Raw genomic sequence first — 57,671 nt, 5'->3', positions numbered from 1 at the left:
TCGTGAATGATCGCCGCCAGTTCCGCGTCCAACATGGCCAGCCGCGACCACCACAGCCAGGGCTCACCCACGCGACGATAGAGAAGCCGGTATTTCTCGGGCGCGCAGTCCTTCCAGCGCACCAGTTGCACCGGAACGTCGCCTTCGGGCACCAGCCGACGCAAGCCCGCCGGCGGCTGGCGCATTTCGAGCGAGGTCACGACGCAGGCCAGATCGCCCGGCGCAACGTTGTGGAACCCACGCGCCAGCGCCGGGCCTTCCGCCTCGATCACGTCAGCTCCAGACGGCTTCCGGTGGCAGGCTCATCAGGATCGCATCGATGTTCCCGCCGGTCTTGAGACCGAACAGCGTACCCCTGTCCCACACCAGATTGAACTCGGCATAGCGACCGCGATATTCGAGCTGGGTCAGCTTCTCTGCCGGCGAGTAGTCCATTCCCATCCGCTTCCTCACCAGACGCGGGAAGACGTTGATGAACGCCTCGCCCACATCGCGCGTGAAGGCGAAGTTGGCTTCGAATGCGGCATCGTCAGCACATTCGAGGTGGTCGTAGAAAATGCCCCCAACGCCGCGATGGACCTTGCGGTGCGGGATCCAGAAGTAGTCATCCGCCCACTTCTTGAACTTCGGGTAGTATTCCGGATCGTGCCTGTCGCAGGCAGCCTTGTACTCGGCGTGGAACTCGGCCGTGTCTTCCTCATAGGGGATCGGCGGGTTGAGATCGCCGCCACCGCCGAACCACGCCTTGCTGGTCGTCAGGAAGCGCGTGTTCATGTGGACCGCCGGCACGTGCGGATTGCGCATGTGCGCCACCAGGCTGATCCCCGTCGCAGTGAAGCCCGGCGCCTCTGCGCTCGCCCCGTTGACCGATCCGGCGAAGTCCTTCGAGAACTCGCCCTGCACCGTCGAGACGTTGACGCCGACCTTCTCGAACACCTTGCCCTTCATCAGGCCCTGCACGCCGCCGCCGCCGTTTTCGACAGCTTCGCCGTCATGCTCCCGGTTCCACGGCGTATAGGCAAACGACGCATCCGACCCCGCTTCGCGCTCGATCGCCTCGAACTCCGCGCAGATCCGGTCACGCAAGCTCTCGAACCAGGCGCGGGCGCGGGTGGTGTGGGTCGTCCAGTCGGTCATGCATTCCCCCAAAGGTCTGTCATGGCGACTTGCCAAGGGAATCGCGATCCGGCAAGGGAAAGCCATGGTTCCCTTTTCGTTCGCACCTTTTCAGTTCATGGGGCAGGAATTCCGCCTCGGTGCATCCCGCGCGCTTTATTGGGTGGAAGAAAATGCGCTGCTGGTGGCTGACCTTCACCTCGAAAAGGCCAGCTTCTTCGCCCGCCACGGCCAGATGCTCCCCCCGTATGACAGCCGCGCCACTCTCGAACGGATTGCTGAGGCCCTGCGCGAGACCGGCGCCCGCCGCGTCTTCTGCTTGGGCGACTCGTTCCACGATGCCGCCGCCGTCGCTCGAATGGAGCCTTACGCCGCTGGCATGCTTGATGCCCTCACCCGCGCGACAGACTGGGTCTGGATCACCGGAAACCACGACGAAGACGCATCTGCCCCCGGCGGCACATTGGTTGACGAGCTGGCCGTTCGCGGTCTCACCCTGCGCCACATCGCTCGCAAAGGCACCGACGAAGCCGAAGTCTCAGGGCACTTCCACCCCAAGCTGCGCGTCTCGATCCGCGGTCGCACCATTGCCCGCCCCTGTGCCGTCGCGAGCGAGAACCGCCTGATTCTTCCCGCTTTCGGCGCTTTGACCGGAGGCATGGACGCAGGCGACCCGGCAATTCTGGCGGCATTGCAGCCCGCCCGCTCGATCGATGCGATCGTCCCTGCCGGGGCAAAGCTGGCCCGCTTCAATCTCTGGCGCGCTGCAGCCTGAAAGCAACATGCTTTCGCGAAACCCGTCGGCTTTAGAACCAAGGGCAAAACCGCCCTTTATCTGTGCGCGCATTGTGATATGAGCGCGCGGAACCATATTGGGCAAAAACTGCAGGAGAAAGCACTATAGCTCCCCCACCGCGGCGCATGATGGCGCCCCCCGTCAAGAGCGGGCCTCGCTACAACCAGATGATCAACGTGCCCAAGGTGCGCGTGATCGACGAGAACGGCGAGAACCTGGGTGTGATGTACACCCGTGAAGCGATCGAACAGGCCGCCGAAGTCGGCCTCGACCTCGTTGAAGTTTCCCCGAATGCGGATCCGCCGGTCTGCAAGTTCCTCGACGTGGGCAAGTTCCGCTACGAGGCGCAGAAGAAGGCCAACCTCGCGCGCAAGAGCCAGAAGACGCAGGAGATCAAGGAGATCAAGATGCGTCCGAACATCGACGACCACGATTACGATACGAAGATGCGTAATGTCGTGAAGTTCATCGGTGAAGGCGACAAGGTGAAGATCACGCTGCGCTTCCGCGGCCGTGAGCTTTCGCACCAGCAGCTCGGCATGAACCTCCTGCGCAAGGTGCAGGACGATGTGGCTGAAATCGCCAAGATCGAAGCCTTCCCCCGCATGGAAGGCCGCCAGATGCTGATGGTCCTCGCGCCGAAGTAGGCCCGAGACCGCGCTTATGCAAACCGCAAGGGGCGTGCCGCAAGGCGCGCCCTTTTCGTTTCCGAACAGGCGACAGTTATCTACCCCTCCCGCAGCCGGAAGAGGTCGGGGGTGGGCACTCGGCACCTGTGATCTGCACGCTGTCGGATCGCCTTGCCTGCACACCGGTCATCGACGCCCCGAAACGCCCTGGCGCGCGTTCCGCAACTCGCCCCCACCAACCAACGCTCCACCGATTCAACCATGTCTGTTTGGCGCATCTGCGCGTTGCCGCTGCGGTTCGCCAAAAAACCAACAGGTTTCATCAAGGAGCATTACATGACGCCGTCTCTCAAGATCATCCCCGCCGTAGCGATTCTCGCTGGCTCGCTGGGCCTCGGCGGTTGCGCCACCAAGGGCTACGTCAACGAGCAGATCGCCACGGTCAACCAGCGTATCGATGGCGTGGAAAGCCGCCTCCAGGCAACTGACGGCGTTGCCCAGGCTGCCCGCAGCGAAGCGCAGGCCGCCAACGCGCAGGCCCAGACCAACACCCAGCGTCTCGACCAGCTCACTGGCCGCGTCGACAGCATGGACCAGCGCATGATGCAGGCCCAGCAGAAGCGTCCGCGCAACTAATCGGCCACTGTCGCGTTAAAGTGCCGGACAGGTCTTCTGTGGTCAGACAACCAGGGAAGGCCTGTCCGGTTTTTCGTCTTTGGTGCGAGTGAAGTTCGAAATGATGAAGGCTCTTGCGGCGCTTGCCGGCCTGGCGCTGGCTCTCCCCTCTGTGATGACCGACCCCGCCGAAGCGGCAACGGCGACAGCTTCGAAGGCCAAGGCGCAAAAGCGCAAGAGCACGAAATCCGTCCAGAAGCCCGTCCAACTGCCCGACCTGACGATCCCGACACAACGCGTGACGTCATGGGTGACGGAGACCGCAGACAACAACGGGCTGCCCTTCCTCGTGATCGACAAGCCAAGCGCCACGATTTTCGCCTTCGATGCGAGTGGCAAGCCGGTGGGCTTCGGTCCGGTGCTGATCGGCCGCGCCTTGGGTGACGACGCCACGCCTGGCGTCGGAAACAAGAGCCTTGCCGAAATCGGCCCCGCCGAGAAGACCACCCCGGCCGGTCGCTTCCTTGCCCGCTTCGGCAAGGCTGCGGGAAACACCCGCGTTCTCTGGGTCGATTACGCCACCTCGGTCGCCATCCACACCATCCCGCCGGGAAATCCCAAGGAGAACCGGGCCAAACGCATGCTTTCGCCCGACGTGGACGACAACCGCATAACCTTCGGCTGCATCAACGTCCCCAAGGCGCTCTACAACGGCAAGATCGCCCCCATGTTCGGCAAGAAGGGCGGCTACGTCTACATCCTGCCCGATAGCAAGCCGCTGGAAGACGCCTTCCCGCCACTCCATGCCAGGCCCTTCACCCCCGCACAGGTCGCGACAGCCGAGAGCACGCCCAGCCGCTGACCTGGCCGCTCGGCGGCAGCCCTGATGCGAAAAAGGGGAGCCGAAGCTCCCCTTCCCCCTTCCGAAGCCCGCGCCTCAGAACCGGTAGCGTGCCGCCACGCCATAAGTGCGCGGCTGGCTGGTATAGCCAGAGATCGATCCGGGCTGGGCCGGGGTATCGAAGATCTGCAGGAGATAGCGGTTGTCCGTCAGGTTGCGTCCCCACAGCGTCAGTTCGAACCCGCTCGGCATGGCCCAGGTGATCGAGGCATTGGCCTCGTTCACTTCACGGCGGAACGGCCGCGCCGCATCGATCGCCACGCGCGTGCCGCCATCGAGGAAGCCGGGCAGCCCCTCGGCAATCTGCACCGGCGATTCATAATGGAAGTCGCCGCGCAGGATCAGGTGGTGGCCGCTGTCGAACTCATGGTCATAGCTCGCCGCGAAAGTCGACGAGATCGCCGGAATGCCTGCCGGTCGCGTCTTCGAAAGGTCGCCCACCGCCGAAAGCACGAAGCTGTCGTACTTCGGATCAAGGTAGGTCATCGCCACGTTGAACTGCCAGCCCTTGGCCGGCTTCACCGTACCTTCGAACTCGATACCGCGAACAGACTGCTTGCCGGCGTTGGCCAGCACGAAGCCCGACCCTGTGAAGGTGTTGGACTGGAAGCCATTGATCCGCTGGTCGAACGCGGCAAGGTTTGCCGTGACCAGCCCCCAGTCAGCCTTCAGCCCGATTTCATAGACGGTGGAGCTTTCAGGGCCGGCAAACCGGCTGCCATAGGTCTGGTTGACGACTGTCAGTCCCCGCGCAATCAGCGCCTCGCGATCGCTCAGCAGCGGGCGGCTGTCGCGCGAGAGGTTGATCGAGCTCGCCTTGAAACCCGTCGCATAGCTTGCATAGACGTTGATGTCGTCGGTCAGGTCATAGGCAACGCGGACGATGTAGGTGAACTTGTCGTCACGGGTCCGGCCCGGCTCCACCGCGTTGGGCACGGCCAGGAAGGGCGGCAGATATTGCAGATCCTGCAGCGCCAGCAGCGGATTGCCGACCGTAAGAGGATTGCTGTCCGCAGCCGCTTGCTGGGTCGAAAGGTTCGCGTTCAGCGCCGCAAAGCCTGAAGCCTGGGCCTGCAGGTTGGCAAACACCGTCGGATTGGCCTGTGCGAAGGCGGCAATGGCCAGCGGGTCCGTTGTGCCCAGCGCGGTCGAGATGAAGCCGCGGCTCAAGGCCGTGCCGCCGATCTGCACCAGATCGAGGTTCGCAAACACGTCAGACGACGTTGCCGAGGCGGCAAAGTCCTTCTTGTCCTTGGTGTAGTTGATGCCACCCGTCACGGTCAGCCGGTCACCGATCTTGAAGTCTGCCTGGCCGAAGACCGAGAAAGCCTCATTCTTGAGGCGATAGCGCTCGTCCAGCTTCTGCCCGGCCACGAAGAACCGGCCCGTGTAGTTGGTGCCGGTCAGCCCGCTGATCGTCGCCTCGATGCTCGAAAGCGACTGGGTGTTCTGCGTCAGCCCCCGGATCAGCACGTCGGCATAACCGCGCGCGTCCTCGCCCCAACCAAGCTGGTTGGACTGACGGATGCTTTCGTTGAAGTAATATCCGCCTACGAGGAAGTTGAGCGGGCCATCCATGTTGGTGGCCGCACGCAGTTCCTGCGTGAAGGTCTTGATGCCCTGATCCTGTGCATTGAACCCGATCAGATCCGCACTGGTGAAGTCGGAATCCTGATTGGTGAAGGCGTCCAACCGCCGGTAGGCAGTGATCGAGGTGAAGGTCAGCGGACCGAAGTCGTAGTCGACCTGGCCCGAAGCCCCCCAGTTTTCGATGTCGTTGACCGAATCGATATTCGAATAGACTCGGTTGGCGTAGATCTCGTCAGGTCCGTTGACGCGCCCGCCCAGAGCACGGATCGCCTGCGTCGCAGAGCTGGGCCGGAGGTTGACCACCCCGCAGCAGTTCTCGTCGATCTTCGAATAATCGCCGATCAGGCGCACCCGCGCCTGGGCATTGGGTTCCCACAACGCCTGGCCACGCACGAACCAGCGATTTCGCTCGTTGGTTTCGTTGCCGGTGCCGAGGTCCTTGTTGTACCCGTCGCGCTTGTTGACGCCACCGGCAAGGCTCAGCGCCAGCTGCTCCGTCACCGGTCCGGTGACCACGCCCTTGAGTACGACAGCATCGTAATTGCCATAGCTCGCCTCGACATTGCCGCCGAAGTCGAACTTCGGCGCTGCCGTCACGATCGAGATCACGCCGACGCTGGCATTCTTGCCGAACAAGGTCGATTGCGGCCCGCGCAGCACTTCGATGCGCTGCACGTCGGGGAAGTCGCCGATCTGCGCGGCAGAGCGCGAGCGGTAGACGCCGTCTATGAACACGCCGACCGATGGTTCGATACCGGCGTTGTTGGCGCCGTTGCCGAAGCCGCGGATGATGAAGTTGGTGTTCGCGCTCGATTGCAGCTGAGTTACCCGCAGCGAGGGCACCACGCTCGTCAGGTCCTTCAGATCGCGGATCTGCGCCTGCTCCAGCGTCTTCGCGCTCGTTACAGAGACGGCAATCGGCACGTCCTGCAGGGTCTGTTCGCGCTTCGTGGCGGTGACGATGATCTCGTTGCCCTCTGCCGCCTGATCGGGCGCGGGCGGTGCCGGCTGAGCTTCCTCCTCGGCCGCGTCGGCAGCATCCTGCGCGTGGGCGGTGGCGGAAAACGCAAGAGCAAGTCCGCAAGCTCCAGCAAGAAGCGCGGCCTGGCCGGCACGACCGGCATACAAGGATTTCATCTGCAAAACTGTTCCTCTATTCACCCGCCGGGCCTTCGCCGGACGGTGGCCGTCATCCGGCCGGAAGGTCATCCTGTTTCCCACCCGACCTTCTAGGGCGCGGAAAACATGCGAACAATTCCAGTTCGATGAAATCCTTCGCGACCCCCATGCATTTTCATGCGCTGTTGCATGATAGTCACACCTGCAACCGCTTGGCTGCTGTTCCAAGCCAAGCTTGCCGCAACGCGCCTTCCCGCATTCAGCGTGCTTGTAGCAATGCAGGCCTTTACAGAAACGTGCTCGCCGCAACGCATGCCTATATAGAAGCGTGCTTGCCGCAACGCACAATTGCGAGTAAGCGCGCGCCGAAACCGGAGCGAGCCTTGCTTGTGCCGACTCCAGCCGATTCCAACCGAAAGCCTGTTTTCATGTCCGCCCAGCAGCGCAATATCGCGATCATCGCCCACGTTGACCACGGCAAGACCACCCTGGTCGACCAGCTCTTCCGCCAGTCCGGCACTTTCCGCGACAATCAGCGCGTGGAAGAGCGCGCGATGGATTCCAACGATCTCGAAAAGGAACGCGGGATCACCATTCTCGCCAAGCCGACCTCGATCGAATGGAACGGCGTGCGCATCAACATTGTCGACACGCCCGGCCACGCCGACTTCGGTGGCGAGGTGGAGCGTATCCTCTCGATGGTCGACGGCGTGATCCTGCTGGTCGACAGCTCGGAAGGCGCGATGCCGCAGACGAAGTTCGTCACCGGCAAGGCGCTCGCCCTCGGCCTGCGCCCGATCGTCGTGGTAAACAAGGTCGACCGTCCGGACGAGCGCATCCAGGAAGTGCTCGACGAAGTGTTCGACCTCTTTGTCACGCTCGATGCCAACGACGAACAGCTCGAATTCCCCGTGCTCTACGCCTCGGGCCGCAATGGCTATGCCAGCACCGATCCCGATCGGCGCGAAGGCACGCTGGAGCCGATGTTCCAGCTCATCGTCGATCACGTGCCGCCGCCGAACCTCGATGAAGACGCACCGTTCACCTTCCTCGCCACGCTGCTGGATCGTGACAACTTCCTTGGCCGCGTGCTCACCGGCCGCGTCCAGTCGGGCGTGATCCGCGTCAACGATCCGATCCGTGCGCTCGACATGGACGGCAAGGTCATCGAAACCGGCCGCGCTTCCAAGATCATGACCTTCCGTGGCCTCGATCGCGTGCCGGTCGATGAAGCCCGCGCGGGCGACATCATCTCCCTCGCCGGCCTCACCGTCGCCACCGTGTCGAACACCATCGCCGCGCCGGAAGTCACCGTGCCGATCAAGGCCCAGCCGATCGACCCGCCGACCCTGTCGATGCGCTTTGCCGTGAACGACAGCCCGATGGCAGGCCGCGAAGGCAGCAAGGTCACCAGCCGCATGATCCGCGACCGTCTGGAGCGCGAGGCGGAATCCAACGTCGCCATCCGCATCACGGAATCGGCCGACAAGGACAGCTTCGAAGTCGCCGGCCGTGGCGAACTCCAGCTGGGCGTCCTGATCGAGACGATGCGCCGCGAAGGCTTCGAACTCGGCATCAGCCGCCCGCGCGTGCTGTTCCAGAAGGACGAGGACGGCAACCTGCTCGAACCGTACGAAACCGTCATGATCGACGTGGACGACGAGCACTCGGGCACCGTGGTTGACAAGATGGCCATCCGCAAGGCCGAGCTGACCGACATGCGCCCCTCGGGCGGCGGCAAGACCCGCATCACGTTCTCGGCCCCTTCGCGCGGGCTGATCGGCTACCACGGCGAATTCCTCTCGGACACCCGCGGCACCGGCATCATGAACCGCCTGTTCGAGAAGTACGGTCCGCACAAGGGCAAGATCGAGGGCCGCAAGAACGGCGTGCTGATCTCCAACGGCACCGGCGAAGCCGTTGCCTATGCGCTTGGTCCGCTTGAAGAGCGCGGCATCCTCTTCGTCGGCGTCGGCACCCCGCTCTACGAAGGCATGATCATCGGCGAGAACGCCAAGCCGGAAGACCTCGAGGTCAACCCGATGAAGTCCAAGCAGCTGACGAACTTCCGTTCGAGCGGCAAGGACGACGCCATCCGCCTGACCCCGCCCAAGATCATGACGCTGGAGCAGGCCATCGCCTACATCGACGACGATGAAATGGTCGAAGTCACGCCAAAGTCGATCCGCATCCGCAAGGCCATCCTCGACCCGAACGAGCGCAAGAAGGCGTCGCGGAAGAAGGAAGCGGCATAAGGAATAACAAAGGGCGGCTCCCTCGGGCCGCCCTTTTTGCTTGTCCGTCAAGCGACGTGCGTAGAGCCGCTCCAACCTTCTCCGCACCGGCAGGCGGAAGGGTTCGGGGTGGGCATTCACCACCACGGGATGCTGACGCCCACGTCAGCATAAATGGCGAACAATCGCCAGCTTTCCTGAACAAAACAGGCACAAAAACCGCTGTCCTACAAGGCATCAGCTGACATAGCATCCCCGCCATGTCGCACCCTGCCCCCATCACGCTGCCCGCCAACACCACCACCGCTCAAACACCGGAAAACCGGCGATTTTCCTCGCTCCTGCAGGCAGGATGGGCCGGGGGTGGCCAAGTTCCGGGAATGCTGATTCGCCTGAACGACGCCCTCTTGGAAGGCGCAGGCCGCGCATTCCCACAGCCAATCGATCTGCCCCGATCGCTTGCCCGCGATTGCGCTCCTGAACTGTGTAAACAGCGTCAACCCTCTGGCGCCCGCCGGGCGGTCGACGAGGTCCGGCGCGATGCCCATGCGGGCCGCGCGGGACACGAAAAAGCTGCGGCGATGCATGTCGCCGCAGCTTCTCCGGGTTCGCTTTCCCGCGCGTTTCTGGCGCGCAGCAGGTATTTCGTCTCGTTCTTAGAAACGCAAGCCAACAGTAGCGCGCAGGGCGTGCGTGTCGAACACCCGGTCGGCAACCCGCAGGTTGGTCCCGCCGCCGTTCAGCAGGAACGGGTTGGTCGCAGGCGCGGTCCCCTGGCCCACTTCGACTTCATACTTGTCGTCCTGATACCGGCTGTAGAGGTACTCCAAACCCAGCGACAGGTTGTTCGACAGCATGATCTCGGTGCCGCCACCAGCCTGCCAGCCCCAGATCATCTTGCCGTCGTCGCGCTCGGTGAACGAATTGGCGGTATTGGTGGTCGAGAAATCATGATTGATCTTGGCGTAGCTGCCGCCACCGGTGACGTAGAACAGAGCGCCGCCGCCCGGGGTATAGCCAAGGCGCGCGCGCGCCGAAATGGCGTAGTCGAGCTGGCGGTCGATACGGTAGGACGCCGGCGTGGTGCTGAAAGCGGTCGAGCGATAGATCGATTCATTGCGCGAACCTTCGATCAGGCCGCCGAACACCATGTTGCCCGACCGCGCATCGAAGCCGACGCGAACGCCGTATTCCGCTCCCTGCTTGTCGGCCACGCATCCAGCCCCACGCTGTGCGCCCTGGGCACCGCAATTGGCGAAGCCAGGCGAGAACGCATTGGCGCCTGTCGTCGTCTGGACGGTATTGCCGTAGTTGCCATCGCGATCGGTATCGAACTCGAACTGGCCACGATTATTGCCGAGCAGACTGATGCCACCAAAGCCCTGGATGTAGACTCCGTCGAAGTGGCTGTCGCGATCAAAGCCATCGGCGGTGGTGGCCGTGGACATCGTGGTGTCGGAATTGTCCATGCTGTCCTGCGCCATGGCCGGAGCGGCGACGAGCGCCAGCGTCGCGGCCAGCGGCCACGTAAAAATGCTCTTCGAAGTCATTGATATTCCCTCTGGATTGCCTGAGACCGGTCGTGCAGCCCCAATCCCTGCGAGCGGGATTGGTTTCCGCAAAACCGCACCGGATCGGACGGGTACGGCACTTGGGGCAGGTTCAGTAGTCCGCCGCGCCCCAATTGCTGGGCGGATTCCGGTTTCCGGTATCCTTCGGAATTTCCGCCGCCATCTGCCGCGGCTGTTCAAAAGCCTGGGCACCCATGTAGCGATCGAATTCCTCAAGGAACCGCCGCGTCAGCCGCTTGTCTTCCTGCGGATCTATGGCGTGGCGCAGCTCCGGAAAGCGGCTGCCCTCTTCCTCGTAGACATGGTGGAGCACAGCACCGCGGATATGGCCAAGCTTGTCGCGCCAGTCCTGGCCCATCGGATCAAGCGTCTCCAATGCGCCCATCTGGATGCGCGTCATCGCGTGCTCCTCGAACGCCAGCCCAGCACTTGCCTTGCTGCTGTCATTGGCCATCGCTGGATAGAGCACTGCCTCTTCGGCATTGGCATGCGCGGTCAGCACCATCGAAAGGTCGCGCAGTGCGGCACGCCGCTCGGCGACGGAATTGGCCCCCAGCGCCAGTTCGAAGCACGCCTCGATGCGGCGATGATGTTCCAGCGCATGCGTAATCCAGTCGCCGGGCCGCGCCAGGGCCTGCGCCTTGTCTCGCGCCTCGCGACGATCTTCATCGCTTTCAGGTGGGGTGATGACGGCTACGATCTTGTCGAGAAAGGACATTTGCTCCACTCCTGCTGAGCCTTGCAGGGTGAGCGGACAGGCTTGGTGTCAGTTCCAAGGCTAGTTGCAGCGCTCGGCCAGTCGTGCAACGCCTGACGCGAACCGCGCAAAAGTCGCGCAAATCGGTCACCGTCACTCGCCATTCGGCTTCGGCCCGGCTATGGCGCAGCCGATGAGCGAGGCAAACTCCCCCTTCCCGACCGATCTTTCAAAGCTGCGCGTCGCGCTGTTCAGCGGCAACTACAATTACGTCCGCGATGGCGCGAACCAGGCGTTGAACCGCCTCGTCGGCTATCTTCTGCGCCAGGGCGCGGATGTCCGCATCTATGCCCCCAAGGTGGATGAACCCGCCTTCGAGGCAACCGGCACGCTGATCGGTGTACCCTCGTTCGCGATCCCGGGCCGTCCCGAGTATCGCTTCCCGCTTGCCCTGTCCCCACGCATCCGCCGCGATCTGGCCACGTTTGCCCCCCACGTCGTGCACGTCTCCTCACCCGACGTCGTCGCGCACCGCGCGGTTTCGTGGGCGCGACACCGCAGGCTTCCCATCCTCGCCTCGGTCCACACCCGGTTCGAGACCTACTTCCGCTACTACAACATGGCCTGGGCCGAACCCGTGGTCGAAGCCCTGATGCGTCGCTTCTACCGCCGCTGCGATGCGCTGGTCGCGCCGTCGGAATCGATGGCGCAGGTGCTGCGCGACCAGCGGATGAATTACGACATCGACATCTGGTCGCGCGGGGTCGATCGCGAGATCTTCCACCCCGGAGCGCGCAGTCTCGAATGGCGCCGCTCGCTCGGCATTGGTGATGACGAAGTGGTGATCGGCTTCCTTGGCCGCCTAGTCATGGAGAAAGGCCTCGACGTCTTTTCCGACTCGGTCGACCAGCTGGTGCGCAAGGGCGTCAAGCATCGCGTGCTCGTGGTTGGTGAAGGCCCGGCACACGACTGGTTTGCAGCCCGGTTGCCCGATGCGGTCTTCGCCGGGTTCCAGGGCGGGCACGATCTCGGCCGCGCGGTCGCGAGCATGGACGTGCTTTTCAATCCGTCGGTCACCGAGACCTTCGGCAACGTCACTCTTGAAGCAATGGCTTGCCGCGTACCGGTCGTTGCCGCAGCAGCGACCGGAAGCCAGAGCCTCGTCGACGACAACGTATCGGGCCGCCTGATCACGCCGGGTGCCGTCCGCCAGTTTGCCGAGGCGCTGCGTTGCTATGTGGAAGACGCAGGGCTTCGCGCCCGCCACGGCATGGCGGGCGAGGAACGCAGTCTCGACTTCTCCTGGGACCGGATCAATCAGGCAGTCGCCGATACCTACCTCAGGCTGGTGCGCCAGAAGTCCAAGTCGCGGGCGGGTCGATAGACGCCAGGCTCAGTGCAGCACGCCTGCAGCCTTCATCCGGATCGCATACCACAGGAAGAACACGAGCGAGCCCCAGATCAGGAGGTTCATCGCCATCATTGCGCCCGAGTTCATGGATGTGGGCATCGTGCTGTCGAGAAGATGCGCAAGCTGGCTTGCGGCAAGGCCGCCCAGCGAAACCGCAAATGCCGTAACGGCATGGCGCGAACGCACCAGCAGCAGGAGCGAGCCTGCCAGCGAACCCCAGACACCAAGCGCCCAGAACGCGCTGAGCCAGGCGGGCATGGCGAGCATGTAGGCGATCTCGGCTTCAGTCATGCCGACGGACTTCATGTAACCAAGCGGGTCGAGCTTGCTCATCGCGTAGTCGACGCAACCAAAGCTGTTCCATAACAGACTGATCACGCCGACAGCCCAGAGATGGCCCGGTGTCTTCACGGGATTGTCTTGCAGGTTATCCATGGGTCCTCTCCCCCTGTTACCCGGGGAGAGGATATCATGGCCCAATGCATCCTCAAAGCGGCGCGAAAGCGCGGATTCATGGAGCATCAGAGGCGTTCGATCCTGCGTGCGGCCTCGTCGAGGATGTCGGCAATGGCATGGGCAGTCTCGGTATCGAAACCTTCTGCCATGACGCGATTGCGCACGGCTGCGTGAAGGTTGCCCATTGCCCGGCGGACCGGCGGACTGTCCGCACGATCACGCTGTTCGCCCAGCGCCTTGAGCCGGGCGAGGACCGCGTCGATTTCCGCATCCTTGCCAACCAGTTCGGCCCGGCCACTGTCGGTAACAGCGAAAGCCTTGCGCGGGCCTTCACCTGCCTCTTCCGCGATCAGCCCTTCGTCAACCAGCAGGCTGAGCGTAGGGTAGACCACGCCCGGGCTTGGCGCATATTCGCCACTGGCAAGCTCGCCGATCGCGCGGATCAGGTCATAGCCATGGCGCGGCTGTTCTGCCACGAGATGCAGCAGAAGCAGGCGAAGCTCACCGCTACCGAACATGCGCCCGCCCCGACGACCGCCACCCCGGCCGCCCCGGCCACCGCCGAACGGGCCGCCACTGAACGGGCCGCCACCGGGGGGACCATCTTCGCCGAAAGGTCCGCCCTTTCCGAACGGGCCGCCGAACCGACCACCCATCATTGCCATCATCGCGACGGCATGCCGACCGCGTCCATGGCGGCCTTTTTCGAATCTCATGTATTCATATCCTTTCATGATGCGTCTAAGATATATCTTAAATGTATTCTGACAAGTGCCCCGTGCAATTTATCTGCGCGCACCTTATCTCGGCGGAAATGGCCGACCTCTTCGCCCCGCCTCCACAGGACCGCCCGCCGCCCGAAGCCAGCGCCGAAGCGCCGCTGGCCGATCGCCTGCGCCCGCGCGAGCTTGCGGAAATCATCGGGCAAGACCACCTGACCGGTCCGGACGGAGCGATCGGGCGCATGGTCGCGGCGGGCAAGTTGACCTCGATGATTCTGTGGGGCCCGCCCGGCACCGGCAAGACCAGCATCGCGCGCCTGCTCGCCGAAGCGGTGGGCATGCGCTATGTCGCGATCAGTGCCGTGTTTTCAGGGGTCGCCGATCTCAAGAAGGCCTTTGCCGAAGCAGAAGCAATGGCACTGGCCGGCCGACGGACGCTGTTGTTTGTGGACGAAATTCACCGCTTCAACCGCGCGCAACAGGACGGTTTCCTCCCGTTCGTGGAGAACGGCACGGTAACACTGGTCGGCGCGACGACCGAAAACCCCAGTTTCGCGCTGAACGCGGCGCTGCTGTCGCGGGCGCAGGTGCTGATCCTGCATCGGCTTGATGCCGCTGCGCTGGGTACGCTGCTGGACCGGGCCGAAGACATCACCGGCCTGCGCCTGCCGCTTACCCCGCCCGCCCGGGAAGCACTGGTCGCGTCCGCCGATGGCGACGGACGCTTCCTGCTGAATCAGGCGGAAATGCTGTTTGACGTATCGCTGCCGGCACCGCTCGATCCCGAGGGCCTGGGCAAGTTCCTCATGCGGCGCGTGGCGGTCTACGACAAGGACCGCGAAGGGCATTACAACCTCATCTCGGCCCTGCACAAGGCGGTGCGCGGCTCCGACCCGCAGGCCGCGCTCTATTACATGGCGCGCATGCTGGTGGCGGGCGAAGAGCCGCTTTACGTCCTGCGTCGGCTGGTGCGCATGGCGGTGGAAGACATCGGCATGGCCGATCCGCAAGCGCTGGTGCAATGTCTTGCTGCAAAGGACGCGTACGAGTTCCTCGGCAGTCCGGAAGGCGAACTGGCGATCGTACAGGCCCTTCTCTACATTGCCACCGCACCCAAATCGAACGCGGCCTACATGGCGCACAAGGCGGCCTGGAAATCGGCCCGCGATACAGGATCGCTGATGCCGCCATCGAACATCCTCAACGCGCCAACCAAGCTGATGAAGGACATCGGCTACGGCAATGGCTACCAGTACGACCACGACGCCGAGGACGGTTTTTCCGGCGCGAACTACTGGCCAGAAGGCATGGCACCGCAGACCTACTACGCCCCGGTCGAACGCGGATTCGAACGCGAGGTGGCAAAACGCCTCGAATGGTGGGAGCGCAAGCGCCGCGAGCGCCAGGGCGAATGACAGCTGGCAGTCATGGAAACCGCTTCGGTCATTTCATTGCGATAGACTGGTCTGGCGCAGCAGGAGAGCGGCACAAGGGCATCGCGCTTGCCATGGCGACACGTGGCAATGCTGCGCCCAGGAGCATCCGCCCCGGCCATCGCTGGTCGCGCAACGAGGTGCTGGACTATCTGCGCAACGAATTGCCGGACGATGCGCTTGTCGGCATGGATCTTGGCATCTCGCTGCCGTTTGCGGATCACGGCGCATTCTTTCCCGGGTGGCGGGATACGCCAGCCAGTGCCCGCGAGCTTTGGGCGCTGATTGACGGGATTTGTGGGGACGAACCGCATCTCGGCGTCTCGGCCCTGGTCGATCACCCTGACTTGTGCGCCTTCTTCCGCCGTCACGGTGGCCGCGAAGGCGCTCTGTTCGGTGGCGGCCAAGGGAGGTTCCGGGCTACCGAGGCCGCCCAGCGCAGGATGGGTTGCAAGCCTTATTCGAATTTCAATCTCGTCGGCGCGGCGCAAGTCGGCAAGTCCAGCCTATCGGGGATGCGACTCCTGCACCGTCTGGCCGACCGGGCGAGCGTGTGGCCGGTGGATGGCCTGCCGGACGAGGGCCCGGTCATCTGCGAAATCTACACCACGATCGCGGCGATGGCAGCGGGACGGACGGCCTCGCGATCGAAGATGCGCTCGGCCTTGGAACTCGACGAAGCTCTCGCGGCTCTGGGCTCGCCTCCTTCCGGGCTTGCGGGTCCGCTCGACGACCATACTTGCGACGCACTGGTAACGGCTGCATGGCTGCGCACCGCCGCCCACGATCCCCGCCTGTGGCACCCCCGCGAACTTTCAGACGAAATTGCGCGCACCGAGGGCTGGACGTTTGGGGCCGTCTAAGGCTAGGGAGCGCTACGCGCACCGCGCAACGCCGGCTTAGCTCAGTTGGTAGAGCACCTGATTTGTAATCAGGGGGCCACAGGTTCGAATCCTGTAGCCGGCACCATTTTTCGCACGCTGTGAACGTCAGGTGTCGTTGTCGGCAATTCGCGCAAGCAATCGCTCGAGACGCTGGACCTGTTCCGTCTGTAGCGCCCTTATCTCCTGATAGATCTCAGCCAGTTCAGGGGAATCGACGGCTGTTGCAAGGTCGGAAAGGGTCACGTCATGATCGTCGCTGACGCGGAAAGCCGTGCGCAGATGCGCGGCAATCTCGCGCAGGCGCTGATCGCTGGGACCTGACCGAACCCCACCATGCATGGCTCCTTCTACCATGGTTGCCTGAAAATACGAAGAATTCGATCGATGCCGCGCGGCGCGGCCTTGGCACGGTTCGGCTCGTCGCAAGGCAGAGGTCGTGCGACGCGTGCTGACATGATGCAGATTCTCCACGACAGGAAGGCTTCAATCTGGTATTAAATGAAACCAGTTTTGCATAACCGCCGCTTTCGCGCGGGTGAATCGGAGATATCCTTGAGCCAGTCCCCAAGTTCGACCGACCTGTTCGAAAACCCGTTGGGCCTCGATGGTTTCGAGTTCATCGAATTTTCCGCCCCCGAGGCCGGGAGCCTCGAACCGGTGTTCCGGCGAATGGGCTTCACCCATATCGCCAACCACCGCTCGAAAGCCGTGCAACTGTGGCGCCAGGGCGGCATCAATCTCATCGCCAACTACGAGCCGCGCAGCCCCGCCGCCTATTTCGCCGCCGAACACGGGCCGTCCGCCTGCGGCATGGGCTGGCGCGTGCGCAACGCGGCCAGGGCCTATGCCACCGCGATCGAACGTGGGGCAGAGCCGGTCGAAGTGCGCACCGGTCCGATGGAACTGCGCCTGCCGGCCATCCGGGGCATCGGCGGTTCGATCATCTACCTGATCGACCGATACGAGGGCGGCGCGTTCGGCGATCTTTCAATCTATGACATCGACTTCGAATACCTGCCGGAGGTGGACCGTCACCCCGTGGGAGCGGGTTTCCATACGATCGATCATCTCACCCACAACGTCTACGGCGGGCGCATGGCCCACTGGGCGGCGTTTTACGAGCGCGTGTTCGGCTTCCGCGAGATCCGCTATTTCGACATCAAGGGCGAATATACCGGCCTCACCAGCCGCGCGATGACTGCGCCGGACGGGAAGATCCGCATTCCCCTGAACGAGGAGGCAAAGGCCGGTGGCGGGCAGATCGAGGAATTCCTGCGCGCCTACAATGGCGAGGGCATCCAGCACATTGCCTTTGCCTGTGATGACCTGATCGGCGGCTGGGACAGGCTCAAGGCCACCGGCACACCGTTCATGTCGCCCCCGCCCGACACCTACTACGAGATGCTGGACGAACGCCTGCCCGGCCATGGCGAGCCGGTGGACGAACTGAAGCGCCGCGGCATCCTGCTCGATGGCTCGACCGAAAAGGGCGATCCGCGCCTGCTGCTGCAGATCTTCTCGGAAACCCAGATCGGCCCGGTGTTTTTCGAGTTCATCCAGCGCAAGAAGGACGAGGGCTTCGGCGAAGGCAACTTCACCGCGCTGTTCCAGTCCATGGAGCGCGATCAGATGCGCCGTGGCGTCCTCCAGGTCGAGGAGACGGCAGAATGATCCCGCAGATCAAGCGCATCCACCATGTCGCCTATCGCTGCCGCGACGCGAAGGAAACGGTCGACTGGTACGAGCGCGTGATGGGCATGCGCTACACCACCGCATTCGCCGAGGACAAGGTGCCCTCCACCGGCGAAGACGACCCCTACATGCACGTCTTCCTCGACTGCGGGGGCGGCAACGTGCTGGCTTTCTTCGAACTGCCGAACCAGCCCGCAATGGGCAAGGATCCCAATACGCCCGCTTGGGTCCAGCACATCGCCTTCGAGGTGGAGGACGAGGCAGCCCTGCAGGCAGCCAAGGCTCATCTCGAGGCGGAAGGCGTGGACGTGCTGGGGCCGACCTACCATGGCATCTTCCGCTCGATCTATTTCTTCGATCCCAACGGCCACCGGCTCGAGCTGGCCTGCAACATCGGCACGGCAGAGCAATATGCCGAACTGGCCGATCTTGCACCGGTGATGCTTGAGGAATGGAGCCAGACCAAGCGCGCCCCACGCCATGCCGAATGGCTGCACAAGGACCCGGCAACGGCCTGACCAAAGGAACAGGGACGCGCCCTCCTTCGCTGTTCAACGGCGGAATTTGCCGTTAGAACAGTTTCTTCATCGAGGGGGAGTTGCGTGTGACCAAGATCGTCGTCAACGGAAAGCAGCGCGAGGTTAAGGCTTCGCCCGATACGCCTCTGCTCTATGTCCTTCGCAACGAACTGGACGTGATGGGCGTGAAGTTCGGCTGCGGCCTTGCGCAATGCGGGGCTTGCTCGATCCTGCTTGGCGACGAAGAGGTGCGCGCCTGCGTGACGCCGGTTTCGGCGGTGGAAGGCAAGCCGGTCACCACGGTTGACGGCCTGCCCGCGCGCTGGGCCGAGAAAAAGGGCCTCGCGCCCGACCCTCAGCGGCTGCACCCGGTCCAGCAGGCGTGGGTGGACGAACAGGTGCCGCAGTGCGGGATCTGCCAGTTCGGCATGATGATCAAGGTTACCGAACTTCTCGAGGCGAACCCCAAGCCGACCGACGCGGATATCCGCGAGGCGCTGACCAATTCCGGCCCCTCCCCGCACTTGTGCCGCTGCGGCAGCTATGCCGCGATCCTCGAAGGCGCGCACCGTGCGGCCAAGCTGATGGCCGAGGGAGGCGCAGCATGAGCGCAGCCCTCGACATCCACGGCGCCCGACTTTCCCGCCGCGCCTTCATCGGCACCGGGGGAGCGCTCGCCGTCGCGGTCAGCCTGCCGGTCAAGGCTTCGCCAACCGCCGCCCCGGCCTCGCTCGACGCAACCACGGCTGCCAGCTGGATCGAGCTCAAGGCGGATGGAACGGTCACGATCCGCACCGGCAAATGCGATTTCGGCCAGAGCAGCGTCAACACCGCCTATCGCCAGATCGTCGCCGAGGAACTGTGCGTCCCGCTCTCGGCGATGACCACGGTGATCACCGGCGACACCGACCGCACGCCCGATGGCGGCGGCACGTTCTGGTTGCTTGGCTATGTCCAGAACCTGCGCAAGGTTGCAGCCTACATGCGCGAGGCGGCGCTTGAACTCGCCGCGGGCAAGCTTGGGGTCGACCGCAAGGCGTTGAGCGTGAAGGACGGCGTCATCTCCGGCGGCGGCAAGGCGATAAGCTATGCCGATCTCGTGAAAGGGCAGGACCTAAAGCTGACGATCCCGGTAGAAGGCGAACTGACCAGCCCGATGGGCCTGACGGTCAAGGGCGAGCCGCCGCTGAAACCGGTGTCCGAATACACGATCATTGGCAAGCCATCGGCCAACCCCATGACCCGCCCCAAGGTTTCAGGCGAAGCGGTCTGGGTCGGCGACGTCAAGTTGCCGGGCATGCTCCACGCCCGCACCATCCACCCCGCAACGCTGGGTTCGAAGCTGGTCAAGGCCGGGAAGCTGGACGGCGCGCAGTTTCCGGGCGCGCGACTGGTGACGATCGGCAACCTCCTTGCCGTGGTTTCACCTGACGAGTGGGAGGCGGTACAGGCTGCTCAGGCTGTTGCCGCCGAGACGCAGTGGAGCGATTGGCAGGGCCTGCCCGGCCACGAAGGCCTGGCAGACCATTTGCGGTCGAAGGCCGACTGGACCGTCTTCCCGTCACGCGAAGGCGCGGCCAACAAGGGTGAGCCCGAAAATGTGCCCGCTGCGCGGGAGCACAAGGCATCGTACTTCCTGCCTTACCACAAGCACGCCCCGATCGGCCCGATGGTCACACTGGCCGACTACCGCCCCGATGGCTCGGTCACCCTGCACACTCTCAGCCAGAACCCCCAGCATCTGCGCCACATGATCGCCAGGATGCTCGGCGTGGGCGAGGACAAGGTGGTAGTGCGCACCTATCCAGGATCGGGCCACTATGGCCGCTCCAATGGTGGCAGCGCAGGGAGCGAGGACGAAGCCGTGCTTCTCTCGCGCGAACTTGGCCGGCCGGTGCGTGTGCAGTGGATGCGCGCCGAAGAGATGCAGTGGACCACGCAATCCTCGTGCGCGCTGGCGGATATCGCCATCAAGCTCGACAAGGACGGGCGCATCGCAGGCTATGCAGCCGAACACCGCGTGCCGCCGATGCAGGATGATCGCCTGGTCGGTGCGCTGCTTGCCGGCCTGCCGGTGATCGATGCCCCTGCGGCCGTTACCAAGGATCCGTTCCAGAACGGCATCAATGAGATGCAGGATACCTGGGTCTACGGCAACGTCCCCGCCGTGCACGAAAAGGCGATGAGCACCTGGCAGATCGGCGAGAAGGAATCGCCGATCGCAGTGGGCCTGCGGGACCATTCGATGCGCACGCCGATCCAGTTCCAGCAGAACTTCCCGCGTGAAGTGGCAATGAGCGAAGCGGCCATGCTGGCGGGCAAGGACGCGCTGCAATTCCGCCTCGATCACGTTACCGACCCGCGTTTCAAGGCGATCATCGAGAAGCTGCGCACCGAGTCCGCGTGGGACAGCCGCCCCTCACCCGCCCCCGGCGCCCGCGCCAGCGGAAAAGGCGTGGTCAAGGGCCGCGGCATGTCGATCATGCTGCGCGACAACGGCTACTGGGCCTGCGCGGCGCACGTCGCGGTCATGCCGGAGAGCGGTGAAGTCAAGGTCGAACGGATGACCATGGTCGCCGATGTCGGCATCGTCATCAATCCGCTGCAGTTGCGCCGCCAGATTCAGGCTGGCTGCCTGATGGGCGTGAGCCAGGCGCTGCATGAGGAAGTCAGCTTCGACCGAGGCGCGATCACCGCGGCCGACTGGGCCAGCTACCCGATCCTGACCATGGCCGAAGCGCCCGAGATCAAGGTGGTGTTCGAAACCAACCTTGCTGCGGGCAACTATGGCCAAGGTTCGGAAAGCGCCAACGCCCTGGCCGCCCCGGCCATTGCCGCAGCCGTCCTTGACGCCACCGGCAAACCCGTGCGCCGCCTGCCGCTCCGACCGGCATACGTCAAAGCGGCGCTGGCCTGAGTCCTAGAGCGAGTTCCTTCGCGCGATCGAGCCCAGCATTTCGGCGCTGGGCTTGGCCGTGCGCTTGAACGTCTCGCGGTCGAACGAATGCAGCCCGAAGCGGTGGTGGTAGCCGAAGCCCCATTCGAAGTTGTCGATCAGCGACCAGTGGAAATAGCCGCGCACCGGTACGCCATCGTCCATTGTCCGCTTCAATTCGGCAAGCGCGGCCGGGATCAGCCACTGGCGCAAGGCATCGTCGTCGGAATTGACGCCGTGCTCGGTGACGTAGACCGGTAGCTTGGTAACCTCGTAGGCATACCGCACCGCACCAGCCAGAGAGCCCGGCCAGACCTCGATCCCGCCGGCATTGCGGCGCGCATCGGCAGGTGCGGGTAGCGGACCTTTGGCATTCCACACCTTGCGCTCATAGTTCTGCACGCCAATGAAATCGCAGGTCTCACGCGCCAGGCGCAGCCACTCATTGTAGTAGCGCTCGCGGATCTGATCGCGCATGGAATTCTTGCCGACCGCCTGATCGTCGAGGATTGCCAGGCTCACGCCCACCGGAAGGTCAGGCCGCACCGCCTTGATCGCAGCAACGCCGCGACGATGCCCTTCCATCATGTTGGCGCGGTAGGTCTTCGGGTCCTTGATGTAGAGCGAGACGCCCGGCGTATAGAGCGGCACGCCAAGCTGCTTTGCGGCGGCTTCCTGCGTCGCCTTGTCACCGGCAAGCAGCTGTGGCGGCAGGATTTCGCCGATCACACCTGCGAGGTTCGGCTCGTTGAGCGTGGTGGCGAGTTCGATGCCCGCAGCCAGATGCCGCGCGGAGCGATCGCAGAAGCGGGCGAACAGCGCTGGCGATTCCGGATTGTGCCATCCGCCCTTGGCCGCAAACCAGCGCGGGGTGGTGAAGTGGTTGAAGGTGACGACCGGCTTGAGACCGCGCGCGCGGCACCCTTCGATCATCGCCTTGTAATGATCGAGCATGGCGTTGGAGAAATGTCCCTCGTCCGGCTCGATCCGCGCCCATTCCAGGCTGAAGCGATAGGAATTGAGGCCCATGCCCTTCACCAGATCGAGATCGACCGGCCAGAGTTCGAAGCTGTTGGCGGCATCGCCCGACCGTTCGGCAAAGATCGTGCCGGGGACGTTCTCGATCACCCACAGGTCGGCGTTTAGATTGTTGCCCTCGATCTGGTGCGCGGCAGTCGCAGCACCCCACAGAAATCCTTTGGGGAACCTGGGATCAAGCGGTTTGATCTTCGCACCCCGCGCGAGCGCACTACCGCTGACCGCGGCGGAAGCGCCGAGGGCCACGGCCGAAGCCATCAAGCTGCGACGATCGATCATCTCACTTCTTCTCCGTTGCCAGCAGGCCCTGCGTGCGCATCCAGCGATACATCAACTCAAGCCATCCTTCCGCAGGAGAGCCAGCGGGTCCGGCCCCGAAACCGTGACCGCCCGATGAAAGAAGGTGGAACTCGATCGACTTGCCGGCAGCGCGATAACTGTCGAGCAGCGGCAGACCCTTTTCGCGCGCCAGCAGAAAATCATCGGCGGCAATGGCCACGAAAATCGGTGGCGCATCGGCAGGCACGGTCATCGGGCCCATGTTGGGGTAGATCGGCGCGGCAAAGTCGGGCCGATCTGCGCCACCCTTCTCCACCACGCTGCGCGTCAGGAAGCCCCCTGCCGAAAAGCCCATGAAGCCGACGCGCTTCGGGTCGATGCCGAAGGTGGCGGCATTGGCGCGGACGTGCCGCAGTGCTGCAAGTCCATCTTCGAGCGCTTCGGCGGGCGTGTCGGCCGGAGGAGCAAAGGCGGCCTTCTGCCCGCTGATCATCTTGTCGAGTTCGGCGACGAAGACTTTCTGGTCAGGCGGCGTGGCTAAGGTGCGGTACTTGAGCACGAACGCGGTCACGCCGTGATTGGCGAACCAGCGGGCTACTTCCCACCCTTCCTTGTCCATCTCGAGGCCGAGGAACGCCCCGCCAGGAGCAATGATCACCGAAGCGGGCGACGGCTTGCCGACGGGCTGGAACACGGTGAGCGTCGGCCGGGTGACGTTGCGCACGGCATAGCGCCCAAGGTCGCTGGGATGCCAGACCTCGCGGTCCACCTTCCCGGCTGTGGGCAGGGTGAAGGTGTTCGGCTGGGCAGGTGCGGCGACCGTCTCGGTTGAAATGCCGCTCTGCGCATCCACGGATGCGCTCGCTAGGAGCGCAAGGCTCAGGCCAAGCATCGAATGCCGAAGTGCGGCCATGATCATCCAGTTCATCCTTCTCGACAGGTGCCGGTCCGCTCTTCGACGGATGCGACAGAAGCAAAGGCCGCCACCCGAAGGCGGCGGCCCCTCTTGCATCAGAAGTTGATGCCTGCCCGCACGCCGACGGTGCGGACTGATTCAAAGCTGAAGCGCTGGTTCAGCGTCAGCACTGGCGGAGCAACACCAACCGGGTTGGCATCGCCACCGTCCGAACCGACAGAGATCGGACGGATCTCGTTCGTGCAGTTCTTGCAGAACAGGCTGATGGTCCAGTTGTCTGCCTTCACGCCGGCACGCAGGTCGATCGTATCCCAGGTCGGGATCGTGAACGGTGCGCCGATACCGGCAGATTGCGGCGAGCGGTGGTAGTAGCCGACGCCGAACTGTGCTTCGAGGCCTTCCGAGATCGGCGCAGCATATTCAGCGCCAAGCGTCGCGGTGAACTTCGAGGACAGCGGCAACTGGTAGCCCTTGGCGTTGAACGTGCCGACGAAGCCGGGCAGCGACGAGTTGATGTCGGCCTTGCAGCCGCCGGTCGTCTGCGTCGGGTAGCACTGCGCGCCCGGGTAGTCGTCGAACGTCGCATCAGCATACGACGCCGAACCCGACAGGGTCAGGCCTTCGAAGGGCCGTGCCTGGAACGAGAAGTCGATGCCCTTCGTCGTTGCCGTGGCCGCGTTGCCCAGCACGAAGGTGCGGAGCGCCTGCACGAAGGCCTGAACCTGCAGGTCATAGAACTTCGTGTAGAAGCCTGAAACGCTGAAGGTCAGCGCGCCGTCGAGAGCCTTGCCCTTGATGCCGAGTTCACCACCGCGCGAGATTTCCGGACGTACGGCGAGATCGGCATTCGGCGCGGGTGCCGTGTTCGAGAAGCCCGGTCCCTTGAAGCCTTCGCCGTAGAAACCGTAGACCATCAGGTCCGGCGTCGCCTGCCAGTCGAAGCCCAGCTTGTAGCTGAGGTCGGTGGCGTCGGTGCTCTGGTCGGTGACGTTCTTCTTCACGCCAAGCGTGACGAAGTAGTTTCCGAAGTTCTCGCGCAAGTTGATCTGCGCCTTTTCGTAGGTCAGGCGCGCACCAGCGGTCAGCTTGAGGGTGTCGGTCAGCTGGTAGCCGAGCTGGCCGAACGCAGCATAGCTGTCGTTCTGCAGGCGATACTGGAAGTCCTGGCCGAGGAACGAGCGGTTGTTCACGCCACAAGCGGGCGGCGGCCCTTGCGTGACAGTGGCACCGATGCAGAACGGGAAGCCGACCGCGACAAAGTCTGGCACGCCGTTGTTGCCACCACGGTAGCCGGAACTGTTGCCGACCGAGCGGTAGTAGTAGAGCCCGAACTGACCCGACAGGGCATTGCCGCTCGGGAGGGCCAGACGCAGTTCCTGCGAGTACTGGTCGTACTTCTGATTGGCACCGTTGAAGCTGAAAAAGTTGAACGGCGTCTGGTCGGAATCGAACTGGAAATCGACCTTGGCCTGCTTCCACGCGGTGATGCTGCTCAGCTCCATGCCGTTGCCGAGGCGCAGGTTGATGTTGGCCTGAAGGCCGCCGGTATCGCTGTCACGGAAATTCGGCGCTTCAGCCGCGAAGTTCAGGTTGTCCGCACCTGCGACAAGGCCACGCGCCGGGTACTGGCTGCCGGGGCCGAACTGGCGGAAGGTGATGTCATAGCGGCCAGTGATGCCGCGCTGCCGGTTGTAGTCGCCAATCACGTAGACCGAGAGGTTGTCGGTCGGCTCGAACAGCAGCTTTGCACGCAGGCCAAGGTTCTCGAGGCCCAGATCGTTGCGGACTGCCGGATTGACCTTGGGGACGGTGATCGGGTCCTGGTCGCTGTAGATGGCGTTGAGGCGCAGCGCCGCCTTGTCACCCAGCGGAGCGTTGACCGTCGAGCGGATCTGGTACCCCGTGCCATCGTCGCCCGGGCGCGCGCGCTGCACCAGTTCGCCATCGGCGGTGAATGACAGTTCGCCGAGCTTGGGCTTGTTGGTGGTGATGTTGACCAGACCGGCCGAAGCATTCTTGCCGAACAGGAGGCCCTGCGGCCCGTTCAGGACTTCGACGCGAGCAACGTCGTAGAAGGCATTGGCGGCATATTCACGGTTGCCGAGAACGACATCGTCGATGACCTGCGAGACGCTGGCCTCGACAGTGTTCGAGAACGTGGCCGTACCGACACCCCGTACCGAGAAAGTGTTGTCCTGCGCCACCTGAAGGCTCGGTGCGAGCTTGGTCACGGCGGTAAGATCATTGGCGCCGCGCTGGATCAGCTGCTCCGAGCCGACCACGGTCACGCTGACCGGGACCTTGAGCACGTTCTCGCTGCGACGCTGGGCAGTAACGATGATTTCGCCGGGTGCCGAGGCTTTGTCCGCTGCCGACTGGTCGGCAGCCTGCGCGAATGCGGGTACAGACGAGAACAGCGCGATGGCTGCAATTGATGCCGACTGCACGAGCCGGGTCTTCCTGCTGATGTTCACGGATTATCCTCCCTCTGAACGATTATGCGGAAATGTGCTGGTGCCCACCGGTCCGCACCGCCGGCGCTCCACCCCGGAGGTTCGGCCCTTCAGGGGAGGATGATCGTCGCGTGGCGTTCGTTGCGGACGATGGCGGGTTGAAATTCTGGCGGAAAATAGGGGTGGCGATATCGGATCGCGCTGCCCACGAGATGAACCCCGCGCGTCAGGCCGCCCTCCTTGGGAACGACCACGGTGAAGTAGTCGCCAACGTAAAGACGGGTCTGCGTCGCTTCGTTCAGTTCATCCCGGGTATATTCCTTGTCGCCGAGACGAAACAGGTTGCCCTCGGCGGGATAGACGACGCCGTCGACGGTAATGTCCACGCCCTCGATCAGGCTCAGCCGCGAGGAGCGGTAGTTGGCCTGGCGGATGCGGACCTCGAACCCGGTGCGCGCACCTTCAGGCCCCACGTTGCGGAAGCCGGTGCTCTGGATGTGGCTGCGCTCAAGCATTGGCCGCCTCCATGGTCGCGGCGTCATATTCTTCTTCGAGCTTGCGGATCAGTGCGTGCTGGCGGCGCACCTGCTCGATCGCCACCCAAGGGTCGCGCTTACCCTCGTACTCGCTCGACAGATAACCGGCGTAGCCGAGCTTCTTGAGCATCGGCACGATGCGCTCCCACGGGATCTGGTGGTCGTGCAGCGTCTCGTCGATGTTGTGGAACTTCGCCTGGATGAACGGCACGTACTGGATCACGTCGGCCAGATGCTCGACCGGCGTGTTGATGCCATTGAGGAAGCTCAGCGCACCCTTCTTGATCTCGTCGGTGATGCCACCACCCCAGTGATCGATCGGGCGATCCTGAAAGATGCCGGTGTCGATCATCAGGCCGAAGTTCTTCGTGCCGGTGCGCTCGATGAACTTCACATAGGCCTCGGTGACGGGATGACGGATCGGCGTGGGCGAATGGATCTCGGGCAGGATCACCAGGTCCAGCTCGTGCGCAAGATCGAGATTCCGTTCGACCGCACCTTCCCAGATTGGGTCCGGCGTCAGGTCATGGTCGATCACGCCGAACTTGGGCCGGATGAACTTGAAGCCCAGCTTGTGCGCCAGACGCAGGTCTTGCGCGATCTGCGCCGCGCCCTCTTCGACGCTCATGTTGCGGTCCAGCTGGATGCGCGTGTCGACCCAGCAAGCAAAATTGGTCGGCTCGAGCCGAAAGCGCTCAAGCTTGGCAAACCAGTCGTCGATCCACGCAACGGGCGGCTCAGGATAGAGCGGCACGCTCGTCTCGCCAAGGATCTCGATGCCGGTCGAGCCGGTGTCGGCAACATGATCGAACGCATCGTCCAGCGTCATCACCGTGCCGAAGTCATCAGTGTAGCTGTACAGCGATACGCCATACTTGAAGCTGCTCACGCTAACCTCTCCTGTCGCGGCGGCGTCCGGATTGACGCTATTGATCACCGCTTATTTGAGCGCCTATTAATCGATGATCAATACGAGGGCAAGGGGGGCGCAAGAGGGTGCGCAAGCGGCTTGCGCATTGGCGTCAAACCAAGCAAAGCTGCAGGAATGACGGGGAACGCAGCGATACGGGAACGGCGGGGCAAGCCTTCGCACCGCGACGATCTACGCAGCGAGCTGCTCGCAGCGGCCTGCGCGTTCGTCGCGCGCGAAGGTCATGAAGGGTTGTCGATTCGAAAGTTGGCTGAAGAGATCGGCGTGTCTCCTGGGGCGCCGTATCACCATTTTCCCGATCGACGGGCGCTGCTCGTTGCGGTGGCCCTCGAAGGGTATCGCCAACTTTTCGCCGAAACCGAAAAAGCGGTCGCAGATGCGCCAGAGGAAGTGCTTTTCGCCAACCTTCTTCACTTCATCCGGTTCGCTGCTGCAAATCCGAACATGTTCACGCTGATGTACGAAAGCGAACTGGTCCGCCCACAGCTTGCGCCCGAGCTTGCCCCTGAACAGGAAGTGGGCTTCCAGATGTTGCGACGTGAAGTCTCGCGCGCCACGGGGCACTTGTCCGAGCGTGAGCGCAGCCTGCGCATCGCCACGATCTGGAGCGCGATCTTCGGGTTTGCGCTTCAGACCAACCGAGCGATGCTGCGCGCACATCCGCTGGAACCAATGCCGGACGAACTCGCACCCGAGATCGTCCGGCAGGCACTCAGGCTGATGGCCTGATGGTCAGGAAAACGGCTGGCTCAGCGCGCAAGTCCGTGCTTCAGGTTGCGCATCTGGTCATGGCCTTCGCGCACTGAGCCCCAGGCCTCGTTGACGGCCTGCCTCGCAATAGCCGAGAGATCCGCATTGTTCATCGCGGTCTCGAACTTTTCCTTCAGATAGTCTTCGCCACGTTCGACCTCGTTGATGATGGCCTTGTCGTCGCGGCCCATGACTGCCGACTTCAGATCGACAAACGCGCGATGGATCGCCCCCATGGTCGAACTGTCGTCCTCGGGATTCCCGCCCAGCTGGCCAACTGCAGCCTGCAGTTTCGTGACAACTGACTGCCGTTCGCGTGCACGGTCAAGAAAGATGCGACGATACTGCTCGTTGTCGACATCTTCGGCTGATGTCTGGTAGCCCTCGACGCTGTCCAGCAATGTCGCAATCAGCGTGTTGAGTACGGTGACATCGCCATCCGGATCGCCGCCAGTCACACTCGCCCCGTTCATGCTTGCCCTGTTCGTGCTTGCCGTCGTGCCGAATGTCGGGTTGTTCGAATCCATGATTAATCTCCGGTTGAGGGTGTCCCCCCTTCAACGGTCGGAAGCCGTCGGCGGGTCCGGGCCAATTCGCTGCCGTGGCAACGGCATCCCCCACGCAGCGGGCGTTCTGTCGATTTACCAAGCCGATCGGTGGCGTCGCCCCAGGCGGGAGACGATGAGCGATGCTGCGTCGCCTCGCCTTGCCCCGGCCAAGCACTGTGGATGAGCTGTCCGATGGCGTGGATGGTTGCAAATCGGAGATTCGCAAGTTTGCGGAATTGCATTTGACAGGCCAAGCCGTGGAATGCACGGAGGCTGCGCGGAAGGCCGCTCACGGCCCTGATCTGTCCGGGAAACCCGTGCTTGCGGTATCTCCTGACCGGCCTGCGGGCTGCTGATACAGGGTTGAGAGCGCGCTGTGGCGAACTTTTGCACCAGTGAACAGGGCGGCAAGCTTCATGCTTCCTGCGTACTGGTGGTCGATATGGCGCTCGGCGCCAAGGAGATGTTGAATGAACGTCCATGAGTACCAGGCGAAGGAACTGCTTGCGAAGTTTGGTGTCGGCATTCCGGCTGGGATTGCGGCGCTGACGGTTGAGGAAGCGGTTGCTGCGGCCAAGCAGCTTCCGGGTCCGCTCTATGTGGTCAAGGCGCAGATCCATGCCGGCGGTCGCGGCAAGGGCAAGTTCAAGGAACTGCCTGCCGATGCCAAGGGCGGCGTGCGCCTGGCCAAGAGCATCGAGGAAGTCGAGGCCTTTGCAAAGGAGATGCTCGGCAACACGCTCGTCACGGTGCAGACCGGCGAGGCCGGCAAGCAGGTCAATCGCCTCTACATCACCGATGGCGTTGATATCGCGAAGGAATACTACCTCTCGATGGTCGTCGACCGCGCTTCGAGCCGCGTCGCGATGATCGTCTCGACCGAGGGCGGCATGGACATCGAGGAGGTCGCGCATTCGACCCCTGAGAAGATCGCGACGATCACCATCGACCCGGCCGAAGGCTTCATGCCGCACCACGGCCGCGCCGTCGGCTATGCGCTCAAGCTGACCGGAGATCTCAACAAGCAGGCCGGCAAGATCGCCGAGCAGCTCTACAACGCCTTCGTGGCATTGGATTGCGACATGCTCGAGATCAACCCGCTGGTCGAGACCAAGGACGGCAACCTGCTCGTCCTCGACACCAAGATGAGCTTCGATTCGAACTCGCTCTACCGCCACCCCGACGTGATGGCGCTGCGCGACGAGACCGAGGAAGACCCGGCCGAGATCGAAGCCAGCAAGTACGACCTTGCCTACATCAAGCTCGACGGCAACATCGGCTGCATGGTCAACGGCGCCGGCCTTGCCATGGCGACGATGGACATCATCAAGCTGAACGGCGAATTCCCCGCCAACTTCCTCGACGTGGGCGGCGGCGCGACGACCGAGAAGGTCACCGCGGCGTTCAAGATCATCCTCAAGGACCCGGCGGTGAAGGGCATTCTCGTCAACATCTTCGGCGGGATCATGAAGTGCGACATCATCGCCGACGGCATCGTTGCCGCGGCCAAGGAAGTGAACCTGCAGGTTCCGCTGGTCGTCCGCCTCGAAGGCACCAACGTCCAGCAGGGCAAGGACATCCTCGCCAACTCCGGCCTGCCCATCGTCCCCGCCAACGACCTCGGCGATGCCGCCAAGAAGATCGTCGCTGAAGTCCGGAAGGTTGCATAATGAGCATTCTCGTCGACAAGAACACCAAGGTCATCACGCAGGGGATGACCGGCAAGACCGGCAGCTTCCACACGCAGGCTGCGCTTGACTACGGCACGCAGATGGTTGGCGGCGTGACCCCCGGCAAGGGCGGCACGACCCACATCGGCCTGCCGCAGTTCGATACCGTGGCCGAGGCCAAGGCCGTCACCGGTGCGACCGCATCATGCGTCTACGTGCCGCCTTCGGGCTGCGCCGACGCCATCCTCGAGGCGATCGATGCCGAGATGGATCTGATCGTGGCGATCACCGAGGGCGTGCCCGTGCTCGACATGGTCAAGGTCAAGCGCGCGCTGTCGGGTTCGAAGAGCCGCCTGATCGGTCCGAACTGCCCCGGCGTGCTGACGCCCAACCAGTGCAAGATCGGCATCATGCCCGGTTCGATCTTCAAGGAAGGCTCGGTCGGCGTGGTCTCGCGCTCGGGCACGCTGACCTATGAGGCGGTGTTCCAGACCTCGGCCATCGGCCTTGGCCAGACCACCGCAGTCGGCATCGGCGGCGACCCGGTCAACGGTACCAACTTCATCGACGTGCTCGAACTGTTCCTGGCCGACGAAGCCACCAAGTCGATCATCATGATCGGCGAGATCGGCGGCGATGCCGAGGAGCAGGCCGCACAGTTCCTGATCGACGAGGCCAAGCGTGGCCGCAAGAAGCCGATGGCCGGCTTCATCGCGGGCCGCACCGCGCCTCCGGGCCGCCGCATGGGCCATGCCGGCGCCATCGTCTCGGGCGGCAAGGGCGATGCTGAAAGCAAGATCGCGGCCATGGAAGCCGCCGGCATCAAGGTCTCCGCCTCGCCCTCGCTGCTGGGCGAGACGCTGGCCGAGGTGCTGAAGGAAAGGGTGTAAACCCAACGCCTTGTGGCAAGAACATCAGAGCCCCTGCGAAAGCGGGGGCTCTTTTTCTTGTGCGTCAGGCCCGCCGCCGTGCCGCAGCCTCAGTGGCATCTGCGCGAAAAGGCAGTTCTTCGTAGGCCGGGGTAAAACCAAGCCGGCGATAGAGTTCGGGACGGAGGTAAGGAAAGGCGTCGCCGGCGTCTTCGTGGACGCGGGCGCATTCCCCCAGGAATGTGTCGATCGTGCGAAAAAGGCCGCGTTTCATGGTTTGCCAATTGTTAGCGGGAATGCGCCGTAGACTTTTGCGGCAGGCCCGCTGAGTCGCGCCAACGCATTCGAATCTCGTCAAGATTCCGCAACGTGGTCGCCATCCGGAGAGCTTTCCAACTCTTGTGGACTCTCGGGCAACTCTACCCCAACTCTCCGGGGCAGAGCCGCAACTCTCCCCGGAGATTGAAGGGCAAAGCCTATTCGCCGACCTTCACAGCAGGGACCTGTGCATCGGGCAGTTTCGCCCCCATGGCATTGGCCAAGGTCGGAGCGATCGCGCGCATATCGATCTCGCCCAGACTGCGCCCCCTGGCCACGCCCTTGCCCATCACGAGGAAGGTCGATCGCATCTCGGGCATTGCCGGAAAATAGCCGTGCATCCCCTTGTAGCGCGAGGGTTTCGAGAGCGGCGCGTCGACCGCAAAGTTCCCTGCCAGCGCGCCCGGCTTCAGATCGACGAAGAAGCTGGCCTGCGGATTGCCACCCAGTCTGGCAATCTCCGCCCTGTCGATCACCCTTGCGATCTTCGCCTGCGGATCGGCGGCAAGCTTTTCCAACAGTGCTCCGACCAGACCGCTGAGCGTGGCGTCATCGAGGCGGGCGAGGACGATGGCGATCGAGCCGCCCGACGGCCACGGCATGGCGTCCCACGATGCGACCTTGCCGTCGGCGCCAAGCTTGATGAGGCCAGCGTCGATGAACGGGCGGAACAGGTTCACTTCGGTGTCGGTGGCGACGAAGCCGTGGTCGCTGACCAGCGCGATTGTCGCGTCGGGGCGCGCGGCGAGTTCGGCGGCGACGAGCTTGCCGACAGCGGCATCCAGACGTTCGAGCACGGCGTTCGCCTCGGCGCTCCCCGGGCCAAAAAGGTGTTCCTCATGGTCGAGCGCAGCGAGGTAGACCGTCAGGAACTCCGGCTTCTTCGTCTCGATCAGGCGCACGGCGAACTTCGTGCGGTTCTCGTCCGCCTGGACACCTTCGTCGATCCCGTCGGCATAGGCGCCGCAATCGTGTTCGAGCGCTTCGTAGAGGCCGTCCGTCGCCAGCGCGCGGATCAGCTTGCGGTCATCGCCGTGGCCCGAACGCCAGATCTGCGGCATGTTCCAGGTGAGCGACCTGACCCCGACGCTGACTGGCCAGTGGACGTTGCCGGTGGTTAAGCCCGCTGCCTTGGCGGCGTCCCACAGCGTGGGCGCGGTGATGTCCTGCGCGTACCAGTACCAGCCGCCGTAGTTGATCTGCCTGGGATCGAAGGTGGTGTTGCTGACGATGCCGTGCATCGCCGGGGCGACGCCGGTGAGCAGGGTAGTGTGACTGGGATAGGTGACAGTGGGAAGATTGCCCATCACACCAGTGGCATAGGCCCCTTCCTTGAGGAACCGGCGCAAGTTGGGAATCCTGAGGCCACGCTTGTCGGCTTCAAGCACGTCGCCGGGGCGCAGACCGTCGATCGAGACCAGTAGGACGGACTTGCGTGCCTCCTGGGCCTTAACGACGACGGGCGCCGTGCTGCCAAGCAGCACGACGCCCGCCATCAGGGCCCTTGCGGATGAAAGGCCGCGCATCATCAAAAGCCCGCCTTGAGCGTGACAAAGACCTGACGCGGCGCGCCTGCCAGCAGGGTCTGGCTGTCACCGCTGAAGCCGAAGCCGTTGGAGCCGATGGTGGCGACATAGCGCTTGTCGAACAGGTTCACCGCGTTCACCTGCAGTTCGATCGGCTGGCGCTGGCCGATGTTCAGGCGAAAGCCGATGGTGGCATCGACGAGCGCGCGACCGGGCACCGACTGGTCGTTGAGGTAGGTGAAGTAGCGCTTCGACATCCAGTTCACGCCGACCCGGCCGAACACGGTGTCACTGTCATACGACAGTTCGGCGCGCAGCAGGTGCTTGGGAGTATCGACCACGGTCTTGCCCTTGGTGGGACGGATGGTGGTGACGCCTCCTGCAGTGATGACGACATCATCGCGGTACGTGGTATCGTTGTAGCTGTAGGACGCGAAGGCGCCGAAGCCACCCGGCAGCTTCACGTCCATCGCCGCTTCGATGCCGAGCGCGCGGACCGAACCAACGTTCTGCAGGGCGTTGGTGGCCCCGACGATGCCGAGCGAAGTCGGGATGACCAGCAAGCGATCGCGGAAATCGACATAATAGCCTGCGAGCGAGGCATTCACGATGCCGGTGTTGTACCGCAAGCCCGCTTCGTAGGTGTCCGAGCTTTCCGGCTTGATCGTGTCCTTGATCGCATCGAAGCCAGCCTGCGTTGACGAAAACGGGCCGCTGGTGGTGGAAGCCTGATAGGCGCGCGTCACCTGCGTGAAGCCCGCAAAGGCTTCGAGACCGTTGCCGAACTTGTAGTTCAGGCCGACATGCGGCTGGAACCAGTCCTCGACCTTTAGGTCACCGGTGGCGCGGCTGTTGGTATTGACCAGCGCGAAGGCGTTGGTGTCGACCGAATAGCCCTTCCAGCCCAGATTCACCTTGAGATCGCCAAGGTCGATATCGTCCGAAACGTAGTATTGCAGCGTGTCGGTTTCGAACGCGATGGACCACTGCGTGAAGAACGGGTTGCGCTGGAAATCAAGGTGATCGCGGCCCGGATTGGTTCGGCTTTCGTATCCATAGAAGCGGCGCGACTGGATGAAGTCGTTCTTTTCATACCAACCGCCGACGAGCAGCCTGTTGAAGCCGAATTCGCCCGTCCAAGAGGCGAACACGCCCTTGCGCTTGATGTCGTATTCGGTCGTGCGGATCGACATCGGCACGCCCGACGGGCTGGCCAGATACGGCGTGCCCCAAGTGCCCTGTCCGTCGTTCTCGTGGTAATAGCCCTTGATGGCGAACTTGCCGGTATCGCCGGTCTGGATGGTCAGGCCCAGCGCGGCAAGTGTATCCTTGCGCAGGCCCGAAGCATCATAATAGGCGTCATCGGCAATTACGATCGGCGACGGATAGGTGGTGCCTGCAGCGGGGTTGGTCGGCGTGACGCCGCTGTAGCCGGTATTCGCGGCAATATCGGCAATGTTGATGGCTTCGGCATAGCGCGAGGGACCGAAGTTGTCCCAGTCATAGCCAAGGCGCTCGATCATCTCGAGGCTGAGATCCTGGTAGTCCTGCTCTGCGCGGTCGGAATAGCTGATGTAGCCATCGAGATCGACGGTTTCGCCCAGCGGCAGCACGGCCTTGGCATTGGCCATGAACGTGCGCTGCTTGCCATCGCCCTTCCACTTCTTGCCATCCTGATACTGGATCGAGGCGTAGCCGCGCGCGCCGTCAGCCGTGCCGAGCGCGACGCGGGCGAAACCACGGTATGTCTCCGCCGAACCATAGGAGGCTGACACGTCGGCTCCGAGCACGTCCTTGGGATCGATCGAGAAGAACTCGAGCGTACCGCCGAGGTTGTTGGTCGACTGTGCCGCAATCGAGCCCGAACCCTGGCTGACGCGCGTCACGCCGATGTTCTCGGGGCTGATCGCGCGGCTGATGTGAAGGCCGTTGGCATTGCCGTAGGACATGTCGCCCAGCGGAATGCCATCGAGATTGAAGCCAAGCTGGTTCTGGCTGAAACCGCGGATCGTGACGCGGGTGGACCATTCGTAGTTGCCGAAAGCGTCGGCCGACTGGAAATTGACCGAGGGCAGCTTTTCGATGGCCTTCAAGGGGCTGGTGCCCGAGGCGAGGATGGTCAGCTCCTGCGTGGAAAGTTCCTGCACCTGGCGGGTCTGGCCCGAACCCAAGACGACGATTTCGGCGTTGGCGGAATCCGCAGCGGCAGCCGCGTCAGCAGCTGGGGCGACGTCTTCTGCGGCAAAAGCCGGGGCAGCCACTGCAAAGGCAGCAATGGGCGAAGCGCTGGCGAGCAGCACGGCGACGATACGCATGGTGTTATCCCTCATAGACCACATCGGTGTGGCGAGGGCCTGCTAGGCGTGTGCTGTTGCAGGATGATGGAGATTCGGCGTCAGATCAGCGACATCGGCGTGACGATGAGTTGACAGCAATCATCCGGAACAGGACTGTCACGCGACTGTAACGCGAGATGCGCAATGGCCTTGAAGATGTCAGCGGGGGAATGCAGCGTGCAGATTGAAGACTTGCCGCCGGTTCAGGAGCGGTTCTTCAATCGTGAGCTGAGCTGGCTGGCCTTCAACCGGCGCGTCCTGGCCGAGGCAGTCAACCCCGACTATCCCTTGCTGGAGCGGCTGCGCTTTCTTTCGATCAGCGGCAGCAATCTCGACGAATTCATGATGGTGCGCGTGGCAGGGATCGCCGCGCAGGTCCGCCGCCAGATCGACGAGCTTTCTATCGACGGAAAGACCCCGCAGCAGCAGTTGGGTGCGCTGCTCGACGCGGTGAAGGACCTTATCGATTCCCAGCAGGACGTGCTGGCCGATCTGAAGGACGAACTGGCCGAGGCCGGCATTCGCATCATCGACAACGATGCCCTGAACAAGGGCGAGGCCGAGTGGCTGCGCGACTACTTCGAAGAGCACGTCGTCCCGGTGCTGACGCCGCAGGCCATCGACCCGGCACACCCCTTCCCGTTCATCGCCAACCAGGGCACCGGCATCCTGTTTCAGCTGCAGCGCACCGCCGATGGTGCAGCAGTGACGGAAATGATCCTGATCCCCCCTGCCCTGCCGCGCTTCGTGCGTCTGCCCGGGCCCAAGGCTTCGTGGGTGGGGATCGAGGAACTGGTTCGGCGCCATGCGACACTGCTTTTTCCGGGGTTCAAGATCCTGGGTGACGGCACCTTCCGCGTGCTGCGCGACAGTGACATCGAGATCGAGGAAGATGCCGAGGATCTAGTGCGCTACTTCCGCACCGCCATCCAGCGGCGGCGGCGTGGCAAGGTGATCCTCCTGCACCTGCAGGAAAACTTCGACGCCGACGCCGAGAAGCTGCTGCGCCAGCAGCTCAGGCTTGATCATGCGCTGGTCATCAAGAGTCGGGGACTGCTGGCGATCAGCGGGCTGTCTGCCGTGATCGAAGAGGACCGCCAGGATCTGAAATTCGATCCATACAACCCCCGCTATCCCGAACGCATTCTCGAGCATGACGGCGACTGCTTTTCCGCCATCCGCGAGAAGGATCTGGTGATCCATCACCCGTACGAAAGCTTCGAGGTGGTGATCGACTTCCTGCGGCAGGCCGCAGCCGACCCTGACGTGGTGGCGATCAAGCAGACGCTTTATCGCGCCGGCAAGCAGTCAGCCGTGATCGCAGCGCTGATCGCTGCGGCTGAGGCGGGCAAGTCGGTGACGGCCGTGGTCGAACTCAAGGCGCGCTTCGACGAAGAGCAGAACCTGATGTGGGCGGCACAGCTGGAACGCGCGGGCGTTCAGGTGATCTACGGCTTTGTCGACTGGAAGACCCATGCCAAGGTGAGCATGGTGGTGCGGCGTGAAGGTGGCGGATATCGCACATACTGCCACTTCGGCACCGGCAATTATCACCCGGTTACTGCGCGCATCTATACCGACCTGTCGTTCTTCACCGCCGATCCGCGCATGGGGCGCGATGCCGGGCAGCTGTTCAATTTCGTGACTGGCTATGTCGAGCCCAAGCACACCGAACTGCTGGCGATCAGTCCGATCAACCTGCGCGAGAGGCTTTACGAATGCATCGAGCGCGAGGTGATGCTGGCGAAGAAGGGCCGCCCGGCGATGATCTGGGCCAAGCTCAACCAGCTGACCGATCCCGACCTTATCGACCGGCTCTATCTTGCCAGCATGGCAGGCGTGGAAATCCGGCTGGTGGTGCGCGGGATATGCTGCCTGAAGCCCGGCGTGCCGGGGCTTTCGGAGACGATCGAGGTCAAGTCGATCATCGGGCGCTTCCTCGAACACAGCCGCATCTGGGCCTTCGGCAATGGCGCCAACCTGCCGAACAAGCGGGCGCGGGTGTTCATCTCGTCGGCCGACGGGATGAGCCGCAATATGGGTCGGCGGGTGGAAGTGCTGGTGCCGGTGAAGAACCCGACCGTGCATGACCAGATCCTTGACCAGGTGATGCTGGCGAACCTACTGGATACCGAGCAGAGCTGGGAATTGGGGCCGGATGGCGAGTACGAGCGGTTCGAAAAGGGCGATCCCTCATTCAACCTCCACGGCTATTTCATGACCAACCCGTCGCTTTCCGGGCGCGGTGCGGCGCTTTCCAAGGGAAGAAAGGTTCCAAAGCTTGCGTTGCGGCGCGGCGCGGCTAACCGTGGCTGAGTGAAAGCCAAACCAACAATCTACGATTGGGCGCAATCGCGCGCGATCATCGACATCGGTTCGAACACCGTGCGGCTGGTGGTCTATGGCGGACCGCCGCGTGCGCCGGTGACGCTGCTCAACGAGAAGGTCACGGCCAAGCTCGGCAAGCACGTGGCCGAGACGGGCAGGCTTTCGGACAAGGCGGTGGACAGCGTGCTGGCGGCACTGCGGCGCTACAAGGCGCTGATTGACCTTGCACAGGTGCCGCGCGTGGACGTGGTGGCGACGGCTGCGGCGCGCGATGCGACAAACGGGCCGGAGTTCCTGGCGAAGATTCGCGAAATCGGCTTTGAGCCGCGACTGCTTTCGGGCGTGGAAGAGGCCGAGACGAGCGCGACGGGCGTGCTTGGTGCATTTCCGGGGGCTTCGGGGATTGTGGGAGACCTTGGTGGTGGCAGCCTCGAACTGGTTGACATTGCCGATGGCGGGACGAGCCATGGGGTAAGCCTGCCGCTGGGGTCGCTCCGCCTGCCGCCGTTGCGGGCACGGGGCGACAGGGTGTTCGTGCGCGAGATCAGCCGGATGCTGGCAGGGGCCGACTGGGTGGCCGAGCCCGAAGCGACGCTCTACCTCGTCGGCGGGTCAATGCGTGCGCTGGGCCGTGCGATGATGGTGCAGCTGGACTGGCCGCTGGATGACACCCACGGCTTCGCGCTCGATGCCGGCAAGGCGCTGGAGCTGGCAAAGCGGTTCGCGCGGCGGGGGCAGGCGCTGCAGCAGATCGATGGCGTTTCGGCGAGCCGGGCCGCAAGCATTCCCGACGCCGCGGCGTTGCTGGCGGTGCTGCTGCAGAAGCTGGAGCCGAAGGGTATCGTGTTCTCGTCTTGGGGCCTGCGCGAGGGCGTGCTGTTCGGATCGCTGCCCGACGCGGTACAGCGCGAGGATCCGTTGCTGGCCGGAGTCAGCGCCTTCGTGGAGCCGCTCGGCGTCGACGCAGCACTCGTCGCGGCGACGGTGGCAGCGGTCAGGGAGGTTGCGGCGCTGGCGGATTCGGCAGTCGGGCGTGCGGCGGTGATGCTGTGCCTTGCCGCCGGCAGGGTCGAGCCGAACCTGCGGCGCGAGCTGCCGATGGAATGGGGCCTGCAGAAGCGCTGGGTGGGCGTGGACAACGCCGGGCGCGCCGCGCTGGCCAGCGCCTTGCGGGCGAGCCTTGGCAAGGGCGGTGCCGGCCAGGTGCCGTGGAGCGCCCTCGCCCCGGACGACCTGCTGTTCGAGGCGCGGACCCTTGGACATGCGGCGCGGCTGTGTCGGCGGCTGAGCGCGGGATCGGCGCGGGTGCTGGAAGAGGTGCGACTGCGGGCCGAGGGCGGCACGATCGTGATCGACAGTCCCGACCCGGACCTTGTCGGCGACAGCGCGGCGCGCGACCTGCGCGAGCTGGTGCAGCACTGCAACTTGCCTGCCGCCTGACATTTGCGTGACAGCTTGTCGCGTGTGAACCGAACACGCGCCCTTCTTTCCGCAATTGTTACGGCTGTTTGAAACGCATTCTTCGTTCTGCCTTCGAACTGTCGCGTGACCGTCAAACGCAGTGCCTAGGGGGCTCCCCAGCCAAGTCATTCAGGGGGCTTACCATGACATCTGTGTTTTCCGCGGCGAGCAGCCGCACCCTTGTTCGTGCGATGCTGCTGGGTTCGGTTGCCGCACTCGCTTCCACGCCAGCCTTTGCCGAAGACCTCGCCGCCGAGGAAAGCGCCGAGGCGCCGATCGTGGTGACCGGCGAGCGTCCGATTGCCGAATCCGAAGCCGCCGCGCTCGACGTGCAGAAGAAGTCGGATTCGCTGGTCACGGTGCTGTCGTCCGACGGCGTCGGCCGCCTGCCCGACCAGAACATTGCGCAGGCCACCAGCCGCCTGCCGGGCGTCGCCATCGAGCGCGATCAGGGCCAGGCGCGTTACATCTCGCTGCGCGGTGCGCCGAACTACTGGACCACGCTGAGCTTTGACGGGATCAATGTCGTCAGCCCCGAGGGCCGCGATGCGCGGTTTGACTCGATCCCCTCGGCCATTGCCAAGCAGGTCATCGTGTCCAAGGCGGTAACGCCGGACATGCCGGGCGAGACGGTTTCGGGCAACGTCAACGTCATCACCCGGTCAGCCTTCGATTTCGACGGGCTGCACGTGCAGGGCAAGGCCGGGATCGGCTATGCCGAACTCGGCGACCGGCGCGAATACGAAGGATCGCTGGTGGTATCGGATCGCTTCAAGGCAGGCGACGGCGAAATCGGCGTGCTGCTCTCGGGCAGCTTCTTCGAACGCAACATGATCACCGACAATTTCGAGATCGACTGGGAGCGCGTCAGCCAGGATCAGCGCCCCGGCAACGGCACGCGCTTCTGGGCGCGCGAGACCGAGAACAAGCTCTATCGCCTGCGCCGCCGCAACTGGTCGGTGTCGGGGCGCATGGACTGGAAGCCCGACAGCCAGAACACGATTTCGCTGCGTTCGATCTACACGATCTTCACCGACGACGAGGCGCGCGACAACTACATCTTCGACATGGATGACAAGCAGAGCGACCTTCCGAACAGCTCGGCCGCCTGCCCGACCACGGTCAACACCATGCCGACGACGACTGGCTATGCCGACGTGTGCATCGGCAACACGCCGCTGAAGGGCACAGTCTACGGAATCGACATCAACCAGCGCTCGACGCTCCGCGCGTTCCGGCAGTCGATCTTCACCAATACCCTCGAAGGCACGCACGAGTTCGGCGAAGGCTGGAAGGTGAACTGGCTGGGCAACTACACCGAGTCCAAGGACGACCGTTCGGTGGTGGGCGAAGCGCGCTGGAACAGCCCTTCCACGCGTTCTGCCCGTCCGACGATAGCTTATGACTTCACCAATCCCGGCCGCAACACGCCGCTGCTGTTCACCACCGTGCAGCTTTCCAGCCCGACGCGCTACACGGCGGGCAATGCGGTTACGGCGATCGACACCTTCGCCAAGCCTCTTGCCGAGTTGCGTCTGCTTGACGCGGTGGACACGACCAAGGCCTATACTGGCCGGCTGATCGTGGCGAAGGACACAAGCTTCCTTGGCAGCGATGCCACATTCAAGCTGGGTTTCCAGTTCGACCAGCGCACCAAGATAGTGGACGAAAGCCAGATCTCGCTGACAGCGGCGGGCGACTTCGCCACGATCGGGATTCCCACCAACTACAACGACTTCTCGCTTGATCAGGCGTTCCTCGGCGCGATCCCGATGGGCTACAACTTCCGGTATTTCGATACCGACAAGATGCGCCAATATGCCGATGCGGCGCGGGCCAATTTCACCTTCACGCCCAACACCGCGAACATCTATGACGTGCGCGAGCAGGTCTTTGCCGGATTTGCCATGGGCACGCTGCGGTACGACTGGGGTTCAATCGTCGGCGGTGTCCGTGTCGAACACGTGAAGAACCGCGGGATTGCCGAGGCCGACATCGCCGGAACCAAGGGCATTGTCACCGCCGAGGCGAGCCAGACCCTCGTTTTCCCGAGCCTTCACCTCAATTATGACTTAGCCGAGGACAAGAAGTTCAGGCTTTCGTTCAACAGCGGCGCGGCGCGTGCGGACTATGACCAGATCCGCCCGAACGTGACCGTGAACGATGCGAACCTGACGATCTCGGGCGGCAATCCCGGCGTGAAGCCGGAACGCGCCTATGGCGTGGATGCCTATTTCGAATGGTACGTGCGTCCGCAGGGCTACCTGATGGCCGGCGTCTTCTACAAGAAGGTCGAGGACGTGCTCTATTCGCAGCGCCGCACCTTCAATTCGGACGTGCTCAACAGCGGTGGCGTGGATCGTTCGCAGTACACCTTCACCGGCATCACCAACGGCGGTGACGGGCGCATCTTCGGCTTCGAGGTGGCGGCGCAGCTGCAGCTGGAACCGTGGACCGAAAGCCTTGGCCTGCCAGACTTCATGGGCGGCTTCGGCGTCAGCGCCAACCTCACGTACAACGACAGCGAGGTGACCAAGCCTGCGGTGGGCGACGTCCCTGCCCGCAAGGTGCGCCTGCCCGGCACGTCCGACTGGGTCTACAACCTTGGCGTCTATTATGAAAAGTACGGCCTGTCGCTGCGCCTGCAGTACCAGCGCCGCAGCACCTGGCTTGATGGCTATGCCGATGACCTGACCGATGCCGGCGATACCTATTGGGCCGCCGACGACGAGATGGACTTCTCGGCACGCTATGCGATCACGAAGAACTTCGAGGTCTATTTCGATGCCTCCAACCTGCTGAACAAGCCGGGCCGCCGCTATTCCGAGCCGGGTAACCTGCTGACCGCCACGGGAATCCCGACGCCGCACACCGACATCTACACCATCGAGTACGAACGCTTCGGCCGTCGCTATGCGGCGGGCGTGCGGGTGAACTTCTGATGGCCGCTTTCGCCAAGTTCGTCACGGCAGGATCGGGGGCTTTGCTCCCGGTCCTGTTCCTCTCTTCTTGCGCCAGCGTGGAGGAGTTCCCGCGACCATCCTATCCGGCGGTGGACGTGGCAGCGACGGCTGAGACCGCGCCGGTCGGATCCGCCAATGCCGATGCCGCCGATGACCCGGCGATCTGGCGCAATGCTGCTGATCCCGCGGCCAGCCTGATCGTCGGCACCGACAAGAAGGCGGGGCTGTATGTCTATGGCCTTGACGGCAAGGTGCGCGATTTCGTCGCGGCGGGTGCGCTCAACAATGTCGACTTGCGCGAGGTGCGGCCCGGCTTCGTGCTGGTGGCGGCAAGCGACCGCAGCGACTTGGCTGAGCCTAAGATCGCGCTGTTCCGGCTGGATGGCGCGACGGGCAAGCTGACCAGCCTTGGCGTGAGGAGCTTCCTTGGGGCCGGTCACGCTCCAGCCGAGGCCTATGGCTTCTGCATGGGCAAGGCGCTGGCTGCAGGCGAACTGGCGCGGGCCTATGTCGTGCTCAAGGACGGCACGGTGGCGGAAAGCGCACTAGAAGAGGTTGGCGGCATGATCACCGCGCGGCATCTGCGCTCTATCCGCTTCCGCACGCAATCCGAGGGATGCGTGGTGGATGACCGCACCGGCCTGCTCTACGTGGCCGAGGAGGACGTTGGCATCTGGCGGGTCGACTTGCGCGCCGCGGTCCTTCAGGCGGATGCCTTTGCCATGGTCGGCGCGGAAAAGGGGCTGGCAGCAGATGTCGAAGGGCTGGCGCTGGCACCCGAAGGACGGGACGGCGGAATGCTCGTCGCATCGAGCCAGGGCGACAATGCCTATGCGCTGTTCGATCTGACCACAGCGCAACCGCGCGGCCGCTTCCGCATTGTCGCAGGCCAGTTCGGCGCAACCAGCGATACCGACGGGATTGAACTGATGCTTGGGGACTTCGGCCCTGCCTTTCCTACTGGCCTGTTCGTGGCGCAGGATGGCGATAACGCGCCGCGCGCGCAGAACTTCAAGATGGTGCCGTGGCAGGCGGTGCTGGACAACCTCAAGCCGTAAGCGGTGCGCGGGGGCGTCTCCGGAAGCCCCCGCGCTCCGCGTCAGTCGTCGATGCTGCGCTTGTAGGTTTCCGGCAGGAAGACGAGGCCGATCACGCAGGTGGCAGCGGCGACGATCACCGGGTACCAGAAGCCGTAATAGATATCCCCGTTGGCCGCGACCATGGCAAAGCCGATGGCGGGTAGCAGGCCGCCGAGCCAGCCGTTGCCGATGTGGTAAGGCAAGCTCATCGAGGTGTAGCGGATACGGCTGGGAAACAGTTCAACCAGCATCGCCGCGATCGGGCCATAGACCATGGTCACCAGCAGCACGAGGTAGAACAGGATCGCCACGACCAGCGGCTTGTTGATCTCGCCGGGATCGGCCTTGGCGGGATAGCCAACCGTCTCCAGGCCAGTCGCAACCTCCTTGGCGAAGGCGGCGATCGCGGCTTTCTTCTCCTCACCGGCAGCCTTGCGCGGATCGGGCGCCGCCAGTGTCGTGTCTCCGATCCGGATCGAGGCCGGCGTTCCCGCAGCAGCGGCGACGTTTTCGTAGTTCACGGCCGCCTTGGCGAGCGCGTTCTTGACGATGTCGCAGCTGGTCGTGTCGAACTTGTTGGCGCCGACCGGGTCGAACTGCGAGGAACATTCCGCCGGATCGGCCATGACCTTGACCGGGGCATTGGCCTGGGCATGGGCGAGCGCCGGGTTCGCCGCTGCGGTCAGTGCCTTGAACGCCGGGAACATGGTGAGCGCAGCCAGCGCACACCCCGTCAAGATGATCTTCTTGCGGCCGATCTTGTCGGACAGCCAGCCGAAGAACAGGAAGAACGGGGTGGCACAGGCCAGCGCGATAATGATCAGGGTATTGGCGGTCAGGCCATCCACCTTGAGCATCTTCTCGAGGAAATACATCGCGTAGAGCTGTCCGGTGTACCAGACCACCGCCTGTCCGGCGATGGCGCCGAAGAACGCGATCAGCACGATCTTGAGGTTCTTCCATTCGCCGAAGGCTTCGGACAGCGGGCGCTTGGAGGAGGTGCCTTCCGCCTTCATCTTCTGGAACACGGGTGATTCATGCAGCTTGAGGCGCAGCCACAGGCCAATGCCCAGGAACACGCCCGAAAGCAGGTACGGCACGCGCCAGCCCCAGTCCTTGAAGGCCGCTTCGCCAACGCCGGTGACAGGCGAGCGTACGAGGATCACGATCAGCAGCGCCATGGCAAGGCCCGCCGTGGCGGTGATCTGGATCCAGCTGGTATAGAGGCCGCGCTTACCCTCGGGCGCGTGTTCCGCAACGTAAGTCGCCGCGCCGCCATATTCGCCGCCAAGGGCAAGGCCCTGGAACATGCGCAGCACGACCAGCATGATCGGCGCGGCGACGCCGACGCTTTCATATGTGGGCAGGCAGCCGACGAGGAAGGTCGACAGACCCATGACCAGCAGCGTGACAATGAAGGTGTAGCGACGGCCGACCATGTCGCCGATCCGGCCAAATACCAGCGCGCCGAACGGGCGGACGATAAAGCCCGCCGCGAAGACCAGCAGCGCCATGATGAACGACGTCGTCTCGTTGAGGCCAGTGAGGAACTTGGCGGCGATGATCGCGGTGAGGAGGCCGTAGAGGTAGAAGTCGTACCACTCGAACACCGTGCCCAGCGATGAGGCCGTGATGATCAGCTTCTCGCTGTGAGTGGCCTCGTGATGCTTCGGCAAGGCCGAGATATCATCGGGAGTTTCCAAGTCGGGCATCCTCGTTCCATGTTCTTGTTGGCTTCTTGATAAGGTCTTTGGCGGCAAATCGGAATTTAATCGACGGCCTGAGCAATGCATTGCACAGTCTTCGAGAGTGCGACGACGCGACAGGCCGCCGATGGTCGTAGGTATGCGACCAAAGTCGAAGGGCAGGACGGGAGCTACAGGGCGGGATGGTGGGGGTTGTCCACGGTGCGGCAGCGGATAAGCTGCATCACGGCACCGCGCTGATGATCCTTTTCGAAGCGGCAAGGGCCATGAAGGAGCGACGTGAGCGAAACTGTCCTGGTAGCCGACGACCACCCGCTGTTCCGGCAGGCGCTGGCGCTGGCCGTGGCGAACGTGGCGCCCCGCGCCCGGGTGATCGAGGCGGGAACGCTTACGGCAGCAGCGCGGGCAGCAAGCGAAGCATCCGACCTCGCGCTGGTCACCCTCGACCTGAAGATGCCCGGAGCGATCGGCTACTCCGGCATTGCCCTGCTTCACGCCGAACGCCCCGACGTGCCAATCCTGGTGGTCTCGAGCGCCGAAGGGGCGAAAGTTGCAGACGAAGCGCGCGCATTCGGTGCGGTCGGCTTCCTTCGCAAGGATGCCGACCTGGCGGCGATCGAAGATGCGATCCGCGCAGCCCTGAGCGGACAGGCACCGGCCAGCGCGAACGCCGAGCCGGTTGAAGAGATGCGCCGCGAAGTGGCGGACCTGACACCAACCCAGCTCAAAGTTCTGCTTGCCGTACTCGACGGCAAGCTCAACAAGCAGATCGCCTATGACTTGGGCATGAGCGAAGCGACAGTGAAGGCGCACATGACCGCGATCATGCGCAAGCTCGACGTGCAGAACCGCACGCAAGCTGCCCTGATTGCCCGCTCACTGGGTCTCGACCTGAAGAGCTGAGGCGCAACGGGCAAGAAAACCTGCGATCTCGTCGGCATCGACAGGCTTGGAAAACAGGGGGATCTTCCGCAGTCTCAGGCGATTGCGCAGCGCCGTGCCGTTCTCGGCTGACACCATGGCCAAGGCCAGCGCGGGATTGCGGAGGCGGGCCTGATCGATCAGGCACAGGCCATCTTCGCCCGCTTCGAGGTGATAGTCCGCCAGGAGCACATCGGCATGCACGACCTGCGCCAGCGCAGCGTCAGCGTTGTTCGCGACCATGACGGTGTGCCCCAAACTCTCGACCAGTGCGACCGAGGCATCAATGATGTCCTGCTCGTTGTCGACGACGAGAACCCGGAGGGGGCGCAACGGCGCCAGCGTCAGCGGCACTGCCGAGGGAGCAGCATCTCTCGGCGGCGCTCCGTCAAAGGCCGGAAGCGTCACACTGAAGCGGCTGCCCCGCCCGACATGCGACACGAGGGCAATGCGCGCACCGACAAGGCGAGCAATGCGTTCGACAATGGCGAGGCCAAGCCCCAGGCCTTCCGCCTCCACCACGCCGAGCCGGGTGAACTCGCTGAAAATCTCGCGCTGACGTTCGGGGGGGATGCCGACGCCGCTATCGACCACATCGATACGCAGGTCCACCCCGCGCCGGCGCACGCCAACAAGCACGCCGCCCTTCGGGGTATAGCGAAGGGCATTGGCGAGAAGGTTCTGCAGTATCGAGCGCAGCAGGGCGCGGTCGGTCTCGACGGCACCAGGCAGCGGCCCGAGCCTGATCGCAAGACCTTGTGCCTCGGCCAAAGGACGCAAGGTCTCGGCCAGTTCCTCGACAAGCGGAGCCAGCAGGATCGGCTCGGGATTGGGCTGGATGCCGCCGGCATCGAGCTTCGAGATATCCAGCAGCGTGCGCAGCAAGGCTTCGCCCGAGACAATGGAGCGGTCGATCCTCTCGGCAAGAGCCTTTTGCGAACCCTCGAGGTTGCGCCCCAGCGCGGCCGCGAACAGGCGGGCAGCGTGAAGCGGCTGAATCAAGTCGTGGCTTGCCGCCGCCAGGAAGCGCGTCTTGTCACGGGTGGCAGCGGCGAGACGATCATTCACCTCGCTTAATTCGCGGGTGCGCTCGGCCACGCGCTGTTCAAGTTCGTCAAGCGTGCGTGTGAGCTCTGCACGGACCTGCGCTTCTTCGGTGATGTCGGTGAACGACGTGAGATAGCCTCCGCCCGGCATCGGGCCGCCGACCGACTTGATGATCCGCCCATCCCCATGCTTGCGTTCCGATTGATAGGCACGGCGGGCGCGCAAATGATTGAGGCGCTTGGCGACCTCTACCTCGACCGGATCGGAAAAATCCCCCCGCATGACGTTGAATCGGATGAGATTTGCAATAGGGGCGCCAACCCTGACGAGGTCAGCCGGATAGCCGAAAAGTTCGACATATCGCGTGTTCCAGGCCACCAGATTAAGATCGGCGTCAATCACGCTCACGCCGGACTGAAGGTTCTCGAACGTAGCGGCGAGCAATTGGCGCGAGAAGCCGAGAGATTGCCCGCCCTCATCCAGCAGGCGCGCCACATCTGCCGCAGTCATCCTTGCGCCGGCCAGGGCAGAGGCAACCAGCAGCCGCGCGGAGGAATTACCGACCACGCCGGAGATCAGATCCTGCGCCAGGCGGGCTGACAGGCGGTCGACTGGCTGCCCGTGACGTTCGGGCGGGAATGCGGCAATCGCTCGCTCGTTTCCCACGAACCGGGCAGTGAGAGCAGCCAGGTCCGCGAGGTTTCCAGCCGTGCGCCCGGAAGACAGCAAGCGCGGCAGGCGGGGCGCACTGCGCTTGCCCGCCCTGACCAGCGCAAGCACGGCAAGGTTGGCCAGAAGGCTCCACGCGACACCGTGGACCAAGGGGCTGGCATTACCCAGGCCAAGGAGGCGCAAGGGATTGAACAATGAGCCCTCGAGCCATGCCAGCACGGCATCAGGCAGGACCGGCGGCAGGGCGAGCGTGTAGAGCCACAGCGCGAAGCCGGTAAGCAGACTGGCCCGCGCCGCAAGCGGATCGTGCCCTGGCGAGGCAACCGCCATAAGGAGATGGGGCACGAACTGGACCATGGCCGCAAAGGCAACCAGCCCGATCGAGGCAAGCGAGTGCGAGGGGTCGACCAGCATGGCCCAGAGCAAGGCGAGGCCGACGATACCGACGATGGCGGCGCGCCGTACCAGCAGCATCCGGCGTCCGAGATCCCCCGGTGCAGGTCGGCCCTCGTTGCGCAGCAGTGCCGGGAAGATCAGGTCGTTCGAGACCATGATGCCAAGCGCGGCGGCATCGACGATGACCATGGCCGAGCCAGCACTGATCCCGCCAAGAAGCGCTACGAGGCCGATGCCTTGGTACCCGCTGCTTTGTGGCAGGAGCAGCACGTAGCTGTCTGGCGGAACGCCCGGCGGAAGGGCAACCAAGCCGGCCAGCGCGATTGGCAGGACGAGTGCTGCCATTGCCAGCACATAGGCCGCCAGCCCGAGACGCGCGTTGGGCAGATCGCGCGAGGAGTGGGCTTCGGCCAGGCCCATGTAGAACTGGCGCGGCAGCACCACGATCGCGAAAGCCGAAATCACGCATATCACCAGCGTTTCGACGGTAAACTGGCTGGGTGCGAACTGCTGCTCGACGACCAGCCAGGCCCTCTGCCATGCGACCGGCGGCGCCTTGGCAAGCACGAGCACGGCAACGAAGCCGACGAGAGCAAGGGCGACGAGCTTCAGCAGCGATTCAAGCGCAATCGAGAAGACCAGCCCCTCGCTGCGCCCGGCAATCTCGTAGCGTCGCGCACCGAACAGGATGGCGAAGACTGTCAGCACGCAAGCCGCCGCCAGCATCGCCGGAAAAGCAATGGGGCTGCCGGAGGAGATGGCCATCGCCGTCCCGATGGAACGCAGTTGCAACGCGATGTAGGGCACCGTGCCGCATAGCGCCATGACCGTGATGATCCGCGCAACGCCAGGATCGTGGCCAAACCGGGCAGCGATGAAATCCGAAATGGTCGAGGCTCTTTCGCGCTGGACCTCTTCGGCCAGGCGAGAAAAGAACGCTGGCGCAAACAGAAGCAGCAGTGCTGGCGCCACATAGATCGGGAGATAATTCCACCCCTCGCTGACCGCGCTGCCGACCGCTCCATAGAACGTCCAGCTGGAGCAATAGACGCCAAGCGCGAGAGTATAGGCGACGTGCCGGATCTTCGGGCTGCGGCGCAGGGACATGTGTCCGCGCTCGGTCAGTGCAGCGACGCCGAATAGCAGGGCGAAGAGCACCAGCGCCAATAATCCTGCGATCTGTCCGCTCATCCGCTGTCAGTGTTCCAATGCGCTGCTGACAGCGTGATCCACGATGCCGGTGTCAGCAAGGAAAGCCATCCGCGTCGCTACTCGATCAGTCCAAAGCCGTAGGTCTCGTCGAAACCCTGCGTACCCAGATCCTTCGCCGCTTTCCTGAGCTGCAGCCGGCAGGCAGAAGCATCCGCGCCGGTAGCGCGACAGCGGCCGAGCCAGGCTGAAACGACCGGCGTGGCGAACGATGTCCCGGTGAACCTCGCTAGATTACCCCCGGCCTCTGCCGCCAGGACATCGACTCCGTAGCTGGCAACGGCGATATGCCTGCCGCGCTGGGCCAGCCGATAGACCCGGCGATCTTTATCGACCGCGGTTACTGCGATTACGCCCGGAACGGCTGCCGGATAGGACGGCGGTGCCGTGGGGCCACCGTTTCCGGCCGCGGCGACCACCACCTTGCCAGCCTTCACCGCATCACGAATGAGGCGGTCGAGAATAGCGTTGCGCGGTCCGGCCAGGCTCATGTTGATGACCGGAGCGCCCTGGAGCAAAGTCCATTCCAGCGCTGCGGCAATGACTTCGGCAGAGGTATATGGGCGATCCGCCGGGCCCCTGAAGATGTTGGCGCTGTAAATGGTCGGACGACCGGCACTGGCCAGCAAGGAGGCCACTGCAGTGCCATGCCGGGCCTGCGCCTGCGGCGTGGCCCCTTCACTCCACGGAACGATCCGGGCCTTGGCGAGCGCTTGATGCGACACGACTGCGGTATCGATCACGCCAACCGAAAAGCTTTCGTTTGCGCGGGTTGGCATTGTTCTTTCACGTGTCTTGTGCGGTTTGCTGCCAGCTGTCAGGTCCATGCCGTAATAATGGACGACGTCGACTGTGGCGCCTGGGGCAAGTTCACGCAGCCGATCCCTGGCGAGAGTTGCGCTGGTTCCGCTAGGGGCCGCAAGGCGCAGCAGGTCGCGGTCGAGCGCTTCGAGACGGGTCCGCTCGATGATCCGGTAACCGGAGCGCTGTATCTGCACCAAGACGCCTTCGGGCACATCCAGAGCAAAGACTTCGCCGCGCCGGACCGGAAATCCGCGCTCGTCATGTTCGGCGCGTTCGCCATCGGCGATGTCCCGGATTTCGGCGCTGCTTCCCCGTTCAAGGCTGTCGTCGTCTGACTGCTCGGCAAGCTCGGCGGCATCCTCAAGCTCGTCCTCGGCTTCGTCTGCCAGTTCCTTTTCGTAGTCCGCTTCGGCCTTTTCGGCATCCTCGGCAGCCTTGGCTTCATCCTCGGCGCGATCGGCTTCCAGCTTGGCGAGATCCTCGGCGGCCTTTGCCGGTTCGCGCACCTCCCGTTCTTCAATGCGACTGCGATCACGTTCGAAGCGGGCGGCGCGCTCTTCCGCACGCTGGGCCGCGCGATCCTGCTCGCGCTCCAACCGTTCCTGCGCACGCTGGGTTTCGGGCGGATCGCGGTCATGCGGGAACACGGGCACTGCAAGCAACCCGATGGCAATTCCTGACAGGATGGCGCGCATGTCCATGGATGAAATCCTGCTTGATACGCGCCGACAACGACTGCAAGTGCCTGCTATTCCGATGGTCGGCAACTTTTTTGTAGCGCGACCGGGGGTGGGTTGGAATAGCCGGACGCACAAGGCGTTGTGGGGGCATGGATGGAGCAGGCAGATCACGATGCAGGAGCAATGCGCGCGGCAATAGTCGCCGCATTGCCGCGCCTGCGGCGGTTCTGCCAGGCCATGGCCGGCAATGCTGCCGATGGAGACGATCTCATGCAGGCCACGGTTGAAAGGGCGCTGCGGCGTGCCGACCAGTTCGAGCCAGGCACGCGGCTCGACAGCTGGATGTATCGCATTGCGCAGAACATTCACATCGATGGTGCGCGCGCTGCCCGGCGGCGCGGCACGGCAATCGATGTCGATGCCCTCCACGGTATTGCCGGCAGCGATGGGCGCGAGACCGTCGAGAACCGGTCGCAACTGTCCGCTGCCCAGCGCGCGCTGCAGGCGCTGCCCGATGATCAGCGTGCGGTCTTTGCCCTCGTGGTGATCGAAGGCCGCAGCTATCGCGATACCGCCGAAACACTGGAGGTGCCGGTGGGCACGGTCATGAGCCGACTTGCCCGGGCCAGGGCAAGGATCGCCTTATGCCTTGGCGAAACTCAGTTCACGCAGAAGGATGCCCAACCATGACCCCTTCGCGCGAAGAACGGCTTGCCGCATGGCTTGACGGCGAGCTTACCGGCGCAGACCTTGACGCATTCGAGGCTGAACTTGCTTCCGACCCCGAGCTCAAGGCCCTTGCCGACGAATGGGGCGCAAACGACGCCCTGATCGCCGGGGCTTTTGCGCCGGTGGCAGAGGCGCCAATCGATCCGGCAATGCTCGAACGGCTCGGCCTTGGCGAACCGGCTCCGCTTGCGGTTCTGCCCCCACCCTCATCCTTGGCCGCCAACGACAATCCGCTATGGTGGAGACGCCATGCCCTGCCTATGGGCGGAGCGATTGCTGCGAGCCTCGTGGCCGCTTTGGTGCTTGCCCCTCGCGGTGGCTCGCCTGATCGCGATCCGTTCTCGCTCGCTCTGGATCGGACGCCTTCGCTGGCTTCGGCAGAGCTGCCCGATGGCCGCAGGATCACCCCTGCGCTGACCGCGCGGGCAGCCGATGGGCGCTGGTGCCGCGAATTTGGCGAAGGTGGCAAGGTGGCCGTGGCCTGCCGCGACACGAAAGGCGTCTGGACGATCGAAGCGCAGGGGGCTGGCGGAACCTCTTCCAACACCGGGGACTACGCGGTGGCAGCCGGGGCCGACGATGCCGTGCTGGACGCAGCCCATCGCCGCCTAAAGTTGGCCGATCCGCTTGATGCGGCTGCAGAACAGGCGCTGATCGCAAACGAATGGGGCGGCCACCCCAGCAGGTGACCGCCCCGGCGGAAGCCAACCCGAAAGGCTCCGCTTTAGAAACTCACCTGAGCACGCAGGACACCCACGCGATTCTTGACCGGCGCGCCCCCGCTGGGGAAGCGGACGCGGTTGTCGGTGTATGTGGCCAGCAGGCGCAGATTGGTGCTGATCGTCCAGATTGCGCTGGCACTGAGCGCGCGGCCGATGCCCCTGTCGAAAGTGCCATCGACCAGGTCGAGGCGGCTGTAGCGCGCGGCGATTTCAACAGCACCTCCGCCCTTGCGACGTTCCGGACCGCCGAAGATTCCACTCGACGCACTGTAAGCATGGCGCTGACCGGTCACGATCCAGCCGACCTGGACGGTCTGGCCATTGAAGCTGCGATCGTCCCGCAAGGTGCGATGCAACTTGAGCGACAGGGCCTGCGCCTGAACCAGCACCGGGCCAAGCGAGACGGCTGCTTCGACGTTCAAGGCCCTGAGCGTTTCGAGCGATCCGAGCGTACCGCTGGACATGATGTTAGGAGCGAAGACGGAGCCAGGGTCGGCGGTAAAGCGTACGCGCTCGATCGCTGAAAATGTCCTGCGTTCTCCTCCGACGCCCAGATGCACGATTGCCTTGCGTGAGCGAACCGGCGCAAACGTGAGCCTGCCCACCACACCCTTTCCGCGCTCGGTGGTGCGGCCTTCATCGTTGGCGAGAGCATCGGTGAAATACCCCACGCTGGCGCTCCAGTTCCGGCCGCCGGAGGTGATCGCGCCACCAAGGCCGAAGCCGCCGGTCAGGGCAGATGCCATCGAGCGTTCGGCAAATGGCGTGGCATTCGAACTTTGCAGGTCCTCCATCGAGAACGGCACGATCATGTTGCCGCCCTTGATCTCGAGGTTCTTCACCGGTTCGATGGAGACCCAAAGATTGCGCCAGCCTCTGGCCCCGGCAAATTCGCGATCGACGCGAAAGCGCAGGATTTCACCAACCCGACCGGACAGCTCGATGCGGGCGCGGCGGACGTCGGCGCTGGTCACTCCTGTACGTTGCAAGGCGGGATCGTCGAAGACGCTGGCGTCAAGATGCAGGCGTCCGCCGAGGTTCAGTTGCAGCGGGCCTGCATCAAGCGTGAGGCCTTTCTCATCCGCTTTGACCTCTTGCGCATGGGCAGGCAGAGCACAAAGGGCGATTGCGGGGGCGATAGCCCTTGCAAAGGTGTTCATGTTTCAGGTTCCTCGGGTTTGGCCCGGCGCGTGCCGAGCTGATGTAGGACAAGCGGGACGAGGCCAAGCTGGACGGCATCGCCGAAGGCGTGGCTCAGGCCTGGAATGATCGTGAGGCTGCATGAAAAGCCCGCCTTGCGCACGGCCCGGTCCCAGCGCCGGGCGCGCTGGAGGCGATGTACGCCCTGCACGGCGTCAATGGCATCGGAGCGCCGCAAGGCTTTGTCCTGCCGCCGGTCAAGCGAGCCGACCAGCACGTCGAAACGGACATGGGCGAGCGCGGTGTGATCGATCGGGCCAGGAGCGTCCTGAAGGCCGAGTGGCCACGGGAGGCAGCAATCGGGCATGGTGTACCATCCGGCGGCGGCAGCGATGCAATGACGCACCTTGTGAGGGTGGAGCATGGCGAACCGGTGGGCGAACTGAGCCCCGCCGGAAAAGCCGAACAGGTTGCACTGCGCGCCATGCATGCCGAACCGGACAGCCGCATCTGCAAGGATGTCGAAAAGGGCGTCGTCGCAATGCAGAGCGCCATCCGGATCGCGCACTTGCTGATATCTGCCGAAGCTCCCGCGCTCGAACAGAGGGGCGATCACCGGGATGCCGTGCAGCGCAGCAAGTTCGCCAAAGCGCAGCGCCAATTCTGGGGCGTTACGTGAAATCCCATGGACCACCACGAGCGGGACGGCATCGCTTGCGCAGTTCTCGGGGATCACCGCGTAATAGCGGCGGGCTGGCGTCGCCGGCACGGTAACGAACTGCGGCAGGGTCATTGTGATTGCAGCCGTTTGCGGGATCGGGAACAGAGCGGTCATGCGCAGTCCTGTCTGTTTGCAGGTCGAAAGCGGTGCCTGGGCTCGGAAAGGTCGACCAGCACTAGGGAATCCGGTTGCGGAGGCGCCTTGGGAAGGCGCATCAGGCGCCGGATGCGGAGCGCCGAAATACGCGCCGAGATCCATAGCTCTGCCGCGCGGGCAAGGTCGTTCAGGGCAAGGCCAGCTGTGCCGATCACCACAACCGTTCCTGAAATCGCGCCACCATCGAGCAGCACGACCAGCACGATCAGGCTGGTCAGCAGGTGCGGCAGGCCACGCAGGGTTCCGGTCCACCAGGCACGCCGCAAGGCGGCACGGTTCAGGGCATCGCTGCGCCGCCGAAGGCGCCGCAGCCGGGCTCGCTGCCGTGGGGGAACGGCACCGTCCGCCATTTCTGCAATCGTGTCAGAAGCAAAGGCGGACAGGCGCCCACGGGTGCGCCGCACCTCGCGGACCGCGCGCGACATCGGGCCCAGCAGGGCGGCTCCTGCCGCCATGCCAAGCAACAGAAGGGTGGCGATCCTTGCGCAAAGCCATGGTGATTGCGCCGCGGCCCAGGCCAGAAGGGCAGCCACGAGGATTGGCGCTGTGGCGGCACGCGGCAACCCGTCGCTCAACCACTGGCGCCGGGCGGACAGGTCGCCAACAAAGACCTGCAGCAGGGCCCCATGGCGCTGGCGGGCGATCTGCGACGGATCGGCCCGCAAGATGCGCCGGAACAGCCCGGCGCGCACTTGCGCCACTTCGTGCCAGCCAATCGCCTCGCACAGCCTTCGGCGCGCCACCTCCAGCCCGAAAGCGCAGAGCAGCGCGACCACCGCTAGCGCAACTATGGGCGAGGCGGCCGGCTGCTGCGCTGCGCGGTGCACAAGCGCGGCGCCGACGAGCGTTGCGCAGGCTTGCGCAACGGCCACCGAAACCGGAGGCAGCATGCGCCGCGCGATGGATGGGGAAATCAGGCGAGGCACGATTTCGCATCGCCAGCGAAGCAGATCTTCGGCGCAGTAAGGGGATCGCGCAAATCGGCCAGCGACAGGACCGGCCAACCGAGCGCCGCTTCGGCTTCTCGCACGGCAAGCGGTGACGCACTGAGCAGACCGGACACGCCAAGCACCCGATGCCCCGCCCTCACCAGCCAGTCATGGCCAGCCACCGCGCCCATTGCATCGCCTGCCGCGAACAGCACGCCGTGCAGCGCCTCACGCAGGCGGCCACACTTGAGGAGGGCGCCGGTTTCGCGCTGCAGCAAGCCGTCGGCCACTTCGATGACGATGATGTCCGGTTTCGATACCGCGCTGTGGGCGATGAGCGAAAGGGCGACACTTTCGATGCGGTCAAGCGTCAGGCCAGCGGTCGAAGTATGACCATGATCGGTGAAATCGAGAACAGAGCGCGCACCAGCATCAAGCATGGTCCACAGATCGCCACCGGAGCCCGTCCCCGTGACCTTGCTCGCAGCGACATTGAGGCCGGCCCGCGACAATCCATGGATCAATCCGGCCCCAGCGGTCGTCTTGCCCGCGTTCATCGACGTGCCCACCACCGCGACGACGGGAGGCAGGACAGGTGGCAGGGTAAGGCGTGGTAGTCCGAACCAACCGAGGTTGAGTACCTTGCCATCGTCATCGGCCAGCAGGCCAACCGGCTCGATCCGCGTGGCCGGCCGCATCTTCGCGTGGCGGCTGAGGACAAGACCGGCGACGCCACCACCGGCGACCAGATCACAGGCCGAAAGGTCCTGAGGTACAACGGCCTCGAACTGGTCGGGTGCGTAGCGTTCGCCATAGGCGACGATGATTTCGTCGCCGACATAGAGCTGGGCGCGGCGGCCATGGGGCGATTCAAGCTTCTGGTGCTGGCCGAGCTGAGCCACCCGCGCCAGCACCAGATCCCCCGCCCGCGGCCTTACGTCGCTGCGCAGCCGCGTCGCCAGATCAAGGTCGACGCGGCGCGTGGTGAAGGCCCGCTTTGCAGCCGTGCGGCGATCCTCGTGCAAGGCCCGCCCCTTGCGCGCGATGGTCCCTGTTACGTCCCGGCTTGGTGCAACCAGGCTTCCCTGGGCTTGCAGGTCCTGCAGCATGTCCAATCACCCCTTCTTTCCAATCGGGGCGACAACGACAGCAATTCAGGCTTATTCCATCGGCTGCAGAATTTTCTTCAACTCCCCAGTTCAGGCCTCAGTTAAGGCGCCAGCTGAGCGACACGCCTCCCGCGAAATCGGTGCTGCGTGCGTTGAAGCCGGTGCTGGCAAAGACCTGCAGGCGCAGCTTTCGCGAAAGACCGAAGTTGATCCAGCCGGTAGCTTCACTGCTGGCAATGAGACCCGGCGTCGCCGATTCCTGCCAGTCATAATCGGCCCCGACGATCGTGCCGCCGGGAAGCCGGTAGCTCACCCCACCGCTTGCCCCCCAAGTGTCCTGCAGAGTGGACCCGGCCGGTTTGCCGAGAAAGCGATAGCGCGCACCGGCAAACAGGCTGAAGCTTCCGATGTCCTGCACGAGATCGCCGCTGATGGTAACATCGGCCTTGCCGGTACCAAGGCGTTTCGCTCTGGAGGCAGTGGGCAGCTTCACGCGCGCGCCAAGGTCGAGCCAGGTCGACCGGCCGAGTTCCAGCGAGTAGCCCAGTGCAACAGAGACATCGCCGAGCCCGCCCCGGCTGTTGGATATGGGCGCACCGGGCACTGGCGGCGTGATGATGCCTCCGCTGCCGCTGTCGTCATCGCCGCCCGATGACCCCGAACCGCCGCTGCCAGAGCCGCCAGAGCCGGAATCGTCAGATCCCGAACCTGAACTTCCCGAACCGGAACCCGATGAGTCATCGCTGCCGGACCCACCGCTGCCGCTATCGTCGCCCGAACTGAGGTCTCCGAATCCGGCATCGCGCCCCTGCGGCGTGTCGAGAATGCTTCCCGGGCCATCGATATGGACCCAGGGAACGGAAAGGCGGATCGAAAACCCGCCCTTGCGGTACTTGATGGCGACAGGCGCGGAGACGACTTTGGTCGTCGCGGTATCGCCATATTTGCCTTCGGAGTAATTGGCTCCGGCACTTGCGCGCCAGACCGCCGGCTCATCATCCTGCTGCGTCTGCGCTGCCGCCTCTTGCGCTGCCGCTGCCTGCACAGAGGCTATGCCCGCCAGCAGGATAGCGCCTGCACGCAATGCATTCTTCATCGTACCCCCCTCGTCTGGCCGTGTGGTGATCCATCACAGCCCCCGATAACGACACGACTTGCAGCATTATTCCGGGCAGAAAAGCAATTTTCGCACGGCCGGAGCATCCGGCACCCAGACAGATGCGCGAAAATCGATCGCTGCGTGCAGGTTCGCCAGAGCTTGAGGGACTCGACGCAGTCGTCATGGTAGCAGGCACGTCATCTTTGCGATGAAAAGCATGGGGCACCTGGGCTCTCCGCCGGGTGGCCTGGAAGCAGCTGTACGCCCTTCAGATTCTTTCCATTGTGCCGCAAGTCGGCTGCTGGCAATCC

At 63.9% G+C, this 57,671-nt stretch carries 48 protein-coding genes and 1 tRNA gene (2 of these 49 only partly in view); 23 read left to right on the top strand and 26 right to left on the bottom strand.

Annotated elements, in window-relative coordinates; translation table 11 throughout:
- Both IM701_RS04915 and hemF read right to left on the bottom strand, forming a co-directional pair.
- Nucleotides 1-185, bottom strand: the start of a protein-coding gene (locus tag IM701_RS04915; RefSeq protein ID WP_193828347.1) for an N-acetyltransferase. The gene continues 352 nt to the left of window position 1, outside the view; only the first 185 of its 537 coding nucleotides appear in the window; its start codon is at nt 183-185; the stop codon falls past the left edge of the window.
- Nucleotides 186-273: 88 nt separating this feature from the next.
- On the bottom strand, nt 274-1,137 hold the full coding sequence (gene hemF, locus IM701_RS04910) for an oxygen-dependent coproporphyrinogen oxidase (RefSeq protein ID WP_193827968.1): 864 nt from the start codon (nt 1,135-1,137) through the stop codon (nt 274-276).
- 64 nt (nt 1,138-1,201) lie between these two features.
- Here hemF and pdeM point away from each other — a divergent pair, with 64 nt between their 5' ends.
- The 4 genes from pdeM to IM701_RS04890 all read left to right on the top strand — a co-directional run bounded on the left by pdeM (nt 1,202) and on the right by IM701_RS04890 (nt 4,018).
- Nucleotides 1,202-1,891: a ligase-associated DNA damage response endonuclease PdeM gene (gene pdeM / locus IM701_RS04905; protein ID WP_193827967.1), complete on the top strand. Its 690-nt coding sequence runs from the start codon at nt 1,202-1,204 to the stop codon at nt 1,889-1,891.
- A 146-nt stretch (nt 1,892-2,037) separates the two neighbouring features.
- Nucleotides 2,038-2,559 carry a translation initiation factor IF-3 gene (gene infC, locus IM701_RS04900; protein ID WP_039335224.1) on the top strand — a complete coding sequence of 174 codons (522 nt, stop codon included), beginning with the start codon at nt 2,038-2,040 and terminating at the stop codon, nt 2,557-2,559.
- Between the two features lie 318 nt (nt 2,560-2,877).
- Nucleotides 2,878-3,177, top strand: a complete 300-nt coding sequence (locus IM701_RS04895) for a hypothetical protein (RefSeq protein ID WP_039335290.1) — start codon at nt 2,878-2,880, stop codon at nt 3,175-3,177.
- Between the two features lie 100 nt (nt 3,178-3,277).
- Nucleotides 3,278-4,018: a hypothetical protein gene (locus tag IM701_RS04890; RefSeq protein ID WP_193827966.1), complete on the top strand. Its 741-nt coding sequence runs from the start codon at nt 3,278-3,280 to the stop codon at nt 4,016-4,018.
- Between the two features lie 75 nt (nt 4,019-4,093).
- Here IM701_RS04890 and IM701_RS04885 read toward each other — a convergent pair whose 3' ends face one another.
- A complete protein-coding gene (locus tag IM701_RS04885; protein WP_193827965.1) occupies nt 4,094-6,784 on the bottom strand; it encodes a TonB-dependent receptor in 2,691 nt (896 codons plus the stop codon).
- 410 nt (nt 6,785-7,194) lie between these two features.
- Here IM701_RS04885 and typA point away from each other — a divergent pair, with 410 nt between their 5' ends.
- Complete coding sequence (gene typA / locus IM701_RS04880; RefSeq protein ID WP_193827964.1) at nt 7,195-9,021, top strand: translational GTPase TypA; 1,827 nt, start codon at nt 7,195-7,197, stop codon at nt 9,019-9,021.
- A 635-nt stretch (nt 9,022-9,656) separates the two neighbouring features.
- On the opposite strand, the gene IM701_RS04875 is transcribed toward typA, so the two are convergent.
- Together IM701_RS04875 and IM701_RS04870 are read right to left on the bottom strand one after the other, a co-directional pair.
- Complete coding sequence (locus IM701_RS04875; protein ID WP_039335230.1) at nt 9,657-10,550, bottom strand: outer membrane protein; 894 nt, start codon at nt 10,548-10,550, stop codon at nt 9,657-9,659.
- A gap of 112 nt (nt 10,551-10,662) precedes the next feature.
- Entirely contained in the window at nt 10,663-11,289 is a 627-nt protein-coding gene (locus IM701_RS04870; protein WP_193827963.1) for a hemerythrin domain-containing protein, read from the bottom strand.
- Between the two features lie 172 nt (nt 11,290-11,461).
- Here IM701_RS04870 and IM701_RS04865 point away from each other — a divergent pair, with 172 nt between their 5' ends.
- Nucleotides 11,462-12,652 carry a glycosyltransferase family 1 protein gene (locus IM701_RS04865; RefSeq protein WP_193827962.1) on the top strand — a complete coding sequence of 397 codons (1,191 nt, stop codon included), beginning with the start codon at nt 11,462-11,464 and terminating at the stop codon, nt 12,650-12,652.
- Nucleotides 12,653-12,661: 9 nt separating this feature from the next.
- Here the strand turns inward: IM701_RS04865 and IM701_RS04860 are convergent, their stop codons facing one another.
- A complete protein-coding gene (locus tag IM701_RS04860; RefSeq protein WP_193827961.1) occupies nt 12,662-13,114 on the bottom strand; it encodes a hypothetical protein in 453 nt (150 codons plus the stop codon).
- A gap of 86 nt (nt 13,115-13,200) precedes the next feature.
- Entirely contained in the window at nt 13,201-13,851 is a 651-nt protein-coding gene (locus tag IM701_RS04855; protein WP_062780494.1) for a PadR family transcriptional regulator, read from the bottom strand.
- A gap of 98 nt (nt 13,852-13,949) precedes the next feature.
- On the opposite strand from IM701_RS04855, the gene IM701_RS04850 reads away from it, so the two are divergent.
- The 3 genes from IM701_RS04850 (at nt 13,950) to IM701_RS04840 (ending at nt 16,259) form a co-directional block, all read left to right on the top strand.
- Entirely contained in the window at nt 13,950-15,272 is a 1,323-nt protein-coding gene (locus tag IM701_RS04850) for a replication-associated recombination protein A (RefSeq protein WP_193828346.1), read from the top strand.
- Nucleotides 15,269-16,153: a hypothetical protein gene (locus tag IM701_RS04845; protein ID WP_193827960.1), complete on the top strand. Its 885-nt coding sequence runs from the start codon at nt 15,269-15,271 to the stop codon at nt 16,151-16,153. The genes IM701_RS04850 and IM701_RS04845 overlap by 4 nt, the downstream gene beginning before the upstream one ends.
- 30 nt (nt 16,154-16,183) lie before the next feature.
- Nucleotides 16,184-16,259 (top strand) — tRNA-Thr (locus IM701_RS04840).
- A 20-nt stretch (nt 16,260-16,279) separates the two neighbouring features.
- Here IM701_RS04840 and IM701_RS04835 read toward each other — a convergent pair.
- The gene (locus IM701_RS04835) at nt 16,280-16,513 is read right to left on the bottom strand and encodes a hypothetical protein (protein ID WP_039338640.1); all 234 of its coding nucleotides are present in this window, start codon (nt 16,511-16,513) and stop codon (nt 16,280-16,282) included.
- Between the two features lie 213 nt (nt 16,514-16,726).
- Here IM701_RS04835 and hppD point away from each other — a divergent pair, with 213 nt between their 5' ends.
- The 4 genes from hppD to IM701_RS04815 all read left to right on the top strand — a co-directional run bounded on the left by hppD (nt 16,727) and on the right by IM701_RS04815 (nt 21,301).
- Nucleotides 16,727-17,845 carry a 4-hydroxyphenylpyruvate dioxygenase gene (gene hppD, locus IM701_RS04830; protein ID WP_369821001.1) on the top strand — a complete coding sequence of 373 codons (1,119 nt, stop codon included), beginning with the start codon at nt 16,727-16,729 and terminating at the stop codon, nt 17,843-17,845.
- Nucleotides 17,842-18,384 (top strand): VOC family protein, encoded by a 543-nt coding sequence (locus tag IM701_RS04825; protein ID WP_193827959.1) that lies wholly within the window; start codon nt 17,842-17,844, stop codon nt 18,382-18,384. Before hppD ends, IM701_RS04825 begins: the two co-directional genes overlap by 4 nt.
- Before the next feature lie 86 nt (nt 18,385-18,470).
- On the top strand, nt 18,471-18,992 hold the full coding sequence (locus IM701_RS04820; protein ID WP_039338637.1) for a (2Fe-2S)-binding protein: 522 nt from the start codon (nt 18,471-18,473) through the stop codon (nt 18,990-18,992).
- Nucleotides 18,989-21,301 carry a molybdopterin cofactor-binding domain-containing protein gene (locus IM701_RS04815; protein WP_193827958.1) on the top strand — a complete coding sequence of 771 codons (2,313 nt, stop codon included), beginning with the start codon at nt 18,989-18,991 and terminating at the stop codon, nt 21,299-21,301. Before IM701_RS04820 ends, IM701_RS04815 begins: the two co-directional genes overlap by 4 nt.
- 3 nt (nt 21,302-21,304) lie before the next feature.
- Here the strand turns inward: IM701_RS04815 and IM701_RS04810 are convergent, their stop codons facing one another.
- The 5 genes from IM701_RS04810 to IM701_RS04790 form a co-directional block, all read right to left on the bottom strand.
- Nucleotides 21,305-22,636: a glycoside hydrolase family 1 protein gene (locus tag IM701_RS04810; protein ID WP_193827957.1), complete on the bottom strand. Its 1,332-nt coding sequence runs from the start codon at nt 22,634-22,636 to the stop codon at nt 21,305-21,307.
- Nucleotide 22,637: 1 nt separating this feature from the next.
- Entirely contained in the window at nt 22,638-23,555 is a 918-nt protein-coding gene (locus IM701_RS04805) for an alpha/beta hydrolase (RefSeq protein WP_193827956.1), read from the bottom strand.
- Nucleotides 23,556-23,647: 92 nt separating this feature from the next.
- Nucleotides 23,648-26,026, bottom strand: coding sequence for a TonB-dependent receptor (locus tag IM701_RS04800; protein ID WP_193827955.1), 2,379 nt, complete (start codon nt 26,024-26,026; stop codon nt 23,648-23,650).
- An 89-nt stretch (nt 26,027-26,115) separates the two neighbouring features.
- Nucleotides 26,116-26,520 (bottom strand): DUF6379 domain-containing protein, encoded by a 405-nt coding sequence (locus IM701_RS04795; protein ID WP_039338632.1) that lies wholly within the window; start codon nt 26,518-26,520, stop codon nt 26,116-26,118.
- Nucleotides 26,513-27,430 carry a sugar phosphate isomerase/epimerase gene (locus IM701_RS04790; RefSeq protein ID WP_193827954.1) on the bottom strand — a complete coding sequence of 306 codons (918 nt, stop codon included), beginning with the start codon at nt 27,428-27,430 and terminating at the stop codon, nt 26,513-26,515. Before IM701_RS04790 ends, IM701_RS04795 begins: the two co-directional genes overlap by 8 nt.
- Before the next feature lie 120 nt (nt 27,431-27,550).
- On the opposite strand from IM701_RS04790, the gene IM701_RS04785 reads away from it, so the two are divergent.
- Complete coding sequence (locus IM701_RS04785; RefSeq protein ID WP_230487803.1) at nt 27,551-28,201, top strand: TetR/AcrR family transcriptional regulator; 651 nt, start codon at nt 27,551-27,553, stop codon at nt 28,199-28,201.
- Between the two features lie 20 nt (nt 28,202-28,221).
- On the opposite strand, the gene IM701_RS04780 is transcribed toward IM701_RS04785, so the two are convergent.
- Entirely contained in the window at nt 28,222-28,749 is a 528-nt protein-coding gene (locus IM701_RS04780; RefSeq protein ID WP_193827953.1) for a PA2169 family four-helix-bundle protein, read from the bottom strand.
- A 491-nt stretch (nt 28,750-29,240) separates the two neighbouring features.
- Between IM701_RS04780 and sucC the strand changes: the two genes are divergently transcribed.
- Nucleotides 29,241-30,440, top strand: coding sequence for an ADP-forming succinate--CoA ligase subunit beta (sucC, locus tag IM701_RS04775; RefSeq protein WP_039337175.1), 1,200 nt, complete (start codon nt 29,241-29,243; stop codon nt 30,438-30,440).
- Entirely contained in the window at nt 30,440-31,330 is an 891-nt protein-coding gene (gene sucD / locus IM701_RS04770) for a succinate--CoA ligase subunit alpha (RefSeq protein WP_193827952.1), read from the top strand. Before sucC ends, sucD begins: the two co-directional genes overlap by 1 nt.
- A gap of 64 nt (nt 31,331-31,394) precedes the next feature.
- Here sucD and IM701_RS04765 read toward each other — a convergent pair whose 3' ends face one another.
- The 3 genes from IM701_RS04765 to IM701_RS04755 form a co-directional block, all read right to left on the bottom strand.
- On the bottom strand, nt 31,395-31,583 hold the full coding sequence (locus tag IM701_RS04765) for a hypothetical protein (protein ID WP_039337629.1): 189 nt from the start codon (nt 31,581-31,583) through the stop codon (nt 31,395-31,397).
- 202 nt (nt 31,584-31,785) lie between these two features.
- Nucleotides 31,786-33,153, bottom strand: coding sequence for an alkaline phosphatase family protein (locus tag IM701_RS04760; RefSeq protein WP_193828344.1), 1,368 nt, complete (start codon nt 33,151-33,153; stop codon nt 31,786-31,788).
- Between the two features lie 2 nt (nt 33,154-33,155).
- Nucleotides 33,156-35,468: a TonB-dependent receptor domain-containing protein gene (locus tag IM701_RS04755; protein ID WP_193827951.1), complete on the bottom strand. Its 2,313-nt coding sequence runs from the start codon at nt 35,466-35,468 to the stop codon at nt 33,156-33,158.
- A 177-nt stretch (nt 35,469-35,645) separates the two neighbouring features.
- Here IM701_RS04755 and IM701_RS04750 point away from each other — a divergent pair, with 177 nt between their 5' ends.
- The 4 genes from IM701_RS04750 to IM701_RS04735 all read left to right on the top strand — a co-directional run bounded on the left by IM701_RS04750 (nt 35,646) and on the right by IM701_RS04735 (nt 43,299).
- Entirely contained in the window at nt 35,646-37,805 is a 2,160-nt protein-coding gene (locus IM701_RS04750) for an RNA degradosome polyphosphate kinase (RefSeq protein ID WP_230487843.1), read from the top strand.
- Nucleotides 37,806-39,257 carry a Ppx/GppA family phosphatase gene (locus tag IM701_RS04745; protein ID WP_193827949.1) on the top strand — a complete coding sequence of 484 codons (1,452 nt, stop codon included), beginning with the start codon at nt 37,806-37,808 and terminating at the stop codon, nt 39,255-39,257.
- A gap of 164 nt (nt 39,258-39,421) precedes the next feature.
- Nucleotides 39,422-42,220: a TonB-dependent receptor gene (locus IM701_RS04740; protein ID WP_193827948.1), complete on the top strand. Its 2,799-nt coding sequence runs from the start codon at nt 39,422-39,424 to the stop codon at nt 42,218-42,220.
- Nucleotides 42,220-43,299 (top strand): phytase, encoded by a 1,080-nt coding sequence (locus IM701_RS04735; protein WP_193827947.1) that lies wholly within the window; start codon nt 42,220-42,222, stop codon nt 43,297-43,299. The genes IM701_RS04740 and IM701_RS04735 overlap by 1 nt, the downstream gene beginning before the upstream one ends.
- A gap of 41 nt (nt 43,300-43,340) precedes the next feature.
- On the opposite strand, the gene IM701_RS04730 is transcribed toward IM701_RS04735, so the two are convergent.
- Nucleotides 43,341-45,032 (bottom strand): MFS transporter, encoded by a 1,692-nt coding sequence (locus IM701_RS04730; RefSeq protein WP_193827946.1) that lies wholly within the window; start codon nt 45,030-45,032, stop codon nt 43,341-43,343.
- A gap of 273 nt (nt 45,033-45,305) precedes the next feature.
- Between IM701_RS04730 and IM701_RS04725 the strand changes: the two genes are divergently transcribed.
- Nucleotides 45,306-45,929, top strand: a complete 624-nt coding sequence (locus IM701_RS04725; RefSeq protein WP_039337634.1) for a response regulator transcription factor — start codon at nt 45,306-45,308, stop codon at nt 45,927-45,929.
- On the opposite strand, the gene IM701_RS04720 is transcribed toward IM701_RS04725, so the two are convergent.
- Together IM701_RS04720 and IM701_RS04715 are read right to left on the bottom strand one after the other, a co-directional pair.
- The gene (locus tag IM701_RS04720) at nt 45,903-49,253 is read right to left on the bottom strand and encodes a PAS domain-containing hybrid sensor histidine kinase/response regulator (RefSeq protein ID WP_193827945.1); all 3,351 of its coding nucleotides are present in this window, start codon (nt 49,251-49,253) and stop codon (nt 45,903-45,905) included. The two genes, IM701_RS04725 and IM701_RS04720, sit on opposite strands and share 27 nt — an antisense overlap.
- 77 nt (nt 49,254-49,330) lie before the next feature.
- Nucleotides 49,331-50,776: a S8 family serine peptidase gene (locus IM701_RS04715; RefSeq protein WP_230487802.1), complete on the bottom strand. Its 1,446-nt coding sequence runs from the start codon at nt 50,774-50,776 to the stop codon at nt 49,331-49,333.
- Between the two features lie 132 nt (nt 50,777-50,908).
- Between IM701_RS04715 and IM701_RS04710 the strand changes: the two genes are divergently transcribed.
- A complete protein-coding gene (locus IM701_RS04710; protein ID WP_062345566.1) occupies nt 50,909-51,445 on the top strand; it encodes an RNA polymerase sigma factor in 537 nt (178 codons plus the stop codon).
- Nucleotides 51,442-52,173 carry an anti-sigma factor gene (locus IM701_RS04705; RefSeq protein ID WP_193827944.1) on the top strand — a complete coding sequence of 244 codons (732 nt, stop codon included), beginning with the start codon at nt 51,442-51,444 and terminating at the stop codon, nt 52,171-52,173. The genes IM701_RS04710 and IM701_RS04705 overlap by 4 nt, the downstream gene beginning before the upstream one ends.
- Nucleotides 52,174-52,208: 35 nt before the next feature.
- On the opposite strand, the gene IM701_RS04700 is transcribed toward IM701_RS04705, so the two are convergent.
- The 6 genes from IM701_RS04700 to IM701_RS04675 all read right to left on the bottom strand — a co-directional run.
- The gene (locus tag IM701_RS04700) at nt 52,209-53,366 is read right to left on the bottom strand and encodes an OprO/OprP family phosphate-selective porin (protein WP_193827943.1); all 1,158 of its coding nucleotides are present in this window, start codon (nt 53,364-53,366) and stop codon (nt 52,209-52,211) included.
- Entirely contained in the window at nt 53,363-54,181 is an 819-nt protein-coding gene (locus IM701_RS04695) for a hypothetical protein (protein ID WP_193827942.1), read from the bottom strand. The genes IM701_RS04700 and IM701_RS04695 overlap by 4 nt, the downstream gene beginning before the upstream one ends.
- A complete protein-coding gene (locus IM701_RS04690) occupies nt 54,178-55,149 on the bottom strand; it encodes an ABC transporter ATP-binding protein (RefSeq protein ID WP_193827941.1) in 972 nt (323 codons plus the stop codon). Before IM701_RS04690 ends, IM701_RS04695 begins: the two co-directional genes overlap by 4 nt.
- Nucleotides 55,137-56,261 (bottom strand): DUF1611 domain-containing protein, encoded by a 1,125-nt coding sequence (locus IM701_RS04685; RefSeq protein WP_193827940.1) that lies wholly within the window; start codon nt 56,259-56,261, stop codon nt 55,137-55,139. The genes IM701_RS04690 and IM701_RS04685 overlap by 13 nt, the downstream gene beginning before the upstream one ends.
- Nucleotides 56,262-56,358: 97 nt before the next feature.
- Nucleotides 56,359-57,357 (bottom strand): hypothetical protein, encoded by a 999-nt coding sequence (locus tag IM701_RS04680; protein WP_193827939.1) that lies wholly within the window; start codon nt 57,355-57,357, stop codon nt 56,359-56,361.
- Between the two features lie 271 nt (nt 57,358-57,628).
- On the bottom strand, nt 57,629-57,671 hold the 3' end of the coding sequence (locus tag IM701_RS04675) for a trehalose-6-phosphate synthase (protein WP_193827938.1). It continues 1,352 nt past the right edge of the window; the window shows 43 of its 1,395 coding nt (coding positions 1,353-1,395); the start codon falls outside the window, past its right edge; it ends in the stop codon at nt 57,629-57,631.

Source organism: Novosphingobium sp. ES2-1 (genome assembly GCF_015169775.1).
GTDB classification, from domain to species: domain Bacteria; phylum Pseudomonadota; class Alphaproteobacteria; order Sphingomonadales; family Sphingomonadaceae; genus Novosphingobium; species Novosphingobium subterraneum.
Note: the sequence above shows the minus strand (reverse complement) of the source record. Positions and strands in the feature narration are given on the sequence as shown.

Coding starts and splice junctions, on each gene's coding strand:
- hemF (WP_193827968.1), bottom strand. CDS start 1,137: ATGACCGACTGGACGACCCACACCACCCGCGCCCGCGCCTGGTTCGAG.
- pdeM (WP_193827967.1), top strand. CDS start 1,202: ATGGTTCCCTTTTCGTTCGCACCTTTTCAGTTCATGGGGCAGGAATTC.
- infC (WP_039335224.1), top strand. CDS start 2,038: ATGATGGCGCCCCCCGTCAAGAGCGGGCCTCGCTACAACCAGATGATC.
- IM701_RS04895 (WP_039335290.1), top strand. CDS start 2,878: ATGACGCCGTCTCTCAAGATCATCCCCGCCGTAGCGATTCTCGCTGGC.
- IM701_RS04890 (WP_193827966.1), top strand. CDS start 3,278: ATGATGAAGGCTCTTGCGGCGCTTGCCGGCCTGGCGCTGGCTCTCCCC.
- IM701_RS04885 (WP_193827965.1), bottom strand. CDS start 6,784: ATGAAATCCTTGTATGCCGGTCGTGCCGGCCAGGCCGCGCTTCTTGCT.
- typA (WP_193827964.1), top strand. CDS start 7,195: ATGTCCGCCCAGCAGCGCAATATCGCGATCATCGCCCACGTTGACCAC.
- IM701_RS04875 (WP_039335230.1), bottom strand. CDS start 10,550: ATGACTTCGAAGAGCATTTTTACGTGGCCGCTGGCCGCGACGCTGGCG.
- IM701_RS04870 (WP_193827963.1), bottom strand. CDS start 11,289: ATGTCCTTTCTCGACAAGATCGTAGCCGTCATCACCCCACCTGAAAGC.
- IM701_RS04865 (WP_193827962.1), top strand. CDS start 11,462: ATGAGCGAGGCAAACTCCCCCTTCCCGACCGATCTTTCAAAGCTGCGC.
- IM701_RS04860 (WP_193827961.1), bottom strand. CDS start 13,114: ATGGATAACCTGCAAGACAATCCCGTGAAGACACCGGGCCATCTCTGG.
- IM701_RS04855 (WP_062780494.1), bottom strand. CDS start 13,851: ATGAGATTCGAAAAAGGCCGCCATGGACGCGGTCGGCATGCCGTCGCG.
- IM701_RS04850 (WP_193828346.1), top strand. CDS start 13,950: ATGGCCGACCTCTTCGCCCCGCCTCCACAGGACCGCCCGCCGCCCGAA.
- IM701_RS04845 (WP_193827960.1), top strand. CDS start 15,269: ATGACAGCTGGCAGTCATGGAAACCGCTTCGGTCATTTCATTGCGATA.
- IM701_RS04835 (WP_039338640.1), bottom strand. CDS start 16,513: ATGCATGGTGGGGTTCGGTCAGGTCCCAGCGATCAGCGCCTGCGCGAG.
- IM701_RS04825 (WP_193827959.1), top strand. CDS start 17,842: ATGATCCCGCAGATCAAGCGCATCCACCATGTCGCCTATCGCTGCCGC.
- IM701_RS04815 (WP_193827958.1), top strand. CDS start 18,989: ATGAGCGCAGCCCTCGACATCCACGGCGCCCGACTTTCCCGCCGCGCC.
- IM701_RS04810 (WP_193827957.1), bottom strand. CDS start 22,636: ATGATCGATCGTCGCAGCTTGATGGCTTCGGCCGTGGCCCTCGGCGCT.
- IM701_RS04805 (WP_193827956.1), bottom strand. CDS start 23,555: ATGATCATGGCCGCACTTCGGCATTCGATGCTTGGCCTGAGCCTTGCG.
- IM701_RS04795 (WP_039338632.1), bottom strand. CDS start 26,520: ATGCTTGAGCGCAGCCACATCCAGAGCACCGGCTTCCGCAACGTGGGG.
- IM701_RS04780 (WP_193827953.1), bottom strand. CDS start 28,749: ATGGATTCGAACAACCCGACATTCGGCACGACGGCAAGCACGAACAGG.
- sucC (WP_039337175.1), top strand. CDS start 29,241: ATGAACGTCCATGAGTACCAGGCGAAGGAACTGCTTGCGAAGTTTGGT.
- sucD (WP_193827952.1), top strand. CDS start 30,440: ATGAGCATTCTCGTCGACAAGAACACCAAGGTCATCACGCAGGGGATG.
- IM701_RS04765 (WP_039337629.1), bottom strand. CDS start 31,583: ATGAAACGCGGCCTTTTTCGCACGATCGACACATTCCTGGGGGAATGC.
- IM701_RS04760 (WP_193828344.1), bottom strand. CDS start 33,153: ATGCGCGGCCTTTCATCCGCAAGGGCCCTGATGGCGGGCGTCGTGCTG.
- IM701_RS04755 (WP_193827951.1), bottom strand. CDS start 35,468: ATGCGTATCGTCGCCGTGCTGCTCGCCAGCGCTTCGCCCATTGCTGCC.
- IM701_RS04750 (WP_230487843.1), top strand. CDS start 35,646: ATGTCAGCGGGGGAATGCAGCGTGCAGATTGAAGACTTGCCGCCGGTT.
- IM701_RS04740 (WP_193827948.1), top strand. CDS start 39,422: ATGACATCTGTGTTTTCCGCGGCGAGCAGCCGCACCCTTGTTCGTGCG.
- IM701_RS04735 (WP_193827947.1), top strand. CDS start 42,220: ATGGCCGCTTTCGCCAAGTTCGTCACGGCAGGATCGGGGGCTTTGCTC.
- IM701_RS04730 (WP_193827946.1), bottom strand. CDS start 45,032: ATGCCCGACTTGGAAACTCCCGATGATATCTCGGCCTTGCCGAAGCAT.
- IM701_RS04720 (WP_193827945.1), bottom strand. CDS start 49,253: ATGAGCGGACAGATCGCAGGATTATTGGCGCTGGTGCTCTTCGCCCTG.
- IM701_RS04715 (WP_230487802.1), bottom strand. CDS start 50,776: ATGGACATGCGCGCCATCCTGTCAGGAATTGCCATCGGGTTGCTTGCA.
- IM701_RS04710 (WP_062345566.1), top strand. CDS start 50,909: ATGGAGCAGGCAGATCACGATGCAGGAGCAATGCGCGCGGCAATAGTC.
- IM701_RS04705 (WP_193827944.1), top strand. CDS start 51,442: ATGACCCCTTCGCGCGAAGAACGGCTTGCCGCATGGCTTGACGGCGAG.
- IM701_RS04700 (WP_193827943.1), bottom strand. CDS start 53,366: ATGAACACCTTTGCAAGGGCTATCGCCCCCGCAATCGCCCTTTGTGCT.
- IM701_RS04695 (WP_193827942.1), bottom strand. CDS start 54,181: ATGACCGCTCTGTTCCCGATCCCGCAAACGGCTGCAATCACAATGACC.
- IM701_RS04685 (WP_193827940.1), bottom strand. CDS start 56,261: ATGCTGCAGGACCTGCAAGCCCAGGGAAGCCTGGTTGCACCAAGCCGG.
- IM701_RS04680 (WP_193827939.1), bottom strand. CDS start 57,357: ATGAAGAATGCATTGCGTGCAGGCGCTATCCTGCTGGCGGGCATAGCC.